52 protein-coding genes and 3 pseudogenes (1 of these 55 running past the window's edge) are annotated in these 57149 nt (G+C 71.7%); 41 read left to right on the top strand and 14 right to left on the bottom strand.

The window, feature by feature from the left end:
- A protein-coding gene (locus IF22_RS0122845; protein ID WP_030335254.1) for an alkaline phosphatase D family protein crosses the window boundary here: on the bottom strand, positions 1 to 182 show its 5' portion. It extends 1546 nt beyond the left edge of the window; the window shows 182 of its 1728 coding nt (coding positions 1-182); it begins with the start codon at positions 180 to 182; its stop codon lies off the left edge, out of view.
- 183 nt (positions 183 to 365) lie between these two features.
- Between IF22_RS0122845 and ftsY the strand changes: the two genes are divergently transcribed.
- From ftsY to IF22_RS0122795, 10 genes are all read left to right on the top strand, one after another.
- Complete coding sequence (gene ftsY / locus IF22_RS0122840; RefSeq protein WP_030335252.1) at positions 366 to 1547, top strand: signal recognition particle-docking protein FtsY; 1182 nt, start codon at positions 366 to 368, stop codon at positions 1545 to 1547.
- Positions 1548 to 1553: 6 nt separating this feature from the next.
- On the top strand, positions 1554 to 2417 hold the full coding sequence (locus IF22_RS0122835; RefSeq protein ID WP_181539524.1) for a phosphotransferase: 864 nt from the start codon (positions 1554 to 1556) through the stop codon (positions 2415 to 2417).
- Positions 2418 to 2693: 276 nt separating this feature from the next.
- Positions 2694 to 4106 (top strand): ammonium transporter, encoded by a 1413-nt coding sequence (locus IF22_RS0122830; RefSeq protein ID WP_030335249.1) that lies wholly within the window; start codon positions 2694 to 2696, stop codon positions 4104 to 4106.
- A 25-nt stretch (positions 4107 to 4131) separates the two neighbouring features.
- Positions 4132 to 4470 carry a P-II family nitrogen regulator gene (locus IF22_RS0122825; RefSeq protein WP_172862163.1) on the top strand — a complete coding sequence of 113 codons (339 nt, stop codon included), beginning with the start codon at positions 4132 to 4134 and terminating at the stop codon, positions 4468 to 4470.
- Positions 4471 to 4487: 17 nt separating this feature from the next.
- Positions 4488 to 6764, top strand: coding sequence for a [protein-PII] uridylyltransferase (locus IF22_RS0122820; protein WP_030335245.1), 2277 nt, complete (start codon positions 4488 to 4490; stop codon positions 6762 to 6764).
- Between the two features lie 224 nt (positions 6765 to 6988).
- Entirely contained in the window at positions 6989 to 8152 is a 1164-nt protein-coding gene (locus IF22_RS0122815) for a sensor histidine kinase (RefSeq protein WP_245233711.1), read from the top strand.
- Complete coding sequence (locus tag IF22_RS0122810) at positions 8149 to 8805, top strand: response regulator transcription factor (RefSeq protein WP_030335241.1); 657 nt, start codon at positions 8149 to 8151, stop codon at positions 8803 to 8805. The genes IF22_RS0122815 and IF22_RS0122810 overlap by 4 nt, the downstream gene beginning before the upstream one ends.
- Positions 8806 to 8914: 109 nt before the next feature.
- A complete protein-coding gene (gene ffh / locus IF22_RS0122805; protein ID WP_030335239.1) occupies positions 8915 to 10468 on the top strand; it encodes a signal recognition particle protein in 1554 nt (517 codons plus the stop codon).
- Positions 10469 to 10536: 68 nt separating this feature from the next.
- Positions 10537 to 11112: a Uma2 family endonuclease gene (locus IF22_RS0122800; protein WP_030335237.1), complete on the top strand. Its 576-nt coding sequence runs from the start codon at positions 10537 to 10539 to the stop codon at positions 11110 to 11112.
- Between the two features lie 18 nt (positions 11113 to 11130).
- Positions 11131 to 12210 carry an amidohydrolase family protein gene (locus IF22_RS0122795; RefSeq protein WP_030335236.1) on the top strand — a complete coding sequence of 360 codons (1080 nt, stop codon included), beginning with the start codon at positions 11131 to 11133 and terminating at the stop codon, positions 12208 to 12210.
- A 119-nt stretch (positions 12211 to 12329) separates the two neighbouring features.
- Here IF22_RS0122795 and IF22_RS0122790 read toward each other — a convergent pair whose 3' ends face one another.
- Positions 12330 to 12932, bottom strand: coding sequence for a TetR/AcrR family transcriptional regulator (locus tag IF22_RS0122790; RefSeq protein ID WP_030335234.1), 603 nt, complete (start codon positions 12930 to 12932; stop codon positions 12330 to 12332).
- 131 nt (positions 12933 to 13063) lie between these two features.
- Between IF22_RS0122790 and proS the strand changes: the two genes are divergently transcribed.
- The 12 genes from proS (at position 13064) to IF22_RS0122730 (ending at position 21334) form a co-directional block, all read left to right on the top strand.
- Positions 13064 to 14470 (top strand): proline--tRNA ligase, encoded by a 1407-nt coding sequence (proS, locus tag IF22_RS0122785; protein ID WP_030335232.1) that lies wholly within the window; start codon positions 13064 to 13066, stop codon positions 14468 to 14470.
- Between the two features lie 37 nt (positions 14471 to 14507).
- Positions 14508 to 15128, top strand: a complete 621-nt coding sequence (locus tag IF22_RS0122780; protein ID WP_030335231.1) for a ribonuclease FAU-1 family protein — start codon at positions 14508 to 14510, stop codon at positions 15126 to 15128.
- Between the two features lie 230 nt (positions 15129 to 15358).
- Complete coding sequence (gene rpsP / locus IF22_RS0122775) at positions 15359 to 15847, top strand: 30S ribosomal protein S16 (RefSeq protein ID WP_030335228.1); 489 nt, start codon at positions 15359 to 15361, stop codon at positions 15845 to 15847.
- The gene (locus tag IF22_RS0122770; RefSeq protein ID WP_172862164.1) at positions 15822 to 16082 is read left to right on the top strand and encodes an RNA-binding protein; all 261 of its coding nucleotides are present in this window, start codon (positions 15822 to 15824) and stop codon (positions 16080 to 16082) included. Before rpsP ends, IF22_RS0122770 begins: the two co-directional genes overlap by 26 nt.
- On the top strand, positions 16082 to 16636 hold the full coding sequence (gene rimM / locus IF22_RS0122765) for a ribosome maturation factor RimM (RefSeq protein WP_030335226.1): 555 nt from the start codon (positions 16082 to 16084) through the stop codon (positions 16634 to 16636). Before IF22_RS0122770 ends, rimM begins: the two co-directional genes overlap by 1 nt.
- An 11-nt stretch (positions 16637 to 16647) precedes the next feature.
- The gene (gene trmD / locus IF22_RS0122760) at positions 16648 to 17421 is read left to right on the top strand and encodes a tRNA (guanosine(37)-N1)-methyltransferase TrmD (RefSeq protein ID WP_030335224.1); all 774 of its coding nucleotides are present in this window, start codon (positions 16648 to 16650) and stop codon (positions 17419 to 17421) included.
- 143 nt (positions 17422 to 17564) lie between these two features.
- Entirely contained in the window at positions 17565 to 17921 is a 357-nt protein-coding gene (rplS, locus tag IF22_RS0122755; protein ID WP_030335223.1) for a 50S ribosomal protein L19, read from the top strand.
- A gap of 181 nt (positions 17922 to 18102) precedes the next feature.
- The gene (gene lepB / locus IF22_RS0122750) at positions 18103 to 18972 is read left to right on the top strand and encodes a signal peptidase I (protein ID WP_030335222.1); all 870 of its coding nucleotides are present in this window, start codon (positions 18103 to 18105) and stop codon (positions 18970 to 18972) included.
- Between the two features lie 10 nt (positions 18973 to 18982).
- Entirely contained in the window at positions 18983 to 19618 is a 636-nt protein-coding gene (lepB, locus tag IF22_RS0122745; protein WP_030335221.1) for a signal peptidase I, read from the top strand.
- A 47-nt stretch (positions 19619 to 19665) separates the two neighbouring features.
- On the top strand, positions 19666 to 20208 hold the full coding sequence (locus IF22_RS0122740; protein ID WP_280940612.1) for an NUDIX hydrolase: 543 nt from the start codon (positions 19666 to 19668) through the stop codon (positions 20206 to 20208).
- Positions 20202 to 21014 (top strand): ribonuclease HII, encoded by an 813-nt coding sequence (locus tag IF22_RS0122735; RefSeq protein WP_030335217.1) that lies wholly within the window; start codon positions 20202 to 20204, stop codon positions 21012 to 21014. Before IF22_RS0122740 ends, IF22_RS0122735 begins: the two co-directional genes overlap by 7 nt.
- Complete coding sequence (locus IF22_RS0122730) at positions 21011 to 21334, top strand: DUF2469 domain-containing protein (protein ID WP_007075222.1); 324 nt, start codon at positions 21011 to 21013, stop codon at positions 21332 to 21334. Before IF22_RS0122735 ends, IF22_RS0122730 begins: the two co-directional genes overlap by 4 nt.
- A gap of 60 nt (positions 21335 to 21394) precedes the next feature.
- Here the strand turns inward: IF22_RS0122730 and IF22_RS0122725 are convergent, their stop codons facing one another.
- A complete protein-coding gene (locus IF22_RS0122725; RefSeq protein ID WP_051708728.1) occupies positions 21395 to 22537 on the bottom strand; it encodes a sulfite oxidase in 1143 nt (380 codons plus the stop codon).
- Between the two features lie 232 nt (positions 22538 to 22769).
- Between IF22_RS0122725 and IF22_RS0122720 the strand changes: the two genes are divergently transcribed.
- Positions 22770 to 23444, top strand: a complete 675-nt coding sequence (locus tag IF22_RS0122720; protein ID WP_030335210.1) for a murein hydrolase activator EnvC family protein — start codon at positions 22770 to 22772, stop codon at positions 23442 to 23444.
- Here IF22_RS0122720 and IF22_RS0122715 read toward each other — a convergent pair.
- The 6 genes and pseudogenes from IF22_RS0122715 to IF22_RS0122690 form a co-directional block, all read right to left on the bottom strand.
- Entirely contained in the window at positions 23365 to 24546 is a 1182-nt protein-coding gene (locus IF22_RS0122715; protein WP_030335208.1) for an aminotransferase class V-fold PLP-dependent enzyme, read from the bottom strand. The genes IF22_RS0122720 and IF22_RS0122715 overlap by 80 nt on opposite strands.
- Positions 24547 to 24589: 43 nt before the next feature.
- Positions 24590 to 25093, bottom strand: a pseudogene (locus tag IF22_RS36495) (tyrosine-type recombinase/integrase); the annotation flags it as partial.
- Between the two features lie 177 nt (positions 25094 to 25270).
- A pseudogene (locus IF22_RS36490) lies at positions 25271 to 25687 on the bottom strand (site-specific integrase); the annotation flags it as partial.
- A gap of 343 nt (positions 25688 to 26030) precedes the next feature.
- Positions 26031 to 27332 (bottom strand): DNA-processing protein DprA, encoded by a 1302-nt coding sequence (locus IF22_RS0122700; protein ID WP_051708727.1) that lies wholly within the window; start codon positions 27330 to 27332, stop codon positions 26031 to 26033.
- Positions 27242 to 28762 carry a YifB family Mg chelatase-like AAA ATPase gene (locus IF22_RS0122695; protein WP_030335204.1) on the bottom strand — a complete coding sequence of 507 codons (1521 nt, stop codon included), beginning with the start codon at positions 28760 to 28762 and terminating at the stop codon, positions 27242 to 27244. Before IF22_RS0122695 ends, IF22_RS0122700 begins: the two co-directional genes overlap by 91 nt.
- Before the next feature lie 30 nt (positions 28763 to 28792).
- Complete coding sequence (locus IF22_RS0122690) at positions 28793 to 29152, bottom strand: YraN family protein (protein WP_030335202.1); 360 nt, start codon at positions 29150 to 29152, stop codon at positions 28793 to 28795.
- Positions 29153 to 29346: 194 nt separating this feature from the next.
- Between IF22_RS0122690 and IF22_RS33325 the strand changes: the two are divergent.
- The 5 genes and pseudogenes from IF22_RS33325 to frr all read left to right on the top strand — a co-directional run bounded on the left by IF22_RS33325 (position 29347) and on the right by frr (position 34283).
- Positions 29347 to 30445 (top strand): annotated as a pseudogene (locus tag IF22_RS33325) (hypothetical protein).
- A 407-nt stretch (positions 30446 to 30852) separates the two neighbouring features.
- Entirely contained in the window at positions 30853 to 31755 is a 903-nt protein-coding gene (gene rpsB / locus IF22_RS0122680; RefSeq protein ID WP_030335200.1) for a 30S ribosomal protein S2, read from the top strand.
- A gap of 134 nt (positions 31756 to 31889) precedes the next feature.
- Positions 31890 to 32717, top strand: coding sequence for a translation elongation factor Ts (gene tsf / locus IF22_RS0122675; RefSeq protein ID WP_030335198.1), 828 nt, complete (start codon positions 31890 to 31892; stop codon positions 32715 to 32717).
- A 161-nt stretch (positions 32718 to 32878) separates the two neighbouring features.
- Complete coding sequence (gene pyrH, locus IF22_RS0122670) at positions 32879 to 33646, top strand: UMP kinase (RefSeq protein ID WP_030335195.1); 768 nt, start codon at positions 32879 to 32881, stop codon at positions 33644 to 33646.
- A 79-nt stretch (positions 33647 to 33725) separates the two neighbouring features.
- A complete protein-coding gene (gene frr / locus IF22_RS0122665; protein ID WP_030335193.1) occupies positions 33726 to 34283 on the top strand; it encodes a ribosome recycling factor in 558 nt (185 codons plus the stop codon).
- Positions 34284 to 34335: 52 nt separating this feature from the next.
- Here the strand turns inward: frr and IF22_RS0122660 are convergent, their stop codons facing one another.
- Positions 34336 to 34779, bottom strand: coding sequence for a hypothetical protein (locus IF22_RS0122660; RefSeq protein ID WP_030335190.1), 444 nt, complete (start codon positions 34777 to 34779; stop codon positions 34336 to 34338).
- Between the two features lie 381 nt (positions 34780 to 35160).
- Between IF22_RS0122660 and IF22_RS0122655 the strand changes: the two genes are divergently transcribed.
- The 3 genes from IF22_RS0122655 to IF22_RS0122645 all read left to right on the top strand — a co-directional run bounded on the left by IF22_RS0122655 (position 35161) and on the right by IF22_RS0122645 (position 38985).
- Entirely contained in the window at positions 35161 to 36531 is a 1371-nt protein-coding gene (locus tag IF22_RS0122655; protein WP_030335189.1) for a phosphatidate cytidylyltransferase, read from the top strand.
- Between the two features lie 104 nt (positions 36532 to 36635).
- Positions 36636 to 37793: a dual-specificity RNA methyltransferase RlmN gene (gene rlmN / locus IF22_RS0122650; protein WP_030335187.1), complete on the top strand. Its 1158-nt coding sequence runs from the start codon at positions 36636 to 36638 to the stop codon at positions 37791 to 37793.
- A gap of 31 nt (positions 37794 to 37824) precedes the next feature.
- Positions 37825 to 38985: a DivIVA domain-containing protein gene (locus IF22_RS0122645; RefSeq protein WP_030335185.1), complete on the top strand. Its 1161-nt coding sequence runs from the start codon at positions 37825 to 37827 to the stop codon at positions 38983 to 38985.
- An 84-nt stretch (positions 38986 to 39069) separates the two neighbouring features.
- Here the strand turns inward: IF22_RS0122645 and IF22_RS33320 are convergent, their stop codons facing one another.
- Complete coding sequence (locus tag IF22_RS33320; RefSeq protein ID WP_036412111.1) at positions 39070 to 39291, bottom strand: DUF2631 domain-containing protein; 222 nt, start codon at positions 39289 to 39291, stop codon at positions 39070 to 39072.
- Positions 39292 to 39560: 269 nt separating this feature from the next.
- Here IF22_RS33320 and IF22_RS0122635 point away from each other — a divergent pair, with 269 nt between their 5' ends.
- Positions 39561 to 41141, top strand: a complete 1581-nt coding sequence (locus IF22_RS0122635; protein ID WP_030335183.1) for a Rieske 2Fe-2S domain-containing protein — start codon at positions 39561 to 39563, stop codon at positions 41139 to 41141.
- Between the two features lie 106 nt (positions 41142 to 41247).
- Here IF22_RS0122635 and IF22_RS0122630 read toward each other — a convergent pair whose 3' ends face one another.
- A complete protein-coding gene (locus tag IF22_RS0122630; RefSeq protein WP_030335181.1) occupies positions 41248 to 42843 on the bottom strand; it encodes a phytoene desaturase family protein in 1596 nt (531 codons plus the stop codon).
- An 83-nt stretch (positions 42844 to 42926) separates the two neighbouring features.
- Positions 42927 to 43757 (bottom strand): YhjD/YihY/BrkB family envelope integrity protein, encoded by an 831-nt coding sequence (locus IF22_RS0122625; protein WP_030335179.1) that lies wholly within the window; start codon positions 43755 to 43757, stop codon positions 42927 to 42929.
- 51 nt (positions 43758 to 43808) lie between these two features.
- On the opposite strand from IF22_RS0122625, the gene IF22_RS0122620 reads away from it, so the two are divergent.
- The 7 genes from IF22_RS0122620 to ispG all read left to right on the top strand — a co-directional run bounded on the left by IF22_RS0122620 (position 43809) and on the right by ispG (position 53592).
- Positions 43809 to 44360, top strand: coding sequence for a GNAT family N-acetyltransferase (locus IF22_RS0122620; RefSeq protein WP_030335177.1), 552 nt, complete (start codon positions 43809 to 43811; stop codon positions 44358 to 44360).
- A 449-nt stretch (positions 44361 to 44809) separates the two neighbouring features.
- Positions 44810 to 48493, top strand: a complete 3684-nt coding sequence (locus IF22_RS0122615; RefSeq protein WP_030335174.1) for a CARDB domain-containing protein — start codon at positions 44810 to 44812, stop codon at positions 48491 to 48493.
- 151 nt (positions 48494 to 48644) lie between these two features.
- Entirely contained in the window at positions 48645 to 49103 is a 459-nt protein-coding gene (locus IF22_RS0122610) for a hypothetical protein (protein ID WP_051708723.1), read from the top strand.
- Positions 49104 to 49257: 154 nt separating this feature from the next.
- Complete coding sequence (locus tag IF22_RS0122605) at positions 49258 to 49905, top strand: Uma2 family endonuclease (RefSeq protein WP_051708722.1); 648 nt, start codon at positions 49258 to 49260, stop codon at positions 49903 to 49905.
- A 43-nt stretch (positions 49906 to 49948) separates the two neighbouring features.
- The gene (gene dxr, locus IF22_RS0122600) at positions 49949 to 51160 is read left to right on the top strand and encodes a 1-deoxy-D-xylulose-5-phosphate reductoisomerase (protein ID WP_030335169.1); all 1212 of its coding nucleotides are present in this window, start codon (positions 49949 to 49951) and stop codon (positions 51158 to 51160) included.
- On the top strand, positions 51160 to 52410 hold the full coding sequence (locus IF22_RS0122595) for a M50 family metallopeptidase (protein WP_030335167.1): 1251 nt from the start codon (positions 51160 to 51162) through the stop codon (positions 52408 to 52410). Before dxr ends, IF22_RS0122595 begins: the two co-directional genes overlap by 1 nt.
- 9 nt (positions 52411 to 52419) lie before the next feature.
- Positions 52420 to 53592 (top strand): flavodoxin-dependent (E)-4-hydroxy-3-methylbut-2-enyl-diphosphate synthase, encoded by a 1173-nt coding sequence (ispG, locus tag IF22_RS0122590; protein ID WP_030335165.1) that lies wholly within the window; start codon positions 52420 to 52422, stop codon positions 53590 to 53592.
- A 183-nt stretch (positions 53593 to 53775) separates the two neighbouring features.
- On the opposite strand, the gene IF22_RS0122585 is transcribed toward ispG, so the two are convergent.
- On the bottom strand, positions 53776 to 54372 hold the full coding sequence (locus IF22_RS0122585; RefSeq protein WP_030335162.1) for a PadR family transcriptional regulator: 597 nt from the start codon (positions 54370 to 54372) through the stop codon (positions 53776 to 53778).
- 112 nt (positions 54373 to 54484) lie between these two features.
- Here IF22_RS0122585 and IF22_RS0122580 point away from each other — a divergent pair, with 112 nt between their 5' ends.
- Together IF22_RS0122580 and IF22_RS0122575 are read left to right on the top strand one after the other, a co-directional pair.
- A complete protein-coding gene (locus IF22_RS0122580; RefSeq protein ID WP_030335161.1) occupies positions 54485 to 55738 on the top strand; it encodes an MFS transporter in 1254 nt (417 codons plus the stop codon).
- Between the two features lie 5 nt (positions 55739 to 55743).
- Positions 55744 to 56583, top strand: coding sequence for a GNAT family N-acetyltransferase (locus tag IF22_RS0122575; protein WP_030335160.1), 840 nt, complete (start codon positions 55744 to 55746; stop codon positions 56581 to 56583).
- The last annotated feature ends 566 nt before the right edge of the window (positions 56584 to 57149 follow it).

Raw genomic sequence — 57149 nt, 5'->3', positions numbered from 1 at the left:
CCCTCCACCACCACGATGGCGTAGTGGTGGTCGTACGCCGAGAAGGTGGGCGCGGTGCCGGTGGCGCCGCCTGCGGTGCGGACCGTGACCACGGCGGGCGCCGCCGTCTCGACCCAGATCGTCGCCCGGGTGTCCACCACGCGCCGCAGCAGTGGGCCGATGAGGAGGTGTGCGGCGGGCATGCGGCCGAGCCTACCGCCGGTCAGCGGCCCCGGCCGGGTGCGGTGGCTGAGACGCCGGGCACCGCTCGGGGTGCGGTGGCTGGGGGCCCGGGCACCGCTCAGGGCGCGGTGGCTGGGGGTCCGGGCACCGCTTGCGGGTGCGGTGGCTGGGACGCCGCCGCCGGCATCTGACAGGATTCCGGCATGGCCGAATATCTCGTCCTCGCTCTGGTCCTGCTCGGTGTGCTGATCGCCGGCACAGTCGGGCTGGTCGTGCCGCGATTGCGGCGGCGGCCCGAGCCCCCGCTGCCGCGCACCGAGGTCGACACCAGGGCTGAGGAGGATCTCGCCGGCCCGCCGGTCGAGGCACCGGAGTCCGATCTGTCCACCGGCGTCCTGGTCGAGCCGCCTCCGGTGCTCGAACCGCAGGTGGAGGTCCCCGAGCCGACCGCCGGGCGGCTGGTCCGGCTCCGCTCGCGGTTGTCCCGCTCACAGAACGTGTTCGGCAAGGGTCTGCTCGGCCTGCTCGCCCGGGACCACCTCGACGAGGACGTCTGGGAGGAGATCGAGGACAGCCTGATCACCGCCGACGTCGGCGTCGACGCCACCCGCGACATCGTCGACCGGCTCCGGGAGCGCACCAGGGTGCTCGGCACCCGCTCGGCCTCCGAGCTGCGGGCACTGCTCGCCGCCGAGCTGGTCAACGCGCTCGACCCGAGCCTGGACCGCTCGCTGCGGACCGCCCCCAAGGACGGCGTGCCGGCGGTGGTCCTGGTCGTCGGCGTCAACGGCGCCGGCAAGACCACCACCTGCGGCAAGATCGCCCGGGTGCTGGTGGCCGACGGTCGCAGCGTGCTGCTCGGCGCGGCCGACACCTTCCGGGCCGCCGCGGCCGACCAGCTGGAGACCTGGGGCTCACGGGTCGGCGCGGAGACCGTCCGGGGGCCCGAGGCCGCCGACCCGGCGAGCGTCGCCTTCGACGCCGTCAAGCGCGGCATCGACACCGGCGTGGACACCGTGCTCATCGACACCGCCGGCCGCCTGCAGAACAAGGTCGGCCTGATGGACGAGCTGGGCAAGGTCAAGCGGGTGGTGGAGAAGCAGGGCCCGATCGACGAGACACTGCTCATCCTCGACGCCACCACCGGGCAGAACGGGCTGGAGCAGGCCCGGGTCTTCACCGAGGTGGTCAACGTGACAGGTGTGGTGCTGACCAAGCTCGACGGCACCGCCAAGGGTGGCATCGTGATCGCCGTGCAGCGCAAGCTCGGCATCCCCGTGAAGCTGGTCGGCCTCGGCGAAGGCAAGGACGACCTGGCCCCGTTCGACCCGGCGCAGTTCGTCGACGCGTTGCTGGGGACCGAGGCCACCGGCCGGGACGCGTAGTCTCGAGTGACCACTGACGATCGCGCGTACGCGGGTTGGCGTGACCCCGGCCATCCTTCGCAGCGCCTCGGGAGACCGTACGTGACTTCGCAGGAGATCCCGCTGCACGGCGGCAACGTGAGCACCGTTGTCCGCGTGGGTGACACGGTGCGGCGTAACGCCGGGCCGTGGACCCCGTCCGTGCACGCGCTGCTGCGCCACCTGGAGTACGTGGGGTTCACCGGCGCCCCCCGGGCGCTCGGGATGGACGAGCGCAACCGTGAGGTGCTGTCGTACCTGGAGGGGGAGTGCGGAGAATATCCGCTCGCCCCGCACTGGGTGACCGACGAGGCCCTGGTCACCGTCGCCACCATGCTGCGGATGTTCCACGACGCGCAGTACGGGTTCACCCCTCCGCAGGCGGCGGTCTGGCGCTCGTTCGGTCCCCCGCCGCCGGACACCGAGGTGATCTGCCACCACGACGCCGCGCCGCACAACGTGATCTGGCGTCCGGACGGCACCCTCGGGCTGATCGACTTCGACCTCGCCTCACCCGGAGCACGGATCTACGACGTGGCGTACGCGGCCTGGACCTGGGTGCCGATCTTCGCGGACCGTGACTCGATCACGCTCGGTTGGAAGCATCCGGACCGGCCGCGCCGACTCCGGCTCTTCGCCGACGCGTACGGGCTGATCCCGAGGGACCGGCACCGGCTGATCCGGACCATCCGTAAACGGATCGTGGACCACGTCGAGGGGATCCGCCGGATGGCCGCCGCCGGTGAGCCGGCGTTCGTGCGGATCGTGCACAAGGGCCACCTGCGCCGACCGATGCGCGATCTGCGGCTGCTCGACTACGAGCGGCACGCCCTGGAGAACGCCCTGCGCTGAGCGCCGCCCCGTCGATGCTCGGCCGGTCCCGTCAAGCGGACCGGTCGATGCGTCTGGCCGGTCAGTCATCGACGGTCGCCGTCCGGTCGATCCACAATCGTCCATGCTGATGAGTGTGCGGAGTTCGTGACACGTCCGAAACAACCCGTCACGAAACGGAAACCCGCACGGGACCCAAAGTGAAACAGCCGGCCGCGAAGCTTCCGCGCAACCGGCCTACGGGCGACGCTGCCCCGGAAAGCCGCGAAGGAGGACTTCACCTTTTAGGAGGCCAGCGTGCCTGAAGCACCGACGATCGACGGCGCCAATACCACGTGGCTGCTGGTTTCGACCGCGCTCGTGCTGCTCATGACCCCCGGACTGGCGCTGTTCTACGGCGGCCTCAACCGGGCCAAGGGCGTACTCAACATGATGATGATGAGCTTCTCCGCTATCGGGCTCATCTCTATTCTGTGGTGGTTCTACGGTTTCAGCGTCGCCTTCGGGACCGACGTGAACGGCTTCTGGGGCGACCCGGGCGCGTACCTCGGCACCAAGACCTTCCTCGCCGAGACCGACCTGTGGGGTGCCACGGCGGAGAACCCCAGCGGCATCGGGGTCCCGCTCTACGTGTTCATGGCCTTCCAGATGGTCTTCGCGGTGATCACCGTCGCGCTGATCAGTGGTGCCATCGCCGACCGGGCCAAGTTCGCCGGCTGGCTGCTGTTCGCGTTCGGTTGGGCCACCCTGGTGTACTTCCCGGTCGCGCACTGGGTGTGGGGCGGCGGCATCATCGGCGCCGACATTCACGCGCTGGACTTCGCCGGTGGCACCGCTGTGCACATCAACGCCGGTGCGGCGGCCCTGGCCGTGGCCCTGGTCCTCGGTAAGCGGCTCGGTTGGCCGCGGGAGGGCATGAAGCCGCACAACATCCCGTTGGTCGCGCTCGGTGCGGGTCTGCTGTGGTTCGGCTGGTTCGGGTTCAACGCCGGATCGGAGCTGACCGTCGACTCGGTCGCCGGCCTCGCCTTCATCAACACCCAGCTCGCCACGGCGGCGGCGGTGCTCGGCTGGATCGCCGTCGAGTGGGTCAAGACCCGTAAGCCGACGATGGTCGGCGCCTCGTCCGGCGCCGTCGCCGGCCTGGTCGCCATCACCCCGGCCTGTGGCTTCATCGCACCGTGGGCCGCCGTCCTGCTCGGCATCGTCGCCGGCGCGGTCTGCGCGCTCGCCGTCAGCCTCAAGTACAAGCTCGGTTACGACGACTCGCTCGACGTGGTCGGTGTGCACTTCGTCGGTGGTTGGATCGGCTCGCTCTGGCTCGGCCTGTTCGCCACCAACTCGGTCAACGCCGCGATCAGCGACGTGGTCGGCGCCTCCGACGGCCTCTTCTACGGCGGCGGCGCGACCCAGCTCGGGCGGCAGGCCCTCGCCGGCCTGATCGTCACCGCCTGGTCGTTCGGCATCGCCTGGGTGCTCGCCTTCGTCATCGAGAAGACGATCGGCTTCCGGGTCAAGGGCGAGGCGGAGGTCGAGGGCATCGACATCGCCGAGCACGCTGAGAGCAGCTACGACCTGTCCCCGGCCGGCGGCGGCACGGGAAGCGCGTTCGCGATGGCCGGCATCGGCACCCCCGGTGGCGGTACGACGAGTGGGGCCAAGCCGGAGGCGGAGCCCGCCGAGCCGGTCAGCGAAAAGGTCGCCGGTTAACGTTCCTGGGATGGAGGGGTTGGACATGAAGCTGGTGACCGCAGTCATCAAGCCGTACCAGCTGGACGCGGTGAAGGAGGCCCTGCACGCCCTCGGGGTGGCCGGGCTGACCGTCAGCGAGGTTCAGGGGTACGGGCGGCAGAAGGGGCACACCGAGGTCTACCGGGGTGCCGAGTACACGGTCGAGTTCCTGCCCAAGATCCGGGTCGAGGTGCTCACCGACGAGATCGACGTGGACAAGGTCGTGGACGCCATCGTCGGGGCGGCCCGCACCGGCAAGATCGGTGACGGCAAGGTCTGGGTCACCGGTGTCGAAGAGGTCGTCCGGGTACGTACCGGCGAACGCGGCCTCGACGCACTCTGACCTCGGCCACGACTGAGATGACCTCGTTGATCAGGAAGAACGCGTCGGGGCACGCCGCCGATGGCGACGCGAACCTCTTGATCAACGAGGTCGTCGGCGTACCCGGAGGGATCGGGGAGTCGGCTCGGCAGCGGCGGGCTGCGGCGTACGACACCTTCCTGCGCGGGCTGCTGCCGGCGCGCGACGGGGTGGCGCTGCTGGCCGTCGGGGGGCTGGGGCGGCGGCAGTGCGCCCCGTACAGCGACCTCGACCTGGTGCTGGTGCACGCCGGGGTGCCCGGCACGGACGAGTTGGCCGCCTCGGTCTGGTACCCGATCTGGGACGCGGGTCTGCGGCTCGATCATTCCGTCCGCACCGTCGCAGAGGCGCTGTCGGTGGCCCAGGACGACGTCAAGGTCGCGCTCGGGCTGCTCGACGCCCGGCTGGTCGTGGGGGACCAGGCGCTGGCCGACGCGCTGATCAGCACCGCCGCCGATCACTGGCGGCGCACCGCCGTCCGGCACCTGCCCGGCCTGCGCGAGGTCACCACCAGCCGTTGGCAGACCCACGGTGAGCTGGCATTCCTGCTGGAGGGCGACCTCAAGGAGGCCGCCGGTGGTCTGCGCGACGTGGGGCTGCTGCGGGCGATCTCCGCCGCCGGGATCACCGACGCGCTGCGTCCCGCCGTGCGCGCCGCCCACCTGCGCCTGCTGGACACCCGCGACGCCCTGCACCAGCAGGTGGGTCGGCGGGTCGACCGGCTGGTCGCCCAGGAGGGCGACGGGGTGGCCGCCCTGCTCGGGCTGGAAGACCGCGACGCGTTGCTGCGACGGGTCGCCGGTGACGCCCGCACGGTCAGCCACGCCCTCGACGACGCCTTCCGGGCCGCCGACCGGTTGCGCTCCGGCCGCTCCCGGGGCGGGAACGGCCGCCCGGCCCGCCGCCCGGTCGCCCGCGACGTGGTGGAACACGACGGCGAGTTGGTGCTCGCCCGCACGGCGATCGGGGCACGCCCGGACCCGAGCCTCTCGCTGCGGGTGGCCGCCGCGTCGGCCACCACCCGAATCCCCATCGCGCGGGCCACCTGCGAATGGCTGGCGGCGTACTGCCCGCCGCTGCCCGCCCCATGGCCCGCCGAGGCCCGGGCCGCGCTGATCACCCTGCTCGGCGCCGGTGCCGGGCTGGTGCCGGCCTGGGAGACCTGCGACCGGTACGGGCTTGTCGACGGCTGGCTGCCCGAGTGGACCCGGCTGCGCAGCCTGCCCCAGCACAACCCCGTGCACCGCTTCACCCTCGACCGGCACCTCGTGCAGACCGCGCACGAGGCCAGTCGGCACGCCCGCGAGGTGGAACGCCCCGACCTGCTGCTCCTCGGCGCCCTCCTGCACGACATCGGCAAGGGCCTCCCCGGTGATCACAGCACGGTCGGCGTGCCGGTCGCCCAGGCGGTGGCCACCCGGGTCGGCCTGCCCGCCCCGGAGATCGAACTGATCGGCCGGCTGGTCCGGCTGCACCTGCTGCTGCCCGACGTGGCGACCCGCCGGGACCTGGCCGACCCGGTCACCATCGCCTCGGTGGCCGAGGCGGTCGGTGACACCGGCACCCTCGACCTGTTGCACGCGTTGGTCCGCGCCGACGCGGCGGCGACCGGGCCGGCGGCCTGGTCCGACTGGAAGGGCCGGCTCGTCGCCGAGCTGGTCGCGAGGGTTCGCACCGCGCTGGACACCGGCGTACTCCCCGAACCACCCGCACCGGACCCGGAGCTGCTGGCCGGGCCGCTGCCGGTCATCCACCTGACCGGCGACCGGGTGTCGGTGGCGGCGGCCGACCGGCGTGGTCTGCTCGCCACGGTGGCCGGCTGCCTGGCGCTGCACCGGCTGGAGGTGATCTCCGCAGACGCCTCCGCCGTCGATGGCCGGGCTCTGGTCGAGTGCCGGGTGCAGCCCCGCTACGGCCTTCCGCCGGACCCGGTCCCGCTCCGCGCCGACCTGCGCCGGGCGGTCGCCGGCGACGTGTCGGTCACCCAACGGCTGCGCGGCCGGGCGCTCGCCAGCCGGGGCGGTGGCGCGGCTCCACGAGTGGTCTGGCACCGCGAGGCCGCCACCGGGGCCGTACTCCTGGAACTGCGCGCCGCCGACGCCGCCGGCCTGCTCTACCGGGTCGCTGGTGCCCTCGACGAGGCCGGCGCCCTGGTTCGGGCGGCCCGCATCTCCACCCTCGGCGCCGACGTGGTCGACGCGTTCTACCTGGTCGGCGGTTGGCCGGACGACGCCACCCGGGCCCGCCTGGAGGCCGCGGTCCTCGCCGCTGTGTGACCCACGACGGCACCGTCGGTCGTTGTGCCAGCCCGGTCACTCCCACGAGCGTGATGCCTCACAGTCATCGTGATGCCTGTGAGGCATCACGCTCGTGAGGGTGTCTGCCGGCAGCGCGCTGCGATCGGGAGTTCTGTCCCTGTGGCGGGTACGTCCGGGGGCGTAGCGGCGGTGCCGCTCGTGGACGCACGTCGAGGGGCGTCGGCGCGGGCAGAATGACGGCCATGCGACCAGGCGGGCAGTGGCAGTGGCGGTGGCGCGAGCAGGCGGCAGACGCCGTGCTCGCCCTGGTCCTGCTCGGCTTCGGGCTGCTCGCCACCGGTCTGGCCGGGAACAACCAGCCGGGGTCGAGGCCGGTGGACGCCGTCTGTCGGGCGCTGATCGCCGTCGCGGCGCTGGCCCTGCTGGTCCGGCGGCGCGCTCCGGTCGCCACCCTCGCCGTGGTCACCGTGGCCACCTCGACGTACCTGCTGATCGGCTACCCGTACGGGCCGATTCTGCTGACGTTCCTGATCGCGGTGTACAGCGTGGCGGTGCGGCTGCCGGTGCGACCGGCGGCGCTCGCCACCGGCGGCGCGTTCGTCCTGTTGTTGGCGCACGTCTTCTTCGGGCGGGGGCCCGCGCCGGGTTGGACGGGAGTGCTGCCCGCGTCGGCCTGGGTGGTCGTACCGTTCGCGGTGGGGGTGGTGGTGCGGGTGAGCCGTGAGACGGCGGCACGTACCCGTGCCGAGGCGGCCCGCGGCCGTGCCGAACAGGCCCGACGGCAGGCCGACGAGGAGCGGCTGCGCATCGCGCAGGAGGTGCACGACGTGGTCGGGCACGGGCTCGCGGCGATCAGCATGCAGGCCGAGATCGCCCTGCACCTGCTGCCGAAGCGCCCGGAACAGGCCGAGGTGGCCCTGACCGCGATCAGCCGGACCAGCCGCGAGGCCCTGGACGAGCTGCGGGTCACCCTGGGCGCGGTACGGCGTGGCGCCGAGCGCGAGCCGGTACCCGGCCTGGCCCGACTCCCCGCGCTGCGCGACCGGCTCGCCGGGGCGGGGCTCGCCGTCGAGGTGCGCGTGGTGGGTGACCCCCGGGAGTTGCCGGCAGCTGTGGACCTGGCCGCGTACCGGGTGGTGCAGGAGGCGTTGACCAACGTGCTGCGGCACGCGGGGGTGTCGAGCGCGCAGGTGACGGTGGACTACCGCGCGGACGAGGTGACCGTCGAGGTCACCGACTGGGGGGTGGGGCCGGGCCGGGCCGGGACCGTGCCGGCCGACGACGGTCACGGTCTGGCCGGGATGCGGGAGCGGGTCGCGGCGTTGGGTGGGCGGTTGAGCACCGGGCCGCGCCCCGGTGGCGGGTTCCGGGTGTACGCCGGGCTGCCCGTGGGGCCGGCGACGTGATCCGGGTGCTGATCGCCGACGACCAGGACCTGGTCCGGCTCGGACTGCGTGCGCTGGTGGAGAGCGAGGACGACCTGGCGTTGGCCGGCGAGGCGTCCGACGGGCTGCGGGCGGTCGAGTTGGCCCGCCGGGAACGGCCGGACGTGGTGCTGATGGACATCCGGATGCCCGGCATCGACGGCATCGAGGCGACCCGCCGGATCGTCGCCGACAGCGACCTGACCGGTACGCGGGTGGTGGTGCTCACCACGTTCGAGCTGGACGAGTACGTCTTCGACGCGCTGCGCCACGGTGCCAGCGGGTTCCTCACCAAGGACACCAGGCCGGCCGAGCTGCTGCGCGCGATCCGGCTGGTCGCCGAGGGGGAGGCGCTGCTGTCGCCGTCGGTGACCCGTCGGGTGGTACGGGAGTTCGCCACCCGGCCGTCCCGGGTCCTCCGTCCGCACCCCCGGCTGGACACGCTGACCGATCGGGAGCGTCAGGTCGTCGGCCTGGTCGGTGAGGGCCTGAACAACGAGGAGATCGCGGCACGGTTGGTGGTCAGCCCGGCGACCGCGCGGACCCACGTCAGCCGGGCGATGGGCAAGCTGGGAGCCCGGGACCGGGCCCAGCTCGTCGTCTTCGCGTACCAATCGGGCTTGGTCTCGGGGTGAGGCCGGGCCGCCAGCGGCCTTGCGGCCGGGCGGCTACCCTAGCGGTGGTCGGACTCCGCAGTGCCGGCCGTGTTGTGCCCGCCGGAACACTGACAAACGGGATGTTCGCGTGTTTGACACCTTGAGTGACCGCCTGTCCGGGATCTTCACCAAGCTCCGCGGCAAGGGGCGGCTCACCGACGCCGACATCGACGCCACCGCGCGCGAGATCCGCCTCGCGCTGCTGGAGGCGGACGTCGCGCTGCCGGTGGTCAAGGGCTTCATCGCGGCCGTCAAGGAGCGCGCCCGCAGCGCGGAGGTCTCGCAGGCGCTGAACCCGGCCCAGCAGATCATCAAGATCGTCAACGAAGAGCTGATCAACGTGCTCGGCGGTGAGGGGCGACGGCTCCAGTTCGCCAAGCAGCCGCCCACGGTGATCATGCTGGCCGGCCTCCAGGGTTCCGGTAAGACCACCCTCGCCGGCAAGCTCGCCCGCTGGCTCAAGGGCCAGGGGCACCAGCCGCTGCTCGTCGCCGCCGACCTCCAGCGCCCCAACGCCGTCGGGCAGCTCCAGGTGCTCGGTGGCCGCGCCGGCGTCGAGGTGTACGCCCCGGAGCCCGGCAACGGCACCGGTGACCCGGTGCAGGTGGCCCGCGCGTCGATCGAGCACGCCAAGCGCGCCGCCCGCGACATCGTCATCGTCGACACCGCCGGCCGACTCGGCATCGACGCCGAGATGATGCAGCAGGCCGCCGACATCCGCGACGCCGTCTCGCCGGACGAGGTCATCTTCGTCATCGACGCCATGGTCGGTCAGGACGCCGTCCGCACCGCCGAGGCGTTCCGCGACGGCGTCGGCATCACCGGTGTGGTGCTCTCCAAGCTCGACGGCGACGCCCGTGGTGGTGCCGCGCTGTCGGTCCGCGAGGTCACCGGGCAGCCGATCCTGTTCGCCTCCACCGGTGAGAAGCTGGAGGACTTCGACGTCTTCCACCCCGACCGGATGGCCAGCCGGATCCTCGGCATGGGCGACGTCCTCACTCTGATCGAGCAGGCCGAGCAGGCCTTCGACTCCGATCAGAAGGAGAAGATGACCGCCAAACTGATGGGCGGTGAGCAGTTCACCCTGGACGACTTCCTCGACCAGCTCATCGCGGTGCGGCGGATGGGCCCGATCGCCAACGTGCTGGCCATGATGCCCGGCATGGGGCAGATGAAGGACCAGCTCTCCGAGCTGGACGACAGCCACTTCGACCGGGTCACCGCGATCATCCGGTCGATGACCCCGGGCGAGCGGACCAACCCGAAGATCATCAACGGCTCCCGCCGGGCGCGCATCGCCAACGGTTCCGGGGTCACCGTGATGGACGTCAACCAGCTGCTCAACCGCTTCGCCGACGCGCAGAAGATGATGAAGCAGATGGGCGGCATGATGGGCCTGCCCGGCGGTGGCCGCCGCAAGGCGACCAAGTCGCCGAAGAACAAGCGCAAGGGCACCAAGGGCGGCGGTCGCCCGCGTACCGGCGCCGGCATGCCAGCCGGCTTCCCGGGTGGCATGCCGCAGCTCCCGCCGGGCATGGACCCGAACGATCTCGCCGCCGGCCAGGGCCTGCCGCCCGGTTTCAAGCTCCCGAAGATCGACTTCAACAAGCTCGGCAAGGGTGGCGACAAGGGCCCGCGCTGACGCGTGTCGGTGACGGCGGGCGACTGATCCGGCGCTTACGGTGACGTCGCCCCCTGGAAGGAGCTGTCATGACCGCGGCCCCGATCCTGCCCGAACGGCACGAGTGGACGGTCGACGACCTCGGTGACCTGCCAAAGGACCTTCCGTACGAACTGATCAACGGAATGTTGATCGTGCCGTCGCCCACTGCCGTGCACCAAGAGTTGTGCGTCGAGTTGCTGCTCACGCTTCGCGTCAACTGCCCGCCGGAATACCTGGTCAGCATCGACCTGTCGATGCGGGTCGACCGGCGCAACGAGCCACGTCCCGACGTGGTGGTCATCCGCCGCACGCACGCCGGCCGGTCGCCCGTGCCGGTCGACGCCCTGCTCGCGGTGGAGGTCGTATCGCCGACCTCCACCTTCCGCGACATGTACGACAAGGCGAAGGTCTACGCGCACGCCGGCATCCGGTCCTACTGGGTGCTCGATCCGACCCAGGAACGTGTCACGCTCACCGAGTACTCCCTCGGGGCCAACCGGGAGTACGAGCAGGTCACGCACACCGAGGATCTGTTCGTCACGGAGCGGCCGTGGAAGGTCTCCATGGACCTGCCGGCCCTGACCGCGCGGAAGAACGACCTGCTCGCTCCCGAGGAGGGCTGATCGGGTAGGACTGTGCGCATGGCTCTTCATGTGCGCGGCGTGCTGCTCCCCGACGACGAGGTCCGGGATCTCTGGCTGGTCGGCGACCGGGTGACCTTCACCCCGGTGCCCGGTGCGGAGACCGTCGTCGACGGCGGCTACGTGCTGCCAGGGCTTGTCGACGCGCACTGCCACATCGGCATCGCCCGAGGTGGCGCCCCGATCACCTCACTCGACCAGGCCCGCGCGCTGGCCCACGTCGACCGGGACGCCGGGGTGCTGGCGATCCGGGACGCCGGGTCGCCGTACCCGTACCCCGAACTCGACGACGAGCCGGGCCTGCCGCGACTGGCCCGCGCGGGCCAGCATGTCGCCCCGCCGAAGCGCTACCTGCGCGACATCGGCGTGGAGGTCGACGCGACCGAGGTGGCCGCCACGGTGGCCGCGCAGGCGCGGGCCGGCAACGGCTGGGTGAAGCTGGTCGGCGACTGGATCGACCGGGGCGTCGGTGACCTGGCGCCGGCCTGGGACGCGGACACCCTCACCGCCGCCGTGCGGGCCGCGCATGACGCCGGGGTACGCGCCGCGGTGCACACCTTCTCCGAGTCGGCCGTCGAGATCATGGTGCGGGCCGGCGTCGACTCGGTGGAGCACGGCACCGGGCTCAGCCTCGACCTGATCGACGAGATGGCCCGCCAGGGCACCGCACTGGTCCCCACAATGATCAACATTGCCACCTTCGGTGGCATCGCCGAGCAGGCGCGGGGCAAGTTCCCCGGGTACGCCGAGCACATGCTCGCGCTGCGCGACGGCTTCCCCGACGTGGTGCGCGCCGCGCACGAGGCGGGCGTGCCGATCTACGTGGGCACCGACGCCGGTGGCGGCATCGACCACGGGCTGGCCGCCGAGGAGATGATGCTGCTGCACGAACGGGCCGGAATGGCCCCGCTCGAGGTGCTCGCCGCCGCCTCCTGGGGCGCCCGCGAATGGCTCGGCTTCCCCGGCCTGGTCGAGGGCGGGCTCGCCGACCTGACCGTCTACCCCGAAGACCCCCGTGCCGACCTGCGCGTCGTCCGCGCCCCGTCCCGCACGATCCTCCGCGGCCACGTCATCCGCTGACCCGCCCCGCCCCGCGCCGCGCTGTGCGCCCCGCGCCGCGCTGTGCGCCCCGCGCCGCGCTGTGCGCCCCGCGCCGGGCGGTGCGGCGCGAGGCGCGTGTCGCGGGGCGGGTGTGGGGGTTAGAGGGTGGGGCGGGCGGCGGCGCTGAAGAGGCGTACGGCGAGGTCGGCGAGGGCCGTCGCGGTCTCCTCGATCGGTTCGCGGGGGAGCACGATGTGGCTGACCACCAGACGGACGACCGTGTCGGCGGCGAAGGCCAGCGCGGCCTGGTCCGCCCCGGGCAGATGGTCGCCGGCCCAGTCGATCAGCGCACCGGACGCCTCGGTGAGCACCACCTCGGCCCGGGTGGTGAGGTACGGCAGCAGCTCGTCCGACCCGCCCCGGGCGCTGGTCAGGATCGCCTTGACCAGCGGGTTGTCCGCCGCCGTGGAGAGGGTGCGCGCGATGGCGGCGTACGCGCCGGCCCGCACGTCGGAGCCGTGGGCGAGCAGCGCGTCGCGCACATCGCCAACGAACCGGTCCACCTCGGCGCGGGCGAGCGCCTCGGCGAGGCCCGCCTTGCTGCCGAACTCGTTGTAGACCGTCTGCCGGCTCACCCCGGCCGTGGTGGCCACTCCGCCCATCCGGACCGCGTCCCACCCGGCGGCGATGGTCCGGGCGCGGGCGGCGTCCACGATCGTGTCCCGCAGCCGCTGGCGGGGGGAGTCCGTCGAGGTAGTCATGGTGGTCGAATTCTACGGGCGCTCCCGCTGCCCGGCCCAGCGCCGTCACGGCCCGTCAGCACAGCGGGACGGCGCGGCGTGGCGACTCCCGGACGCGGTGTCCGCCCGCGCGGCGCATAGGATGTGCGGTCATGGCACGCGTGCTCACTCCCCGTGCGGAGGATTTCCCCCGCTGGTACCAGGACCTGATCGCCAAGGCGAAGCTGGCCGACAACGGCCCGGTTCGCGGCACCATGGTCATCCGACCGGCCGGCTACGCCATCTGGGAGCGTATGCAGGCTGAGATGGACGCTCGGATCAAGGCGGCGGGTGCGGAGAACGCGTACTTCCCGTTGTTCATCCCCGAGAGCTACCTCAAGCGTGAGGCGCAGCACGTCGAGGGCTTCTCGCCGGAGCTGGCGGTCGTCACGCACGGTGGCGGCAAGCCGCTGGCCGAGCCGGTGGTGGTGCGTCCGACCAGTGAGACGGTCATCGGCGAGTTCATGGCCAAGTGGATCGACTCGTACCGGGACCTGCCGCTGCTGCTCAACCAGTGGGCGAACGTGGTCCGGTGGGAGCTGCGTCCGCGGATCTTCCTGCGGACCAGCGAGTTCCTCTGGCAGGAGGGGCACACCGCGCACGCCACCCGCGAGGACGCCCGCGCGTACGCGCGGCGGATCCTGCACGAGGCGTACGAGGACCTGATGGTCAACGTGATCGGCATCCCGGTGGTGGTCGGCCTGAAGACGGCGCGCGAGCGCTTCGCCGGCGCGACGGCCACGTACACCTGCGAAGGCATGATGGGTGACGGCAAGGCGTTGCAGCTGGGCACCAGCCACGAGTTGGGTCAGAACTTCGCCAAGGCGTTCGACATCAGCTACTCCTCCAAGGAGGGGGGCCGGGAACACGCCTGGACGACCTCCTGGGGCACGTCCACCCGGATGCTGGGTGGCCTGATCATGGCGCACGGCGACGATAACGGCCTGCGCGTGCCGCCGAAGCTGGCGCCGATCCAGGCGTACGTCATGATCGTCAAGGACGGTGACGGCGTCGGCGAGGCGGCGGCCAAGCTGCGCGACGGCCTGCGCGACGCCGGTGTCCGGGTCGCGCTCGACGACCGGACCGACACCCCGTTCGGCCGCCGGGCCGTCGACGCCGAGCTGCGTGGCTATCCGGTACGCGTCGAGGTTGGCCCCCGTGACCTGGCCGTGGGCAACGCGACAGTGGTGCGCCGGACCGACGGCTCGAAGACCCCGACGCCGGTGGCGGACGTGGTCGCCGCGGTGCTGGCGGCGCTGGAGACCGATCAGCAGGTGCTGCACGATCAGGCGTTGGCCAACCGCGAGGCGCGCACGGTGGACGTGGCGACCCTGGCCGAGGCGATCGAGGCCGCCGCGACCGGCTGGGCGCGGGTGCCGTGGTCGGCGGTCGGCGTGGCCGGCGAGGCGGAGGCGAACGGTCAGGGCGTCACGGTGCGCTGCCTGCTGCGCGCCGACGGTTCGGTTCCCGACTCGGAGGACGAGCCGGATCTGGTCGCCATCCTCGCCCGCGCCTACTGAGGTGCTCGTCGACCGGTTCGAGCCGGGTCGGCTGATCATGCACCGGAACGTGCGGCACGGCCGGATCGGATGGGTCCGGCCGGCCCGCGTGGTCAGCGACGACGATCGCGGGCTGCTGGTGTGGATCGCCCAGGATTCGCCGGTGGCCCACGAGGTGAACCAGGCGGGCGTGACCATGCGCGCGGTGCCGTTCGCCGACTGGGTCACCCCGACGTACCGGTTGGCGCAGGGCCGCTGGAATGGCCCGCCGCTGCTGAAGTTCCTGCCCGCCGGCGCGGCGCACTCCGTCTGGTGGTTCCGGGACGCGCACGGCCGGTTCTCGCACTGGTACGTCAACCTCGAGGAGCCCGGTGTCCGCTGGGACGACGGCCCGGTGGCCGGCGTCGACGTGGTGGACCAGGATCTCGACGTGGTGGTACGCCCGGACCTGAGCTGGGAGTGGAAGGACGAGGACGAGTTCGTCGAGCGTCTCGCCTTTCCGGAGCACTACTGGGTGACCGACGAGAAGGCGGTCCGTGCCGAAGGGGAGCGGGTGATCGCGCTCGCCGAGGCGGGCGAGTTCCCGTTCGACGGCACCTGGACCGACTTCGCACCTCCGCCAGAATGGGGCGTACCGGACAAACTTCCGGCAGGGTGGGACCGTCCGCCAGTGCGCTGAGCGGTGTTCCAGGTCACCGGCGACGTGGTGTCCGGGTCCGATGCGGAAGATCGGCAGGGGATCTGGCAGAATAGGTCGCTGGTATCCGGCGCGCGTCCGGCGCCCTCTAACCCGGGCACGTCGCCAGTCCACCGAGTTGTCTCCGGCCCAACCCCACTGTGCCGGTCGGCGCTCACCCATGCACACCGCCCGTCTTGGGCCGGTGAGATCGCAACAGGAGCGAAACAACTGTGGCCGTAAAGATCCGGCTCCTGCGGATGGGCAAGATCCGCAACCCGCAGTACCGCATCGTCGTCGCCGACTCGCGCACCAAGCGCGACGGCCGGGCGATCGAGTTCGTCGGGGTTTACCAGCCCAAGGAAGACCCCTCGATCATCGAGGTCAAGTCGGAGCGGGTCCAGTACTGGCTGTCCGTCGGCGCTCAGCCGAGCGAGGCGGTGCAGCGGCTGCTGGAGCTGACCGGTGACTGGCAGAAGTACAAGGGCCTGCCGGCCCCGCCGCCGCTCCTGGTCGCCCCCGAGAAGGCCGACCGCAAGGCGGCGTACGAGGCTGAGTCGAAGGCCGCCGCCGGGCTCGCCCCGGAGACCCCGGCCAAGCCGGCCAAGAAGGCAGCCAAGGCTGCTGAGGCTCCGAAGACCGAGGCGCCGACCGCCGAGGCTCCGAAGACCGAGGCTCCGGCCGAGGCCCCGGCCGCTGCCGACGCCGGTGAGCAGGCCTGACATGCCACTGCGTCCGGCGTTGGAGCACCTGGTCAAGGGCATCGTCGACCACCCGGATGACGTCCGGGTGCGGATGGTCGATTCCCGTCGGGGCAAGCGGCTCGAAGTCCGCGTGCACCCCGAGGACCTCGGCACTGTGATCGGGCGGTCCGGCCGGACCGCCAAGGCGCTGCGCCAGGTGATCGGCTCCATCGGCGGGCGCGGGGTTCGCGTCGACATCGTCGACTCGTACTGATGCAGCTCGTCGTCGGCAGGATCGGCAAGCCGCACGGTGTCCGCGGTGAGGTCACCGTGGAAGTGCGGACCGACGAGCCCGAGGCACGGTTCGCCCCCGGCACAGTGCTGCGCACTGAGCCGGGGGCGACACCCCCGCCGTCCTCCGACGGCCCCGGCGTGCCGTTCCGGATTCCGGCGGAGCTGACCATCGAGGAAGCCCGCTTCCACCAGGGTCGGGTGCTGATCGCGTTCGACGGCATCCTGGACCGCAACACCGCCGAGGCGCTGCGCGGCACGCTGCTCGTGGTGGACAGCGCCGACGTGGCCCCACCGGACGACCCGGAGGAGTTCCACGACCATCAGTTGGTCGGGTTGGCCGTGGTGACCCCGGCCGGCGAACGCCTCGGCGAGGTCGCCCGCATCGACCACGCACCCTCGTCCGACCTGCTGGTGCTGCGGCGCCCCGAGGGGCGTACCGCGTTGATCCCGTTCGTCCGGGCGATCGTCCCGGAGGTCGACCTGGCCGGCGGACGTGTGATCGTCGACCCGCCAGCCGGACTGCTCGACCTTTAGGACCAGCCCGCATGCGCGTCGACGTCGTGTCGATCTTTCCGGAGTACTTCGCCCCGCTGGACCTGTCGCTGATCGGACGGGCGCGGGCCAACGGCGTACTCCAGCTCGCCGTGCACGACCTGCGGACCTGGACCCACGACGTGCACCGCACGGTCGACGACACCCCGTACGGCGGCGGTCCGGGGATGGTGATGCGCCCGGAGCCGTGGGGTGAGGCGCTGGACGCCCTCGCGCCGGTGGACGCCCCGCCGCCCCGGCTGCTGGTGCCGTCGCCGGCCGGCGCCCCGTTCACCCAGGCCATGGCGTACGAGTTGGCCGCCGAGCCGCATCTGCTCTTCGCCTGCGGTCGCTACGAGGGGATCGACCAGCGGGTTCTCGCGCACGCCGCCACCCGGATGCCGGTCACCGAGGTGTCGCTCGGTGACTACGTGCTCTTCGGTGGCGAGGTCGCGGTCCTGGTGATGATGGAGGCGGTCACCCGGCTGCTGCCGGGGGTGCTGGGCAACGCGGGTTCGCTCGACGAGGAGTCGCACGCGCACGGGCTGCTGGAGGCGCCGATCTACACCAAGCCGCCGAGTTGGCGTGGGCACGACGTGCCGGAGGTGCTCCGCTCCGGCGACCACGGCAAGATCGCCCGCTGGCGGCGCGAGGAGGGCCTGCTGCGGACCGCTGCCCGCCGTCCCGACCTGCTGGCCGCGCTGCCCGCCGACCGGCTCGACAAACGGGACATCGCGGCCCTGGACCAGGCCGGATTTCAACCTCCGCCGGGGGATGTGGCAAAGTAGGGGGGTTGCCGCATCCGTCCGCGCCCGCGGTCGGCTGCGAGGATCCCCGACCGGGGTCGGTCCGCCGATCACCACCCGGGAATCAGAATCACCCACCCGCGCACCGAGTGACGGTGCGCCGTGAGCCTTACGAGGACGCAGCGATGAACATCCTGGACGCCCTTGACGCCCAGTCGAAGCGGACCGACCTCCCCGACTTCCGGGCCGGTGACACCGTCAAGGTGCACGCCCGCGTCGTCGAGGGCAACCGGTCCCGTGTCCAGATCTTCCAGGGCGTCGTGATCCGCCGCCAGGGTGACGGTCTGCGCGAGACCTTCTCGGTCCGCAAGGTCAGCTTCGGCGTCGGCGTCGAGCGGACCTACCCGCTCAACGGCCCGGGCATCGACCGGATCGAGGTCGTGACCCGCGGTGACGTGCGTCGCGCCAAGCTCTACTACCTGCGCGAGCTGCGCGGCAAGAAGGCCAAGATCAAGGAGAAGCGGGAGAAGCAGCCCAGCTGACTTCCCGCTCGCCACGCCGCCCGAGCTGCGCGTATGCCGTACCGACCAGAGCGCACTACCCTGGTCGTACGGGCGCAGCGAGGCGGCGACCCCGCCCTCGCGGCGGGCAGTTGTCCACTACCGCCCGTGGAGCCTCGACGAGGCTCCCGGGCGGTGGTGTTTCTGCGGACCGGGGAGTGGCGTGGTGCAGACGCTTGACGATGACGGCACCGTCGATCCGTGGCGTCGACGGGCCCGCCGCACCCGCCGACAGATGCCCCTCTGGCAGGAGCTGCCGCTGCTGCTGGTGGTCGCGTTCTGCCTCGCGGTGCTGATCCGTACCTTCCTGCTCCAGGCGTTCTTCATCCCGTCCGGCTCGATGGAGGACACCCTCCTCGTCGGTGACCGGGTGCTGGTCAACAAGGTCGTCTACGACGTTCGGGACCCGCTGCGCGGCGAGGTGGTGGTCTTCCGGGGCACCGACCGCTGGGCGCCGCAGGTCGACGATCAGCCGAAGCCGGGCGTCGCCGGCCGGCTCGCCCGCACCGTCGGCGACCTGGTCGGGGTGAGCCGGCCCGGTGAGAAGGACTTCATCAAGCGGGTGATCGGTCTGCCCGGCGACCGGGTCCAGTGCTGCGACAGTCAGGGGCGGGTGACCGTCAACGGCACCCCGCTCAACGAGACGTACGTCCTGCGGGACTCACCGCTGGACCTGCCGCCCAACCCGGCGGAGTGTCGCTCCCGGCGATTCGACGAGGTCGTCGTGCCACCCGGTCAGCTCTTCGTGATGGGCGATCACCGCGAGGTCTCCCAGGACGCGCGTTGCCAGGGGCCGGTGCCGATCGACAACGTGGTCGGCCGGGCCTTCATGGTGGTCTGGCCCTCGTCGCGGTGGAGTGCGCTGTCGGTGCCGTCGACGTTCGAGGACGTCACCGGGCCCGCCACGGCATCCCCCGGCACGCCCCCGGTGCGACCGACCCCGCAGGGCGGTGTGCTGCTGATGCTGCCGTTGGCAGCCGCGCTGCGTGGTTCCCGCGCGTTCCGGGCGGTGTCGTCCAGCCGGGCAACGTAGGCTCCTTGGCGTGATTGACGAGCAGACCGACAAGCCGCGCAGTTCCTTCTGGAAGGAGCTGCCGATCCTGCTGGGTGTGGCGATCCTGGTCGCGGTGCTGGTCCGCGCCTTTGTGCTGCAGACCTTCTTCATCCCCTCCCCGTCCATGGAGAACACCCTCAAGATCGATGACCGGGTGCTGGTCAACAAGCTGGTCTACGACTTCCGATCACCGCACCGCGGCGAGGTGATCGTGTTCAAGGCTCCGACCTCGTGGAGCGGTAACCCCGACGGTGAGGACTTCATCAAGCGGGTGATCGGCGTCCCCGGCGACCACGTGGTCTGCTGCGACCCGCAGGAACGGTTGATGATCAACGGCAAGTCGCTGGACGAGCCGTACATCTTCTCGATGGACGGGGTTCGCGACAAGCCCGCCGACCAGGAGTTCGACATCACCGTGCCGGAGGGTCGGCTGTGGGTGATGGGCGACCACCGGTCGGCCTCCGGCGACTCACTGGAGCACTGGCAGCAGTCCGGGCAGAACATCACCGAGGCCACGATCCCGGAGAACGACGTCGTCGGGCGGGCGTTCACCGTCTTCTGGCCGGTCAGCCGGGCCACCTGGCTGACAGTGCCCGACGGGTTCGACGGCATTCCCAAGCCGTAGGCCGACGGGGCGTGGGCGATCCGTCGTCGGTCTGGCAGGCTGGTGCGGTGACCGTGAGCGCGAGGAGTGAACGTCCGAGCCCCGCAGTCGCGAACAGCGACGACCGTGTCCACACCCCTCGACGCGCGGCCCGCGTGCTGCTCGTCGACGCGGCCGGCCGGGTCCTGCTGTTCGAGGGCTTCGACCCGGCCCGACCCGGGCACCGCTACTGGTTCACGCCCGGCGGCGGGCTCGACCCGCTGGAGTCCCCGGCGGCGGGCGCGGCCCGGGAGTTGGCCGAGGAGACCGGCCTGCTGCTCGACCCGGCCGCGCTGGGCGAGCCGGTCTGGTCCGACGCGACCGAGTTCTCCTTCGACGGCGTCTGGTACCGCCAGGAGCAGGATTTCTTCCTCTTCCGGGTGGACTCCTGGCGGGTGGACACCACCGGCTTCAACGACATCGAGCGGCGCAGCATCGCCGGCCACCGCTGGTGGCTTCCCGACGAGTTGGCGGCCAGCGGCGACCGGTTCTACCCACCGGAACTGCCCGCCCTGCTGACCCGGCTGGGGCAGCCCGCCACCACAGGCCAGGAAGAGGAGACGTCATGCTGACCCCGCCGCGTACCGTGGTGCGCCGTGAGGCCGGCCTGTACGCCCTGGAGCGGGCGTTGCAGCGGCGTGGCTTCCGGCACGTCGCCGGTGCGGACGAGGCTGGTCGGGGGGCGTGCGCCGGTCCACTGGTCGCCGCCGCGGCGGTGCTGCCCGAGGGACGGCGCGGCGAGATCGAGGGGCTGGCCGACTCGAAGCTGCTCACCCCGGCCAGCCGGGAACGGGTGTACGCGGAGGTCGTGGACCGCGCCCTCGCGTACGCCGTGGTGGTCATCCCGGCCGAGGAGGTCGACGCCCGGGGTCTGCACGTGTGCAACCTGGCCGCGATGCGCCGGGCGCTCGCCTCGCTCACGACCCGCCCGGAGTACGTGCTGACCGACGGCTTCGGCGTGGACGGCCTGGGCGTGCCCGGGCTGGCGGTGTGGAAGGGCGACCGGGTGGCCGCGTGCGTGGCGGCGGCCAGTGTGCTCGCCAAGGTCACCCGGGACCGGCTCATGGTGGAGCTGGACGGGGTGTTCCCGGCATACGGCTTCGCCGAGCACAAGGGGTACATCACCCCGGAGCACTCGGCGGCGCTGCGGGAGCACGGACCGTGCCGGGAGCACCGGTTCTCGTACGTCAATGTGGCAGCGGTCTCCGGCCGCGACGGCCGGCCACCGCGCGCCCGGCGGCCCGGCGGCCAGGGTCCGGATGAGCCGATGGAGCGCTCACGGGCGTCAGGGGGTACCGTCGGCGTGGCGTTGGGCGAGCAGCCTCGGCCTCCGGCGCCGGTGGGGGAAGATGTGGCCATGGAAGGCGGAGTGCGATGAGCGCGGAAGATCTCGAGAAGTACGAGACCGAGATGGAGCTGCAGCTCTACCGGGAGTACCGCGACATTGTCCGCCAATTCTCCTATGTGGTGGAGACGGAGCGGCGGTTCTACCTGGCGAACCAGGTCGACCTGCACGTGCGCAACTCCGACGGCGAGGTCTACTTCGAGGTCGAGATGCACGACGCCTGGGTGTGGGACATGTACCGTCCCGCCCGCTTCGTGAAGAATGTCCGGGTGATGACCTTCAAGGACGTCAACGTCGAGGAGCTGGAGAAGCCCGACATCTCGCTGCCCGCCGACTCCGGCTTCGGCGGCTGAGCGCACCCCAGCCGCGGTGCCGCGCCACGGGCCCCCCACCCGTGGCCTGACACCAGCCGGTCACTCGGCGGGCACCACGACCTCGACCCGCTGCGCCATGTTGTTGGCGAAGCCGCCACGGTTCCACTGTTGCTCGACCGGCTGGGTCCGCCCGGACGCGTCGGTCGCCCGCGCGCCGAGCACGTACCGGCCGGGCGTGGCGACCCACTCGTGCCGCCAGCGCCGCCACGCGAAATCTCCGGCGTCCGTCGGGTCCAGTTCGGCCGGCGCCCAGCTCTCCCCGCCGTCGGTGGTCACCTCCACTGCCACCACCGGCGCGTGCCCCGACCAGGCCCGACCATCCAGGGTGCACGGGCCGGGGCGCAGCACCCGACGGCGGGACATGAAATCGGGGAAGCCGGGCGGGCGGACCAGCGCACGCGGCTCGATCCGGGTGACCGGCACCCCCGGGTCGTCGGCGTCGCGGCGTACCCGGTAGGCCACCGCGTTCTGGTACCCCGCGAACGGCTCGGTCCGCAGCTCGATCGAGTGGACCCACTTCACGTGCGCCATGCCGTACCAGCCCGGCACGATCAGCCGCAGCGGCGCGCCGTGCTGCGGCAGCAGGGGAGCGCCGTTCATCTCGTACGCCAGCAGCACCTCCTCACGCAGCGCGTCGGCGACCGGAAGCGCCCGCTGGTAGTCCTGCTCGACCCCGCGCTCCACGCCGTGATCGGCGCCGGTGAAGACCACGTCCACCGCCTCCGGGTCGATGCCCGCCTCCCGCAGCAGCGGAGCGAGGGGGGTGCCGGTCCACTCGGCGTTGCCGACCGCCTCGACCAGCCACGGCTGGCTGACCGGCCGGGGGTGCAGCAGGGCCCGGCCGTTGCCGGCGCACTCCAACGTCACCTGCTGGGTGACCCGCTGGCGCTCGCGCAGGTCGGCGAGGGTCACCGTCAACGGCCGGTCCACCGCCCCGCCGATGCTCAGCGTGTGCGTCGCCGGGTCGAGCGCCGGAATGTCGTAGTGGATCAGCAGGTAGTGCAGCCCGGCCGGGGTGACGTCGTAGCGCAGCGCCTCCAACGGGATGCCGTGGTTGCGGGCCGCGAGCTGCAACTCCTCCGCGCTGATCGTCTCGTCCGGCTCGGCGAGCCTCGACGGGCCGCTCACGTCGGCCACCGTCGGCCCGGTGAGCGGCGACGTCCGGTCAGCGTGAGTGGTCATGTGGGCCTCCCCGGTGCAGACGGCGGCACCCGCCGTACGCGGCACAGCCTAGGCCCTTCCTGGCGGTCCGAAAACGGGCACCGGAGGTACGGCGGCGCACCCGCGTCGGGCCGGGGGACAGCGCATAACAGATCATCGAAGCCGTCGGGTGCTCGTCCACAGCGCCGCCGGTTGTCCACAGGCCCGCCGGCCGGGCTGGCGGACGACCCCGCCAGGGTCGGAGGCTGCCGTCATGCGACCGCCAGCCCTCCGTTCGATCCGACGCACCGTGCTGCTCAGCGCCGCGCTCCCGCTCGCGCTGACCGTCCAGCTCTGCGGGCTGGCGGTGCTGGGCGCGGCGGTCCCCGGCCAACCACCGACGCCGACAGTGCCGGTCGCGGCCCTGACGGTGCCGGTCGCCGACCCGGCGCCCACCGGGCGGTTCCGCTGGCCGGTCGACGGGCCGCCACGGCTGGTGCGCCGCTTCGACCCGCCGCCCCGCCCGTGGCTGCCCGGCCATCGTGGCGTCGACCTGGCCGCCCCGGCCGCAGCGGTGATCCGCAGCGCCGGGGCGGGCACGGTGCTCTTCGCCGGCCCGGTGGCCGGCCGACCGGTGGTCACCGTGGGCCACCCGGACGGGCTGCGGACCACCTACGAGCCGGTCCAACCCGCCGTACACCCCGGCCAGCCGGTTGGTGCCGGCGCGCCGCTCGGCGAGCTGCTGCCCGGGCATCCGGGTTGCCCGGTCGAGGCGTGCCTGCACTGGGGTCTGCGCCGGGGCGATGACTATCTCGACCCGCTGGCCCTGCTCGGCCTCGGACCGGTGCGGCTGCTCCCGGTCGGTCCGGTCAGCGCTGGGCGAGCAGTGCCGGCAGCCGTGCGGCCAGCCGGTCGTATTCGTCGGCGGCGTTGTAGACCTGCCCGGTGAGCCGCAGCCACCCCCGGCCGTTCCAGCTCATCACCGCCACCTCGGCGGCGAGCCGCTCACCGATCCGGGTCTGCAACGCCCGCGCGGCGTCGATCGTGGTGCCCGTGCCGGGCGGCAGCGGGATGAGACGCAGAGCCACCTCCGGCCCGCCAGGGCTGGGCAGATCGGCCGGAGCCACCCCCAGGGCGTCTCCCACCACCCGCTGGCCGTACCCGGCGAGCGCGGCATTGTGCGCGCGCACCAGGTCGACACCCAGACTGCGCATCGTGAACAGGCCCGCCGGGGCGGCCAACCAGGACGTGTAGTCGAGAGTCGCCTGCCACTCGAGCGGGGCCGGGAAGTCCGACTCCTGCTCCCAGGACACCACCAGCGGCTCGATCCGGTCCCGCCACTGCGGTGCCACCGTCAGCAGGGCGGTCCCGCGCGGGGCGTACGCCCACTTGTGCAGGTTGCCCACCCAGAAGTCCGCGCCGATGCTCGCCACCGGGGTGGACAGCATGCCCGGGGCGTGCGCGGCGTCCACCAGGACTGGCACGCCGTGTTCCCGGGCCACCCGGGCGATGGCGGTGACCGGGAAGAGTTTGGCGGTGGCCGAGGTGAGCTGGTCGACGACGAGCAGCCGGGTCCGCCCGGGGCGCAGGCCGGCCCGGATGGTCTGCACGATCTGCTCGTCGGTGGCCGACAGCGGGATCGGCAGGACCCGGCTGACCGCGCCGGTGCGCCGGCACTCGCGCTGGATGGCCAGGCTCACCGCCCCGTACCCGTGGTCGGTGCTCAGCACCTCGTCGCCGGGTTGCAGGCCCACCGACTGGAGCACCACGGCGACGCCGGTGGTGGTGTTGCCGACCAGGGCGCTGCCGTCCGGGTCGGCGCCCAGGAAGCTGGCGAGGTGCCGACGGGTGTGCGCGATCCGGTCGACCAGCCCCTGGGTGAAGAAGCGCAGCGGGTTCGCCTCCATCTCGTCACGCAGCCGCTGCTGGGCGCGCTGCACGCCGATCGGCACCGCGCCGAACGAACCGTGGTTGAGGTGGCTGACCGCCGGGTCCAGGGAGAAGAGCAGGCGGGCGCCCGGGATCGGCTCAGGGGGCTGCGGGACGCTCACTCGATGATCGTAACCGCGGGGCTCGGCGCCCTCCGGCGCTTGCTCAGGCCCGCGGGTGCGCCTGCCGGTACGCGGCACGCAGCCGCTCGACCGAGACATGGGTGTAGATCTGGGTGCTCGCCAGCGACGAGTGACCGAGCAGCTCCTGCACGGCGCGCAGGTCGGCGCCGCCCTCCAGGAGGTGGGTGGCGGCGGAGTGGCGGAGGCCGTGCGGGCTGGTCCGGGGCAGCCCGGCGGTCTCGGCGTACGCGCCGACGATCTGACGCGCGGTCGTCGGGTTGAGCCGACCGCCCCGGGCACCCAACAGCAGCGCGTCGCCGGAGTGGGCGGCCACCATCGCCGGGCGGCCCCGGCGCAGCCAGTCGTCCAACGCCCGCTGGGCGGGCACCCCGTACGGCACCGCGCGTTCCTTTCCGCCCTTGCCGAACACCCGGAGCACCCGCCGGCCGTGGTCGACGTCGCCGACGTCCAACCCGCACGCCTCGCTGACCCGTACGCCGGTGGCGTAGAGCAGCTCCAGCAGCACCCGGTCGCGCAGCGACACCGCCTCGGCCTCATCCGCTGCGCCCGGTGCCGATCCGGCCGCTGCGTCCGCGCGGACCACGCTCGTGTGCTCCTGGTCTGTGCCCGCTTGGTTCGGACCGGCTTGGTTCGGGCCGGCCGGGTTCGTGCGCGCTCGGTTTGTCGGCGGCGGGTTGGTGGGCGGGGTCTGCCGCGACGGTGCCTCGACCAGGGCGGCGGCCTGGTCGGGGCGCAGCACGCTGGGCAGCTCCCGGTGCGCGCGTGGGCTGGCCAGCGCGGCGCCCACGTCGGCGGGGAGCAGCCCGGCCCGGTGGGCCCAGCCGCTGAACGCCCGCGCCGACGCGGCCCGCCGGGCCAACGAGGTGCGGGCCGCGCCGGTGGTGCGCTGCCGCGCCAGCCAACTGCGCAGCACCGACAGGTCCAGCTCGGCCAGGTCCACGCAGCCCATCCGGACGGCGTGGTCGAGCAGCGACACCAGATCGGTGACGTACGCGCGGACGGTGTGCGCCGACCGGTTACGGACCCGGGACAGGTGCTCGGCGAAGTCGTCGACAGCGTCGCGCAGCGCCGGCGGCAGCGCCTGGTGCATGGCCCGGGTGCCCCGGTCGGGGCGACTCATCGGGGCCGCGCCAGGGCGCTGGCCGGTCCACCGGGACAGGCACCCTCACTGACAGCTGGCACGGCCACAGCCTACGGCCGGTCCGCCCACGTCACCGGACCCGACGGTGCCGGGTGTTCGCCTACCGGTGGCGGTTGTTCTTCTTGATCAGGAAGACGACCACGCCGACAACCAGCACGGCGGTCGTGGCGAGACAGCAGAGCACGCTGATGTGCCACGGCTTGATTGCACCCATGACCGGGCACCGTACCGGCAATGGCAGCTGGCCGGGGTCCCGAGCGTGAGGGTGTGCGGGCATCCGGCGACCACCGCACCGGACGAGCCGCGTCGCACCCGCTCAGCCTCACGGCGGGCCTGACGTCTCCGATGTCGCCGCCCGCTTGGACTTCGCGGGCGGGGCGAGGGCGTAGCCGTCCTCGCGACGGACCACCATGGACAGCTCCTCCAGCAGTGACAGCTTGCGCAGCGCGGTCCGTACGTCGACACCGGCGCGGGCGGAGAGCCGGTCCACGCCCATCGCGCTCCGGCGGGGCAGCGCCTCCAGTAGCGAACGCGCGTCGTCGTCGAGCGTGTCGGCGGCCCGCTGCGGCCCGCGTGCCAACGGGGCCAGGTCCGCGCCGATCCGGCCCACCTCCTCCAGCACGTGCGCCACCCCGGCGACCAGCCGGGCCTTGCCGGGGAACTCGCGCAGGAACTCGTGTGCGCCGACGGACATCGCCGAGGTCACCGGCCCCGGCACCACCATGGTCACCCGATTGGCGTGGAGGGCTCGCCGCGCGGTCTGCGTCGCGCCGCTGCGCGCCGAGGCCTCCACCACGACGGTGCCCCGGGTGCCGACGGCGATCACCCGGTTGCGGATCAGGAACCGGGGTCGCAGCGGCTCGGCACCCGGGGGCCACTCGCTGACCAGCAGACCCGTCTCGGCAATCCGGTCGAAGAGCGCGGCGTTGCCCATCGGGTACGGGCGGTCGAGGCCGCAGGCGAGCACCGCGACGGTCAGACCGCCAGCGGTGAGGGCGCCCCGGTGGGCGGCGGCGTCGATGCCGAACGCGCCACCGGACACGACAGTCCAGTCCCGCTCCGCCAACCCGTACCCCAGCTCCGTCGCGACGTGCTGCCCGTAGCCGGTGGCGGCCCGGGCCCCCACCACCGCCACCGAGCGGTCCAGGGCTTCGCCGAGCGGCCAGCTTCCGCGTACCCAGAAGCACAGCGGCGGGGCGGTCTCGGCGTCCACCCGGCGGCTGACGTCCGGCAGCCGCAACGTGGTCAGGCCGGCGACCGGGGTCGGCCACTCCTCGTCGTCCGGGGTGACCAGCCGGGCGCCCAGTCGGTCCGCCCGCTCCAGAGCCTCGGCCGCCACCGCCCGCGCGTCGCCGGCCGCCGAACGTGCGGCGACGGTGGTGTGCAGCCAGCCGTCCGGGCTGCCGCCGTCGAGCAGCAGGTCCAGGGTCGCCACCGGGCCGTGCCGTTCGACCAGCCGGTGCACGGCGCGCGTGCCCGGCTCCGCCAACCAGGTCAGGGCGACCCGGGCCAGCCTGCGCTCATCCTCGGCGTTCACGCCGCCTCCCCCGTCCGTAGTTGCAGGGCTTCCCGGACGTCGTCCTGGTCCGGTCGGTCGCGGCCGTCCAGATCGGCGATGGTCCAGGCCATCCGGATCACCCGGTCGAAGCCGCGCGCCGACAGCGAGCCGGAGTCGAGCCGGCCACGCAGCTCGACGGTGACCCGGGCCGGCAGTCGCCACGGCGGTCTGCGCAGGTACGGGCCGTCCACCTCGGCGTTGAGCCGCCGGCCGAGGTCGGCCCAGCGATCGGCCGCCGCCTGCCGGGCCGCCGCCACCCGGGTGGCGACCGTCGCCGACGGCTCGACGCCACCGTCGGTCGCCATCAGCTCGGCCGCCCGTACCGGCATCAGTCGCACCTGGACATCGATCCGGTCGAGCAGCGGACCGGACAGTTTGCCCAGGTAGCGGCGTCGGACCAGCGGCGAGCACTCGCAGTGCGCGTCACCGGCCGGCTTCGCGCACGGACACGGGTTGGCCGCCAGCACCAACTGGGTGCGCGCCGGATACACGGTGCCGCCCCCGCTGCGGCTCAACTGGATCCGGCCGTGCTCCAGCGGCTGGCGCAGCGCCTCCAGTGCGCCCTTGCTGAATTCGGGAGCCTCATCCAGGAACAGCACCCCGCGGTGCGCCAGCGACACCGCGCCGGGCCGGGCCAGCCCCGAGCCGCCACCGACCAGCGACGGTACGGTCGCGGTGTGGTGCGGCGCCTGGAACGGCGGACGCCGCAGCAGGCGACCGCCGGGCGGCAGCAGCCCGGCGACCGAGTGCAACGCGGTGACCTCCAGCGCCGCGTCGTCGTCCAGCTCCGGCAGGATGGACGGCAACCGTTCGGCGAGCATCGTCTTGCCGGCGCCCGGCGGGCCGAGCAGCGCCACGTGGTGCCCGCCGGCAGCGGCGACCTCCAGGGCCCGTCGACCCAGCTGCTGCCCGGCGACCTCGGCGAGATCCGGTCCGTCGGCCGCGGGTGCGGGGATGTCTGCCGGTGGCTCGATCAGTGGGGTCCCGTCGCGAACGAAGGCGACGAGCCGGTGCAGGGTGTCCACCGCGCGCACCCGTACGCCGGGGATGACGGCGGCCTCGGCCGCGTTGCCGACCGGGACGATCACCCGCGTGACGCCGGCCCGGGCCGCGGCGGCGACCATCGGGAGGACGCCGCGTACGGGCCGGACCGTCCCGTCGAGCCCCAGCTCACCGAGGACCACCACCCCCTCCAGGGGAAGCAGCGGCAGCTCACCCGAGCCGCCCAGCAGCGCGGCGGCGATGGCCAGATCGAAGGCCGAGCCGAACTTGGGCAGCGTGGCGGGGAGCAGGTTGAGGGTGATCCGCCGGTTGGGCCAGCGCTGGCCGGAGTTGACCACGGCGGCGCGGACCCGGTCACGGGCCTCGTGCAGGGCGGTGTCCGGCAGACCCGAGATCACCACCGCCGGCAGGCCGGCGGCCAGGTCGGCCTCCACCTCGACGAGGTGGCCGGTCACCCCGACCAGCCCCACGCAGAGCACCTTCGCGTAGCTCACGGCGCGTCACCGATCCTCCGGGCGCGCATGTCAGAACGCGCCCTTGAGGTGGTCGACCTGCGCCGGCCCGGCGTCGGGCAGCAGCACGGACAGCACGTCGAAACGCACCTCCTCGGCGGTCGTACCGGTTTCGGTCAGCCACCGCGCGGCGAGCCCACGCAGCCGGCGGGCCTTGGCCGGCACGACCGCCTCGGCCGGGCTGCCGAAGCCGTCACCCCGGCGGGTCTTCACCTCGCAGAAGGCGAGCACCGGCCCGTCCCACGCGATGATGTCGATCTCCCCGGCCGGGCAGCGCCAGTTGTGGGCGATCGGGCGCAACCCGGCCTCGGTCAGGTGCCGAGCCGCGCACCGCTCGCCGTACGCGCCAACCGCCTGGTTCCGCTTCGTCATGGCCGGCACGGTGCCCGCCGGAGGACGATCGCCGCGACCCGGCGGCGGCCCCGCTGTGGACAACGGGTGTGCTGTGGACAGTCAAACGATCATGTTCAGGCTGTGCTAGCGGTGTCGCCGACCTGTTTTCACCAGCCGGTCACCATTCGTACCCCGGGGCACGGTTGATCGGCGGCGCGGACGGCTGGGCTGAAATGGCGCGGGCGTGGCCGGTCGCATACGGTGCCTGACGTGGACGGACGACGGAGTTTTCCGGAAGATCAGGAGTCGCGCTGGTACCCCGACGAGCGGGGTCGCGGTTACGGCGAGTCGGAGTGGCGCGGCGCGGGCGAACCGCGGTACCGGGACGGCGAGATTCCCGAGCAGCGTGGCGCGGAGGACATCCGATCCGTCGAGGACACCGGTGTCGGCCGCCGCCGAGAGTCGGACTCGGGGCGTTTCGGCGCGGTGGACGCGAGCCGTTTCGGCGGTACGCCGGAGCCGGACCCGGGTCGCCTGGGCGCCGTGGACCAGGGCCGTTTCGGCACCCCGGAGCGGGACTCCGGCCGCTTCCCGGCGGTCGACGCCCAGTCCGGGCGGTTCGGGGCGGTGGAGAACGACTCCGGACGCTTCGGTGCGGTGGACCCCCTCGGTGACGCCCGGCCCGAGGCCGACGGATACCGGGCGACCCGTTCGCGCAGGGCGGACCGGGACCCCTCGGAGGTCTCGGGTGAGCTGCCCGGTCGTCGGGCCGCCCGGGAACCGGCCGCCGTCGAGACCCCGCTGGCGAACGTCACGTCGGAGACCGCCCGCGACACCACGTCGCCGGCCAGCGTGCTCGCTGACCAGGCTCGTCCCGCCCCGCTCACTGCGTACCCGATCATCGAGCCGACCCGGGGTGGCGGCGAGCCGCCGCACCCGCTGGAGATGCCGACCGGCCCGATGCCGGGGATCGGCCCCCGACCCGACCTGCCCGCTGCCGAGCCGCCGCTGTACCCGCCGGCCGCCGACGGCGTCTACCGGACCCGCCGACCGGTGCTGGCCGTACTCTTCGCCCTGCTGGTGTTGATCTTCGAGGTCCCCGCGCTGCGGGTGCTGCTCGCGGGCGTGACCGGCGACCCGGTGGACGCCGGGAACGTCGTGGTGGGCATCGCCCTGGTCGCCGGCCTGCCGATCTTCGCGACCGGGCTGTACGGGCTCCGAACCGGAGGTCTGGCGCTCTCCGACAACGGTCGCGGCTGGCTCCGCCCGCCGACGGCCTACCTGACCGTCGGTCTGGTGCTCTTCGTGGCCGCCGCGCTCGCCGCCGGCTGACCCGGCCCTGCCTCGCCGCCGGCTGACCGGCCGCGCTCGCCGCCGGCTGGCGGCTCGCGTGCGGCCAGAGACGCACAACAACCTGGAAATAGTGGCCTCTGGCGACGCGGAGGCCACTATTTCCAGGAACCAGCGCGATCTTCCCGCAACTCGGGCGATGGGGCGGGAGCCCGGGGCGGCGCCCCGCGCGCACCCCGGGGCGGCTGAACGGGTGAAGGGCGTACACTGGCCAACTGGCGACCGCCTCGTGCGGTCGACCTCGCGCGCCCTCTTCACGAATCGTCGTGGAGCGACGGCCTCCCTGGTCCCGATCTTGATCGGGCCCACCATGGGTCGGCGACCAGGCGCCAGGACGCCCGGCCACCGGTCGGGCGTGACAACCAGGGACCTTGAGGAGTACCCCAACCATGGCCGTCGTGACCATGCGTCAGCTGCTGGAGAGCGGTGTCCACTTCGGGCACCAGACCCGGCGCTGGAACCCGAAGATGAAGCGCTTCATCATGACCGAGCGCAACGGCATCTACATCATCGACCTGCGCCAGACCCTCGAGTACATCGAGAAGGCGTACGAGTTCGTGCGTGGGACCGTCGCCGAGGGTGGCAGCATCCTGTTCGTCGGCACCAAGAAGCAGGCCCAGGAGGCGATCGCCGAGCAGGCGACCCGGGTCGGCCAGCCGTACGTCAACCACCGCTGGCTCGGTGGCATGCTGACCAACTTCCAGACCGTGTACAAGCGGCTGCAGCGGATGAAGGAGCTGGAGGGTCTGGGTGACCTGAGCGGCACCGCCGCCGGTTACACCAAGAAGGAGACCCTGCAGCTCTCCCGCGAGAAGATCAAGCTGACCCGCACCCTCGGTGGCCTGCGGGACATGCAGAAGCTTCCCGCCGCGGTGTGGATCGTCGACACCAAGAAGGAGCACATCGCCGTCGACGAGGCCCGCAAGCTGGGCATCCCGGTCATCGCGGTGCTGGACACCAACTGCGACCCGGACGAGGTCGACTTCCCGATCCCGGGTAACGACGACGCGATCCGCTCGGCCGAGCTGCTGACCAAGGTCGTCGCCGCCGCCGTCGCGGATGGTCTGATCGCGCGTTCCGGCCGTCGCCGGGGCAACGACGAGAAGCCCGAGGGCGTCGCGAGCGACGAGCCGCTGACCGAGTGGGAGCGCGAGCTGCTCGAGCCGAAGAAGGCCGACGAGTCGGCCGCCCCGGCCGAGCAGCCCGCCGCTGCCGCCGCCGAGCAGCCCGCCACCCCGGAGCAGCCGGCGCAGGCCGCCACCGAGCAGCCGGCGACCGCCACCGCGGAGTGATCGCACCGTCGCTGCCCGGCCGTCCGTTTTCGCGGACGGCGGGCAGCGACGGTACGCCGGGCACGATCCGCCCGGATCCGGGTAACCGGCACCTCTGACCATCCACACGCCGTCTCAACACCGAAGAGAGAGCCATGTCCCAAATCACCGCCGCGGACGTCAAGAAGCTCCGCGACCTCACCGGCGCCGGCATGATGGACAGCAAGAAGGCGCTGACCGAGGCCGAGGGCGACTTCGACAAGGCCGTCGAGATCCTGCGCGTCAAGGGCGCCAAGGACGTCGGCAAGCGGGCCGGCCGTACGGCCGCGAACGGCCTGGTCGCCCACTCCGGCAAGTCGCTGCTCGAGCTCAACTGCGAGACCGACTTCGTCGCCAAGACCGACTCGTTCATCGCGCTGGCCCAGCAGCTGGTCGAGCACGGTGACCGCTCCGGCGTGAACTCCGCCGAGGAGCTGCTCGCCACCGAGCTCGACGGCAAGGTCGTCGCGGACCTGATCCAGGAGCAGTCCGCCAAGATCGGCGAGAAGCTGGTGCTCAACCGGTTCGCCCGGGTCGAGGGCACCATCGCCATCTACCTGCACCGCAAGGCCCAGGACCTGCCGCCGGCCGTCGGCGTGCTGGTGTCGTACACCGGCAAGAGCGACGAGGCCGGCGACGCCGACGCCCGTGGTGTGGCCATGCAGATCGCCGCGATGCGGCCGAAGTACCTCACCCGGGACGAGGTTCCGGCGGAGGTCGTCGAGTCCGAGCGGCGCATCGCCGAGCAGACCGCCCGCGAGGAGAACAAGCCCGAGGCGGCCCTGCCGAAGATCGTCGAGGGTCGGGTGAACTCCTTCTTCAAGGACTTCGTCCTGGTCGAGCAGGCGTCGGTGGCCGACAACAAGAAGTCGGTGAAGCAGCTGCTGGCCGAGGCCGGCATCGAGGTCACCCGCTTCGTGCGGTTCGAGGTCGGCCAGGCCTGAGCCGCCACCGGGCGCCGCGCGCGCCCGTGGGCAGAAGACGTCAACGAGGAGGCCGCCGGTGTACGTGACAGGCACCGCGGCCTCCTCGTCACATAGGGTCGGCAGCGGCAGGTTCGCGGTACGCGCCGCACGGGGCGTGCGCGTGGGGAAGGGCGGGGCGGATGACGCAGGTTGTGAGTGACCGGACGCTGGAGCTGGACGATCCGACGGCACCGCCGCCGGGGCGTGCCCGCCGGGTGGTGCTGAAGCTCTCCGGTGAGGTCTTCGGTGGCGGCGCGATCGGCGTCGACCCGGACGTCGTCCAGGCCATCGCCCGGCAGATCGCCACAGTGGTCCGCCGCGGCGTGCAGGTCTCCGTGGTGGTCGGCGGGGGCAACTTCTTCCGCGGCGCGGAGCTGCAGAAGCGTGGGATGGACCGGGCCCGCGCCGACTACATGGGCATGCTCGGCACCGTGATGAACTGCCTGGCCCTCCAGGACTTCCTGGAGAAGGAGGGCATCGAGACCCGGGTGCAGAGCGCCATCACGATGGCCCAGGTCGCCGAGCCGTACATCCCGCTGCGGGCCATCCGGCACCTGGAGAAGGGCCGCGTGGTCATCTTCGGCGCCGGCGCTGGGATGCCGTACTTCTCCACCGACACGGTGGCCGCCCAGCGGGCGCTGGAGATCCGGGCCGACGTGGTGCTGATGAGCAAGAACGGCGTGGACGGCGTCTACACCGCCGACCCACGGATCGACCCCACCGCCAGCAAGCTCGACTCGATCACCTTCTCCGAGGTGCTGCGCCGCAACCTGCGGGTGGCCGACGCGGCGGCGTTCAGCCTCTGCATGGAGAACGGCCTGCCGATGCTGGTCTTCGGCGCGCAGGGTGACGACACCATCATCCGCGCGGTGGGTGGCGACAAGATCGGCACCCTGATCACCGCCTGAGTCCCGCAGACGGCGACGGCAGCGGTCTGACGACTTTCAGCAGAGCCCACGACGAGCACAGAAGGAGGCGAGGAGACCGGTGATCGACGACACCCTCCTCGAGGCCGAGGAAAAGATGGACCGTGCGGTTGAGCACGCCAAGGAGGAGTTCGGCGCCATCCGTACCGGTCGCGCCAACGCCGCCATGTTCTCCAAGGTCATCATCGACTACTACGGCACGCCCACGCCGCTGACGCAGATGGCGTCCATCGCGGTCCCCGAGCCGCGGATGGCCGTCATCAAGCCGTACGACAACTCGCAGATCAACGCGATGGAGAAGGCGATCCGCGACTCGGACCTCGGGGTGAACCCGAACAACGAGGGCACCCAGCTGCGCATCCTGCTCCCGCAGATGACCGAGGAACGCCGCCGCGACATGATCAAGGTGGCTCGGCACAAGGGCGAGGAGGCCAAGGTGGCGATCCGCAACGTCCGCCGCCGTGGCAAGGAGGAGCTGGACCGGATCGTCAAGGACGGCGAGGCCGGCGAGGACGACGGCCGCCGCGCCGAGAAGGAACTCGACGACCTGACCCAGCGCTACGTGGCCACCATCGACGACCTGGTGAAGCACAAGGAAACCGAGCTGCTCGAGGTGTGACGCATGCTTCGAGGCCCGTTCCCGACCTCGGGAACGGGCCTCGTGTTGTCGGTCAGCAGGGAATCCAGACGGTCCTGGTGCGCTCGGCGAACTGCTCGCCGGTGTCGGCGTCCCGCAGCGAGAAGCGGGCGGTTGCCCGGCCGGGGTGCAGCGCCGGAGTGACGCGGGCGAACGCCATCGAGAGTTCGACGGTGCCGCCGTCACAGACGACCTCGCCAGCGCCGCGTCCCCCGGTGGCCCAGAGGGTCGGCAGGCCGTCCTGCACCAGCGACGCCGACATGAGGACGAAGCCGGCCGGGCAGTTGCGGGCGGTGGCGGTGACCGACGTTGCCGGGTACGTCACGCCCGGCTCGGCGGCGGGCGGCTCGAACGGGAACAGCTCGCTGGCGTGGCGGTCGATGGTGATCCGGGTCTGTGTCGTGCTGGCGGCTGCCGGTGACGCCGCTGCCAGGACCATGGCGGCCACGGTCAGCACCGCGAGACCGAACTTGTACATGTGAGTGCCCTTCCCCCGTGCGGACGCGCCGACGGGTGTCGGCGCCCCACCAGCGGACCACGCCCGCGGTGACGGCTCAGTAGTCGATCGAGCACCGGACGAGTCGGATCGACGGCTGCGGATCGCCTGTGGCCTGTCGTTCCGGGCGGGTGTGCGTCGCTGGGCACGGCCCGGCGGCGAGGGATGGGGTCGGTCGGCGTGCCTCGTCCGCCGTGCCGGTCCGGTGTGTGCAGTAGGCTCGGCAGGATTCCCGGCCACCGGGTGGTGAACACCGGGGATCGACCGACCGTCGGGGCGGTCAATCGGAGGAACATCGCACGTGTAGGGGATGCTTGTGGTCTTGCGTCATGTGGTGGTTCTCGTGCCGCGTCGCGGTGCGTGATGTCCCACCCCGACCCCTACGGCAGTGAGCCTCGCGGCTGGGACCGGCCGGAGCGCCCCGTGGCGCTGCCGTGGCCGGACCAGGAGCTGGAGGCCGGCCAGTGGAGCCGCCGTCCGGCCGCCGGCCCCGAGCTGTACGCCGAGCCGCACGCCCGGCCGTACGCCGACCCGCGCCCCGCTGACCCGTACGACGAGCGTGGCCGCCCGGTCCGTCCGGACGACGGCTTCGACGACCGCGACCGGCATGTTCGGTTCGACGACCGGAACCAGCCCGACCGGTACGACGACCGGGGTCGTGGCGACCGGTACCTCGATCGTCTCCCCGCCGCTGGCGACGGGCCGCCCCGGTACGACGGCCCGGACCGTGGGCGCTTCGACGAGCCGGGCCCTGTCGACGGCCCTCCCGCCGGTGTCGACGACCCGGGGTACCCGACCGAGCTGATCGAGCCCGTCCGGGCCGAGGTGGTGCCGGACGAGGCGCCGACGACCGGTCGACGGCCGAAGGGGCGACGTCGGGCCAGCCTCGACCGACCGGCCACCCAGCAGGTGGGCACCGGGCGCGCCGGGCGCAACCTTCCCGCGGCGATCGGGGTGGGGCTCGGCCTCGGCGCGCTGATCGTGGTGCCGCTGGTCGTCTACCCGTTGGCGTTCCTGCCGGTGATCGCCGCCGCGGTCGCGGTCGGCATCTGGGAGATGGCCCGGGCGGTCCGGCGCAGCGGCGCGCACCCGCCGCTGGTGCCGCTGATCGCCGGTGGCGTGTTGACGGTGGGGCTGGCCTGGTTCGCCGGCCCGGACGCGCTCAGCCTGGGGCTGCTGGTCACGGTGCTGGGCACCATGATCTGGCGGTTGGGTGACGGGCCGGCCGGCTTCCAGCGGGATCTCACCGCGGCCACCCTGATCGCCGTCTACGTGCCGTTCCTGGCCGGTTTCGCGGCGTTGCTGGCGGCGGCCCCCGATGATGGCCCGCTGCGCATCCTGGCCACCCTGATCGGGGTGGTCCTCTCGGACACCGGTGGGTACGCGGCCGGGGTCTCCTTCGGCAAGCACCCGATGGCCCCGTCGATCAGCCCGAAGAAGTCCTGGGAGGGCTTCGCCGGCTCGGTCACCGCGGCGGCGGTGGGCAGCGCGTTGCTGCTGTGGCTGATGTTCGAGGTGGCCCCCTGGTGGGGTGCGCTGTTCGGGGTGGCCGTGTCCTGCGCGGCGGTCCTCGGCGACCTGGCCGAGTCGATGATCAAGCGGGATCTGGGCGTGAAGGACATGAGCAACCTGCTGCCCGGCCACGGCGGTCTGATGGACCGACTGGACTCGATCCTGTTCGCGGTGCCGACGGCCTACCTGCTGTTGGCGGTCCTCGTGCCGGTGGTGGGCTGAGGTATGAATCACGGCTACCCGGTCCTCCGGCTCCGGTGGTCGCGCCCCGTTCGACACCTCCGGACCGGCGCCCGCCGCCGACGGCGTGACACACTGGACCAGCCATGACGAGCCTGCCTTTGATCCCCGCCACCTCGGTCGCCCCCGCCGCGCGCCGGGCCTCCATGCCCCCTCAGCACCTCGCTGACCTGGACCTGGCCGGCCGCCAGGCGCTGGTTACCGGGTTGGGGGAGCCGGCCTTCCGCGCCAAGCAGGTCTCCAACCACTACTTCGGGCGGCTGGTCCGCGACCCGCAGGCGATGACCGATCTGCCCGCGGCGACCCGGGAACGGCTGGCCGACCAGTTGCTGCCGCCGTTGCTCACCCCGGTGCGCGAGTTGGCCTGCGACGACGGCGCCACCCGCAAGGCGCTCTGGCGGCTGCACGACGGTGCGCTGGTGGAGAGCGTGCTGATGGGCTACCCGGACCGGGTGACCGTCTGCATCTCCAGCCAGGCGGGGTGTGGCATGGCCTGTCCGTTCTGCGCGACCGGCCAGGCGGGGCTGACCCGCAACCTGTCGACGGCGGAGATCGTCGACCAGGCGGTGTACATGGCCGGGGTGGCCGCCTCCGGCGTGGTGGCCGGCTCCCCGCCGAGGCTGTCGCGCGTCGTCTTCATGGGCATGGGCGAGCCGCTGGCCAACTACAACCGGGTGATCGCGGCGATCCGTCGGCTGGTCAGCCCGGCTCCGGAGGGGCTCGGTCTGTCCCAGCGGCACATCACCGTTTCCACGGTCGGCCTGGTTCCTGCCATCCGCCGACTGGCCAGCGAAGACCTCTCAGTGACCCTTGCGCTGTCGTTGCACGCGCCCGATGATGATCTGCGCGACGAACTCGTGCCGGTAAACCAGCGCTGGAAGGTAGCCGAGGTGCTGGACGCAGCGTGGGACTACGCCGCCCGGACGGGCCGCCGCGTGTCGATCGAGTACGCGATGATCAAGGACGTGAACGACCAGCCGTGGCGAGCCGACCTGCTCGGTCGGCTGCTGGCCGGCAAGTTGGCCCATGTGAACCTCATTCCGCTCAATCCGACGCCGGGCAGCCGCTGGGACGCGAGCCCGAAGCCGGTCGAGCGGGAGTTCGTCCGGCGGTTGCGCGAGGCCGGGGTGTCCACCACAGTTCGGGACACCCGGGGCCGCGAGATCGACGGCGCGTGTGGCCAGCTCGCCGCCGCCGAGGACAACGACACCTTCACCGACCGCGCCGGAGAGGCACCGGCGTGACCGGGCGTGGCGAACGAGACCAGGAGACATAGTGGCGAGTCAGGGTCAGCGTTTCCGGCGCAAGGCGCTCCGCCGGGGATACAAGGTCGACGAGGTGGATGCCTTCCTCGACCGGGTCGAGGCGACGCTCGACGGCCGACAGGTCGGCGCCCCGGTGGCCTCCCAGGAGGTTCACGACGTCGTCTTCCGGGTCCGCTTCAACGGCTATGACGAGTGGCAGGTCGACCTGCACCTGGATCGGGTCGAGCGGCAGCTGGCCGAGCTGGAGGAGCGCAACAGCGCCGGGCGCGGTGCCGACCCCCGGATGGGTGACCGGATGGGCCCACCGGACCGGATGGGGCCGCCGATGCGGGATGACCGGGGCATGGTTCCGCAGCCGATGCCGCCCCGGCCGATGCCCGCGCAGGCCGGCCCGCCCTACGGTCGCTACGACGAGCCGACCGGTGCCTTCGCCGGTGGGTACGATGCCCCTCGCGGCGGTGGTTACGACGCGCCACGTGGCCCGGCCGGCCCTCCGATGGGCCCCGGTGGCCCGATGGGCCCCGGTCCGATGGGCGGCCACGGCATGCCGCAGCGCGGCCTGCCCGCCGGCCCCAGTGGGTACGGCCCGGACGACCAGCGTGGGCCCGGTGGGTACGGCCCGGACGACCAGCGTGGCGGGTACGGCCCCGACGACCAGCGCGCGCCCGGCGGTTATCCGCCGCCGCCGGAGGAGCCGCGCTTCGACGGCTTCGAGGCCGGGCGGCACGGTCGCGCCGACATGACCGCCGAGATCCGGATGCCGGAGCGGGACCTGCGCGACATGCGCCGTGGTCCGGCCGGTCCGCCTCCGCTGCCGCAGCAGGGCATGGGTGGCCCGCCGATGGCCGGCCCGCCAGCGGTCGCCGGCCCGCCGATGGGTGGCCCGCCGATGGGCGGCCCCCCGATGGCTGGTCCGCCCGGCAGCGACCTGTACCGGGTCGACCAGATCCGCCGTAGTTTCCAGGTGCGCCGGTTCGGCAGCGGGTACGACCCCGACCAGGTGGACCGGTTCTTCGAGACGCTGCTCGGTGGCATGCAGCGGCGCAACCCGATGCCGGTCGACCCGAAGGACCTGGACACCCTCCGGTTCGGCCTGGTGCCGGGTGGCTACTTCGAGGCCGAGGTCGACGCCGCGCTCAAGGACGTGCAGGACATCCTCTTCGGGCGCTGACCCCGACGCGTACGGACGAGGGCCCGTCCCCCGGGTGGGGGCGGGCCCTCGGCGTTCTCGGCCGACGTCCGGCGGTGGGTCGGGTCAGGAGCGCAGACCGCTGCGCCGCAGCACGATGTCGCCGATCACGATGATCAGCAGCAGCGCGGCCAGGCCGATCAGCCAGATGTCCTCGACCCTGCCCTCGTGGTTGCCGCAGATCATCGCCAGCAGCGCCAGTGCGGACAGCACGGCGCCGATCTGCCCGGCCTTGCGGTGCCCGGGCTTGTGCTGGTCTGGCGACGTTACCGGCTCGCTTCCTGCCACTGTCGGTCCTTCCCTCGCGATCGGATCTTTCGTTAGTCTGGCACGCCTTGCGTCAGGCCCGGCGCAGGGTCCGGCCAGTTGAGGGAACGGCATGACTCGCGGGGAGAGCCGGGAGCTGTTGAAGGCCGCCCACGGGGCGTGGGCGGCGAGGGGCGGGCGGCCTGTTGCGGGCGGGCCGAACGGCACTACCGGCGTCGCGGGGCGGTGGTCAGACTCGCTCCGGTAGCGTTTGGCGTACACCTGATTGTCTGTTTGAGGGGGACTGTGCGGTGCGAGTGACCGGAACCGGGCACGCCAGCATGCGGATCGACACGGCTGCGGGCAGCATCCTGTGCGACCCGTGGGTCAACCCGGCCTACTTCGCCTCGTGGTTCCCTTTCCCGGACAACTCACTGCTGGACTGGGAGAGCCTGGGTCAGGTCGACTACCTGTACGTCTCCCACCTGCACCGGGACCACTTCGACGCGAAGCACCTGCGGGACTTCGTCTCCAAGGACGCCACCGTCCTGCTCCCCGAGTTCCCCACCTCGGAGATGGAGGACGAGTTCCGGGCGCTGGGCTTCACCAAGTTCCTGAAGGCGCCCAACGAGCAGGTGGTGGAGCTGCCCGGCGGCCTGAAGATCATGATTCAGGCGTTGACCAGCCCGACCGACGGGCCGATCGGCGACTCGTCGCTCTGGGTGGAGTACGACGGGGTGCGGCTGCTCAACCAGAACGACGCCCGTCCCACCGACCTGAGCGTCTTCGCCGAGTTGGGGCACGTGCACGCGCACCTGCTCCAGTTCTCCGGCGCGATCTGGTACCCGATGGTCTACGAGCTGCCGCAGGCGGCGAAGACCGCGTTCGGCAAGCAGAAGCGGGACCGGCAGTTCGACCGGACCTGGCGCTACATCGACGACCTGAAGGCGTCGCACGTCTTCCCGATCGCCGGCCCGCCGTGCTTCCTCGACGACGCCCTGTGGCAGTTCAACGACATCCACGGCGACGAGGGCAACATCTTCCCCGACCAGTCCGTCTTCCTGTCGGAGTACGCCAAGGTCGGCGGCACCAACGGGATCGTGCTGCTGCCGGGCAGCGTCGCCGAGGTCACCACCGAGGGCGCGAGCACCACCCACCCGGTGCCGGTGCAGGAGTTCTTCGCGAACAAGGTCGCCCACCTGGAGGAGATGCGGGAGCGCAAGCGCCCGATCATCGAGGCGGAGAAGGCGTCCTGGCGGCACCCCGAGGTGGACGTGCTCGGGGAGATGAAGCGTCGGATCGAGCCGCTGCTGGACGAGTCGATCTACCTGGCCAAGGGGGTCGGCGGTCCGGTCCGCTTCGACCTGGTCGGCTACGACGGCGAGAGCGTCGAGTCGATCGTGGTGGACTTCCCGGGCAAGGAGGTCCGACCGTACGCCGAGGAGAAGGTCCGCTACCGGTTCCGTACCGACCGGTCGCTGATCGAGCACCTGCTCTTCATCGACGAGGTGGACTGGGTCAACTCGCTCTTCCTGTCCTGCCGGTTCTCGGCGGCCCGGATCGGCCAGTACAACGAGTTCGTCTACGCGTTCTTCAAGTGCCTCTCCGAGGAGCGGCTGCAGTACGCCGAGGGCTGGTACGACGAGCACGAGCGCACCACCGACGCCGAGGACATCACGTTGGGCGACTGGGTGGTGCAGCGCCGCTGCCCGCACCTGAAGGCGGACCTGACCCGCTTCGGCATCGTCGAGGGTGACCAGCTCACCTGCCAGCTGCACGGCTGGCGCTTCGACCTGCCCAGCGGCCGTTGCCTGACGAGCGTCGGCCACAAGGTGCGCGCCCACCGCGTGGACGCCGAAACCCCCGCCCCCGCCGGCGAAGCAGTGATCTGACCCCCGGCCCTCACCCCACGGCCTGGTTGATCGTGAAGTTGTTGCCTGCCACGGCGGGGTGTGGTGGCGGTAACTTCATGATCAACGGCGCGACGGGCTGGGGGAGCTAGGTCGATAGGTCTTTGAGGATGCGGCGGGCGGCGTTGTGGCCGGCTGCGCCGATGACGCTGCCGGCCGGGTGGCAGCCGGCGCTGCCGGCGTACACGCCGTCGATGCCGGTGGCGTAGGGCATCCGGTCGGTGAACGAGACCGTGTTGTCGACGTGGTGGATGTGCCCGCCGGTGATGCCGAAGTGCTCCTCGATGCCGGGCGGCGGCAACGGCACCGCGTCGGCGATCAGGTCGGCGGTGCCGGGGGCGTACCGCTCGACGATCCCGATCAGCCGGTCGACGTAACCGGGCAGCGCCGCGTCCCAGGTGGTGCCGGCCAGCTCGTACGGGACCGACTGGACGAAGAGCGCCGACGAGTGGTGCCCGGCCGCGTCGGAGAGCGACGGGTCGACTGTGGTGTGCAGGTACCACTCGATGGTGGGCTCCGCCGGCAGCCGCCCGGCCTGCACGTCCGCCCACATCGCGCGCAGCGCGGTCATCGGCGACGCGTCCGCCCCGCCGACCAGTGACGCCGAACCGGGCAGCAGGTGGATGGTCGAACCGAACGGGCACGGCGTACCGTCCGGCAGGCAGGAGAACCGGGGCAGCCCGGTGAGCGCCAGGTTGAGCTTGAGCGTGGTGCCGGGCCGGCGGACCGCCGCCATCCGTTCGCCGAGCCGCGCCGGGAGCGCGCCGTCGGGCAACAGCTCCATCAGCCGGTACGGGTCACACGCGCCGAGCACCACCCGGGCGGCGACCTCCCGACCGTCGGCCAGCACCACTCCGCTCGCCGCGCCGCCGTCCAGGGTGACCGCGCGTACCGGCGTACCGGTCAGGATCGTCGCGCCGGCGGCGCGCGCGGCCTCGGCGAACGTCCGCGAGACGGTGCCCATCCCACCTTCGGCGATCATCCAGGTACCGCCGGATCCGGGCAGCCGGCACATGTTGTGCACGAGGAAGTTGTGGCCGGTGCCGGGGTCGTCCGGGCCGGCGTTGAGCCCGGACAGGCCGTCGGTGACCGCGTACATGCTGACCAGCAGTTCGGAGCGGAACTCGAACCGGGCCAGGTAGTCGGCGACCGAGCCCCGCACAAGATCGACGAAGACCGCGCGCAGCGCCGGGCGGACGTACCTCTCGGCGGTTTCCTCGACGGTCAGCGGCTCGGCCAGCCAGGCCGGCGCGAGGTCCTCCCGCAGCGCGGCCAGCTCGGCCTGCATGGCGTCGTCGGCGGCCACGTCGGCGGGGGAGAAGAACTCGGCGAGCTGTGCCCGGGTGGCGGCGGTGTCAGTGCCGAAGAGCAGGTACGGCGAGCCGAGGCCGCCCGGGGTGGGGAGGAAGTAGTGCGGGTCGCGGCGCAGCACCGGAATCCGCACGTCGAGCGTGGCGAGCAGCTCCGGGGGCATCAGCCCGAGCAGGTACGAGCCGGTGGAGTGGCGCAGCCCCGGCACCTTCGGGAACGGGTTCTCGGTGCGGGTCGCGCCGCCGATCACGTCGGCGGCCTCCAACACGAGGACGTCCAGGCCGGCACGGGCCAGCAGGACCGCGGAGACCAGACCGTTGTGCCCGGAACCGACGATCACGACGTCGGCCCGAGCCGGAATCTCACTGCTCATGCCACCGCACCCTAGTCCGCACCCCCCACCCCCGTCCTCGCAGCCGGGGCGGCGCGGGGAGCAGCGCGGGTGATCAAGAGGGGTCAGCGGGTGGGTTTGGTGCGCCAGTGGGAGAGGGCCAGGGTGGCGGAGTAGCCGGCCAGGACGATCACGTGGAACAGGTAGAGCCAGAGGAGTACGGCCACCCCCGCGCCGATCTCGTCGAAGCCGCCGAACGGCACCCCCAGATCCAGCGGGAGCGAGGCGAAGAGGACGAAGCCGTGCATGAAGCCGGAGAGGTTCGCCGCCGTGAACGACCCGATCCCGAGGGTGGAGAGCCAGTCCGGTGAGGCCGGCCCGACGACCCGGAACACCCACACCAGCACCGGCGTGAGCACCAGCCAGACCCCCAGGAACGACAGCACCACGCCCAGCACACCGAGCCAACCGCCCTGGCGTACGAGGCGGGTGGTGAGCGGGAGCGCCAGCAGGATCGACAGCAGCAGTGCGGGGGCCGGCGCGAGCAGTGGCAGCAGCAGGAGCCGGCCCCGCCAACCGACCAGGTGCTCGTCGGAGCGGGGCGCGGCCACCGAGACGAACGCCCGGCGCAGACCCTCGCCGTACAGCGAGGCGGGCAGCAGGGAGGCCAGCGCGAGCAGCGGGGTCAGCTCCACCCCGGCGTTGACGAGCGCGTCCACCGCCCGGGGCGCGCCGATCGCGGTGGGCAGGGCCTCCACGGCGTACGAGGTGAGCCGGCGTACCCGGTCGGCCCCGGCCACCAGCGAGGTGAGCCAGATCGCCAGCAGGGCGACCGGCACCACGGCGATCGCCCCGTAGAAGGTGATCGCGGCGGCGTGCAGCGACAGGTCCCGTCCGCGCACCGGACGGAACGCGGCACTGGTGATCCGTTTCGTGCGCTGCCATCCGTTGCCCATCGGGTCCTCCTTCCCCATCGTCGGGGCCGTCACTCCTTAAGATCGCCGGTCATGACTGTTCTCACCACCGAACGCCTGATCCTGCGTGACTGGACCGACGATCCGGCCGATCTGGCCCGGATCTACGACATCTACTCCCGTCCGGAGATCACCCGCTGGTTGGCGGTGTCGCCGGGCCTGCCGATGACCGACCCGGCCCAGGCCGTCGAGCGGCTGCGCATCTGGCAGCACCGGCACGCGGCGGACGGGGGCCGGTACGGCACCTGGGCGATCGAGGTGCGCGAGACCGGCACGGTGGTGGGCACGGTGCTGCTCAAGCCGATGCCGGGACGGGACGAGGCGGTGCTGACCGAGGACATCGAGACGGGCTGGCACCTGCACCCGGACTCGTGGGGTCACGGGTACGCCACCGAGGCCGCTCGTGCGCTCGTCGCGCGGGAGTTCGCCGCCGGCACCCGGGAGATCTACGCGGTGGTGTCGCCGGGCAACGAGCCGTCGATGGCGGTCGCTCGGCGGCTGGGCATGGCGCACGTCGGTCAGCGCACCGACTGGTACGGCGGAGAGCTGTTGGAGACGTTCGTCCTGACGGCACCAGATGACTGATCGTTCCCGTACGACCTGACGCAAGATCCGCGCAACTTCGGGGAAGGTGTGGCCTCCAGTCGTCGGGAGGTCGCACCTTCCCCGAAATTGTGGGCAGGTCAGCAGGGACGACGGCCATCAGGGCAGACAACTCCGTCAATAATCACGGGTGTCGAAGTGTTGACGCTCCCGTAGCACGTCAGTAACCTTTGGGCCAAAGTAGCGCAAGATTTCGACAAAGACGTGCACGGTTCTGCGCACAGCCTCGGAAGATTCAACGGGCCTCCTCGGGGGGCCCGTTGATGGTCGTACCCATCTGGTGTTCCCAGGACGAGCGGCGCCCCCGCGCCGCCCGTGCCATCCCGTCTCTCTCGGCACCGGCCCACCCGCGTCGGCCGGCGCTGCACCGCCGCACCCCCACCCCCGTGGTCACGCCACCGCGGCAACCGCCCCCCGACGACAGGACAGTCATGAGACGAACGAATCTGTTCAGGATGGTGGCGGCCACGGCCGTCGCCGCGCTGATCGCCACGGCCGGGGCGACCGCCGTCGCGACCCCGGCCGCCGCCCGTCCCGCCGACACCGCAGCAGCAGCGACCAGTGGCTTCGCCCCGGCGGCCACCAACCTCGCGCAGGGCCGTCCCACCCAGGAGAGCGGCCACGCCGACGTCTACGACTCGTCGAAGGTCGTCGACGGCAACGCGGGCAGCTACTGGGAGAGCGTCAACAACGCGTTCCCGCAGTGGGTGCAGGTCGATCTCGGCTCGTCGCAGAGCGTCAACCAGGTGGTGCTGAAACTGCCGACCGCCGGTTGGGGGACCCGGACGCAGACGCTGAGCGTGCGAGGCAGCGCCAACGGCTCGTCCTTCACCGACCTGGTGGGGTCGCAGACGTACACCTTCAACCCGGCGAGCGGCAGCACCGTCACGATCAACTTCAGCTCGACGTCCACCCGCTACGTCCGGATCACCGTCACCGCCAACAGCGGCTGGCCCGCCGGGCAGCTCTCCGAGCTGGAGGTGTACGGCAGCGGCGGCACCAGTCCGGACACCACCGCGCCGAGCGTCCCGGGCACGCTGTCGCAGAGCACGTCGGGCAGCACGATCACGCTGAACTGGGGTGCCTCCACCGACTCCGGTGGTAGCGGGCTCGCCGGCTACAACGTCTACCGGGGCGGCAGCCTGATCGCGACGCTGGGCACCGTCCTGACCTATCAGGACACCCAGCCGGCCACGGCGACAGTGTCGTACCACGTCCGGGCCCGTGACGGCGCGGGGAACCTCTCCGGCAACAGCAACACCGTCACCCGGACCGGCAGCAACCCGCCCGCCTGCACCAACGTGGCGCAGGGCAAGAGCATGACGGCGAGCGGCTCCACCTTCAGCTTCACCCCGGACAAGGCGAACGACGGGCAGCTCGGCACCTACTGGGAGGGTGCGGCGAGTTACCCGCAGAACCTGACAGTGGCGTTGGGCGCGAACCACGCCATCTCCGGTGTCACTGTGAAGCTCAACCCCGACCCGGCCTGGGGCACCCGTACCCAGACCATCCAGGTCCTCGGTCGCGACCAGGCGTCGTCGGCGTACACCAGCCTCGTGTCGGCGGCGGCCTACCAGTTCGTCCAGGGCACCAACGTGGTGACCATCCCGGTCACCGCCACCACCGCTGACGTGCAGTTGCGGTTCACCGGCAACACCGGTGCCCCGTCCGGTCAGGTCGCCGAGCTTGAGGTGTGCGGCACCCCGGCGCCCAACCCGGACCTGGTGGTCAGCTCGGTGACCTGGTCGCCGGCGTCGCCCAGCGAGGTCTCGCCGGTCACCCTCTCGGCCGTGGTGCAGAACACCGGGTCGGCGTCCGCCGGCGCGACAACTGTGAACTTCAGCCTGGCCGGCGCGGTCGTCGGCAGCGCCTCGGTGGGTGCGCTCGCCGCGGGCGCCTCGACCACGGTGTCGTTCAACGCCGGCACCCGGCCGATGGGCAGCTACGCCGTCGCGGCGGTGGTCGACCCGGCGAACACGATCGTCGAGCAGAACAACGGCAACAACAGCTTCACCGCCGCGTCGCCGCTGGTCGTGACGCAGGCCCCGGGCCCCGACCTCCAGGTGCTCAGCATCGCCTCGAACCCGCCGAACCCGGCCGTCGGAGCGTCCGTCAGCTTCACCGTGGCGGTGCGCAACCGGGGCACCGCGGCGACCGGCACCACCACCGTCACCCGGCTGGTGGCGGGCGGCACCACGCTCAACGCCACCACCGCCTCGATCGCGGCCGGCGCGACGGCCACCGTGGCCGTCAGCGGTAGTTGGACCGCCACCAGCGGCGGCGCCACCCTCACCGCCACCGCCGACGCCACGAACGTGGTCACCGAGACCAACGAGACGAACAACTCGTTGAGCCAGTCGATAGTGGTCGGGCGCGGGGCCGCCGTCCCGTACGTCTCGTACGAGGCGGAGGCCGGTCGTTACCAGGGCACGCTGCTGGAGGCCGACCCGCTGCGCACCTTCGGGCACACCAACTTCGCCAGCGAGTCCTCGGGCCGCAAGTCGGTACGACTCACCGGCACCGGCCAGTTCGTCGAGTTCACCTCGACCAACCAGGCCAACTCCATAGTGGTGCGCAACTCCATCCCGGACGCCCCCGGTGGTGGCGGTATCGAGGCGACCATCAGCCTCTACGTCAACGACGTCTTCTCCCGGAAGTTGACCCTGTCGTCGAAGCACAGCTGGCTCTACGGCAACACCGACGGACCGGAGGCGCTCACCAACACCCCGCAGGCCGACGCCCGACGGCTCTTCGATGAGTCGAACGCGCTGCTGGCGCAGTCGTACCCGGCCGGCACCCGGTTCAAGTTGCAGCGCGACTCGGGTGACACCGCCGCCTTCTACGTCATCGACATGATTGACCTGGAGCAGGTGGCGCCGGCGGCGAGCCAACCGGCCGGCTGCACCTCGATCACCCAGTACGGTGCGGTCCCGAACGACGGGCTCGACGACACCGCCGCCATCCAGCGGGCGGTGACCGACGACCAGAACGGCGTCATCAGCTGCGTCTGGATCCCTGCCGGGCAGTGGCGGCAGGAGCAGAAGATCCTGACCGACGACCCACTGAACCGGGGTACGCACAACCAGGTCGGCATCAGCAACGTCACCATCCGGGGCGCCGGCATGTGGCACTCGCAGCTCTACACGCTCACCGAGCCGCAGAACGCCGGTGGCATCAACCACCCGCACGAGGGCAACTTCGGCTTCGACATCGACAAGAACACCCAGATCTCCGACATCGCCATCTTCGGCTCCGGCCGGATCCGCGGCGGCGACGGCAACGCCGAGGGCGGTGTCGGTCTGAACGGTCGCTTCGGCACCGGCACCCGGATCAGCAACGTCTGGATCGAGCACGCCAACGTGGGTGTCTGGGTCGGCCGCGACTACGACAACATCCCCGACCTGTGGGGGCCGGCCGACGGGCTGGAGTTCACCGGCATGCGGATCCGCAACACGTACGCCGACGGCATCAACTTCAGCAACGGCACGCGCAACTCGCGGGTGTTCAACTCGTCGTTCCGCACCACCGGCGACGACGCCCTGGCCGTCTGGGCCAACCCGTACGTCAAGGACCGCAACGTCGACATCGCCCACGACAACCACTTCGTCAACAACACCATCCAGTTGCCCTGGCGGGCCAACGGCATCGCCATCTACGGCGGCTACGACAACTCGATCGAGAACAACCTGATCTACGACACCGCCAACTACCCGGGCATCATGCTGGCGACCGACCACGACCCGCTGCCGTTCTCCGGGACGACGTTGATCGCCAACAACGGGCTCTACCGCACCGGCGGCGCCTTCTGGAACGAGGACCAGGAGTTCGGTGCGATCACCCTGTTCCCCGCCACCCGGGACATCGTCGGGGTCACCATCCGCGACACCGACATCATCGATTCGACGTACGACGGCATCCAGTTCAAGAATGGCGGCGGCAACATGCCGAACGTCGCCATCACCAACGTGCGGATCGACAAGTCGAACAACGGTGCCGGCATCCTCGCGATGGGCGGCGCGCGCGGCAACGCCAACCTCACCAACGTGACAATCACCAACTCGGCCGACGGCAACATCGTCATCCAGCCGGGCTCCCAGTTCGTCATCACCCCCTGATCGGCACGCGCTAGGTGACGTCGGGGTGTCCGCAGCGCGCGGGCACCCCGACTTCCGTGCTGTGGGGGTGACGATGCGGACGCCTCACGGCGGCGAGCCAGCCCGTGCAATGATCAAGACCAGCTCGCTGGGGGGAAGGCGGACAGACGGGATGGGTGTCGTCACGACCGGGCTCTGCCTCGCCGTACCCGCTCTGTTCCTGCTCTGGTTCTGGGGCCGACCCCTGCTCACCGGCCGGTGGAAGACTCCAGGCTGGTTCGTCGCGACGGCCGGCCTCTCGATCGTCGCCACCGCTGTCACGTGGTTCGTCGGGGCGTTCGCGGGTTCCTCCATGAGTTCGGCGGAGTCCTGCCGACAGGCCGGCGTCAACTACGACAGTGCCTACCGCGCCGCCCACTGGCGTGAGTCGTCGCGATGGTTCCCGCTGCACGATCGGTGCAACGCCACCCACGACCTGGTGCCCGCCTGGATCAATCCGGCCCTGGTGCTGCTGTCCCTGCTGGCCGTCCTCTGCGTCGGCGCAGCGGTGTGGCTGGCCGTCGCACGACGCCGGACCGAGGCCGATCGGGTGCCGGCCCGCAGATCTTGGACACTTTCCGTTCGGCGATGACGGAAAGTGTCCAAGATCTGCACGCGCCACGTGAGGCCGCGTGCCTCGATGTCGTCATCTCGGATCAACGGACCGGGTGTGCGATGCCGCGCTTCTGGGGCTGCGGTGACTAGGCTGACCTGAGCAGGATGGTCCGCTGAGGGGGTGAGCCCGGATGGCCCAGGCAGCGTTCGCGCCGGAGCCGGCGCCGCAGCACACCGAGCCGTCGTTCGACGTGCTGCGGTGGCACGACGAGCCGTGGACCGCGCAGCTCGCCCTCGACCTGTTGCCGGAGACCAACGGCCCCAAGGTTGAGGTCCTGAGCGGAAGCGTGATCGTGACACCACATGCCGGGTATGACCATCAGGACGCGGAGCTGGGTCTCGCCTATCTCCTCAAGCAGGCGGCCCGTCGGGCGAAGCTGTGGCTCTATCTCGAGACGAACATCGTCTCTGGCGAAGATCTCTTCATCCCGGACATCGTCATTCTCGACGCTCCTGGCGGCGGCCGAACGACGATGGACATCAGGCACGCCGTGCTTCTCGGGGAGATCGTCTCGCCCGGAAACCGGCGCAAGGACATCATCGACCGTCCGCGCGAGTACGCCGCCGCCGGTGTGCCGTTCTTCCTCCGGGTCGACCTGCGCAATCGGGTGCCCACCATCGCGCTGTACGAGCTGACCGAGGGGGAGTACCGGCCGGTGGCCGCCGCCGCGGCCGGGACACCCTTCGTGATGCGCGAGCCGTTCGAGTTCACCATCGACCCGGACGACCTGCTCGGCGAGGAAGCGCCCCCGGAAGAGTCGGCGGACGGCGAGGCCTGAGGCTCCCAGCGGGCGTGCAGCCCGGGTGGGGAAGAATGGCTTCGTGACTTCCCCCCGCGACCTCGTTCTGCTCGGGTCCACCGGCTCGATCGGCACCCAGGCCATCGACATCGTCCGGCGCAACCCGGACCGGTTCCGGGTCGTCGCCGTCGGTGCCGGCGGCGGCAATGTCGAACTGCTCGCCACGCAGGCCCTCGAACTGGGCGTCGAGGCGGTCGGGGTGGCCAAGGCGTCCGCCGCCCAGGACCTGCAGCTCGCGTTCTACGCCGAGGCGAGCCGGCGCGGCTGGGCCACCGGTGACTTCAAGCTTCCCAAGATCGTGGCCGGCCCGGACGCGATGACCGAGTTGGCCCAGTGGCCGTGCGACATCGTGCTCAACGGGGTGGTCGGCTCGCTGGGCCTCGCTCCTACGCTGGCCGCGCTGCGCGGTGGTCGTACCCTCGCGCTTGCCAACAAGGAGTCGCTGGTGGCTGGCGGCCCGCTGGTCAAGGCCGCGGTGACGCGGCCGGGGCAGATCGTGCCGGTCGACTCGGAGCACTCGGCGCTGGCCCAGTGCCTGCGCTCCGGGGCGCGCGGTGAGGTGCGGCGGCTGATCGTCACGGCCAGCGGCGGCCCGTTCCGGGGTCGGCGGCGCGACGAGTTGACGCAGGTCACGCCGGAGCAGGCGCTCGCGCACCCGACCTGGAACATGGGGCCGGTCGTCACGATCAACTCCGCGACCATGGTCAACAAGGCGCTGGAGGTGATCGAGGCGCACGAGCTGTTCGACGTGCCCTACGCCGACATCACCGTGATGGTGCACCCGCAGTCGGTGATCCACTCGATGGTCGAGTTCGTCGACGGCTCGACGATCGCCCAGGCCAGCCCACCGGACATGCGGCTGCCGATCGCGCTCGGCATGGGCTGGCCGGACCGGGTTCCCGAGGCCGCCACCGCCGTCGACTGGACGGCCGCGCACACCTGGGAGTTCGCGCCGCTCGACGACGAGGCGTTCCCGGCCGTCGCCCTGGCCAAGGCCGCCGGGGAGGCCGGGCGCTGCCGCCCGGCGATCTACAACGCGGCGAACGAGGAGTGCGTGGCCGCGTTCGTGGCGGGCCGGCTGCCGTTCCTCGGCATCGTCGACACACTCGAACGCGTGTTGGAGGAGGCTCCGGACTTCGACGAACCAGGTACCGTCGAGGACGTGCTCGCGGCCGAGTCGTGGGCGCGCGCGCACGCGCAGGAGATCATCGCGGGTTCGGTGGAAGGAGCTTGATGTCGTACCTGCTCGGGGTGGTCCTCTTCGCCCTGGCCATTCTCATCTCGGTGAGCCTGCACGAGGCCGGTCACCTGCTGACCGCCAAGGCGTTCGGGATGAAGGTCACCAAGTACTTCGTGGGTTTCGGCCCCACCATCTGGTCGTTCCGCCGGGGTGAGACGGAGTACGGACTCAAGGGCATCCCTCTCGGCGGCTTCTGCAAGATCGTCGGGATGACGCCGCAGGACGACGACGTCGAGCCGGGCGACGAGTCGCGGGTGATGTGGCGCTACCCGGTCTGGAAACGGACGATCGTGATGGCCGCCGGGTCGATCACGCACTTCGCGCTCGCCCTGGTCACCATCTGGATCCTCGCCGTCTCCGCCGGCCTGCCCAACCCCGACTTCCCGACCACCGACGCGCAGGCCCGCCAGGAGCCCGCCGTCATCCAGCTCAGCGATTGCGTGGTCCCGGAGAACGCGGTGCGGGCGTGCACCTCCGCCGACGCGGCCAGCCCGGCCGCCCAGGCGCAGTTGAAGAACGGTGACCGGATCACCTCGATCAACGGCACCCCGATCGGCAACTACGGCGACCTGCTCACCACGCTGCGCAGCCTCAAGCCGGGCGAAACCGCGCAGATCGCGTACGTCCGCGACGGGCAGCCCGCCACCACCAGCACGGTGCTCGCGCAGACCCAGCGCCCGCCGCTGGACGATCCCAACGGCACCGCCGCGCCGGTGGCCGCGCTTGGCGTCGGGCTCGTTCCGAGCACGCCCACCCGCGTGACGTACGGCCCGGTCGGCGCCTTCGGCGCCACCGCCGACTTCACCGGTGACCTGGCCGTCGGCACCGCCCAGGCGCTCCAGCGCCTCCCGCAGAAGGTCCCCGCCCTGTGGACCGCCCTCACCGGCGGCGAACGGGACGTCGACACCCCGATCAGCGTGGTCGGCGCCAGCCGGCTCGGCGGCGAGGCGGTGGAGAACAACGCCTGGCTGGTCTTCTTCATGCTCTTCGTGTCGCTGAACTTCTTCATCGGCGTGTTCAACCTGCTGCCGCTGCTCCCGGTGGACGGCGGCCACATCGCCATCGCCTGGTTCGAACGGGCCCGCTCCTGGGTCTACGCGCGGATCGGTCGGGCCGACCCCGGCCGGGTGGACTACCTCAAACTGATGCCCTTCACGTACGTGGTGATCCTGATCGGTGGCGCGTTCACGCTGCTGACCATCGCCGCGGACGTCGTCAACCCGATCACGCTCTTCTCAAGGTGAGTGCTTGAAGTGACAGCTATCAGTCTCGGTATGCCCGCCGTGCCGCCCCCGTCGCTCGCTCCCCGTCGGGCCAGCCGCCAGATCATGGTCGGTTCGGTTCCGGTCGGTGGTGGCGCTCCGGTGTCGGTGCAGTCGATGACCACGACCCTCACCTCCGACGTCAACGCGACCCTTCAGCAGATCGCCGAGCTGACCGCGTCCGGCTGCCAGATCGTCCGGGTGGCGGTGCCGTCCCAGGACGACGTGGAGGCGCTGCCCGCGATCGCCAAGAAGTCGCAGATCCCGGTGATCGCCGACATCCACTTCCAGCCCAAGTACGTCTTCGCCGCGATCGACGCCGGCTGCGCGGCGGTCCGGGTCAACCCGGGCAACATCCGCCAGTTCGACGACAAGGTCAAGGAGATCGCCCGGGCCGCCGGGGACGCGGGGGTGCCGATCCGGATCGGCGTCAACGCCGGGTCGCTGGACAAGCGCCTGCTGAGCAAGTACGGCAAGGCCACCGCCGAGGCGCTTGTCGAGTCGGCGCTGTGGGAGTGCTCGCTCTTCGAGGAGCACGGCTTCCGCGACATCAAGATCTCGGTGAAGCACAACGACCCGGTCGTGATGATCCGGGCGTACCGGCAGCTCGCCGAGCAGTGCGACTACCCGCTGCACCTCGGCGTCACCGAGGCCGGGCCGGCGTTCCAGGGCACCATCAAGTCGGCGGTCGCCTTCGGCGCGCTGCTGGCCGAGGGGATCGGCGACACGATCCGGGTGTCGCTCTCCGCCCCGCCGGTGGAAGAGATCAAGGTCGGCAACCAGATCCTGGAGTCCCTCGGTCTGCGCGAGCGCGGCCTGGAGATCGTCTCGTGCCCGTCCTGTGGGCGGGCCCAGGTGGATGTCTACAAGCTCGCCGAGGAGGTCACCGCCGGTCTGGAAGGGCTGCCGGTGCCGCTGCGGGTCGCCGTCATGGGCTGCGTCGTCAACGGTCCGGGTGAGGCTCGGGAAGCCGACCTCGGCGTCGCCTCCGGCAACGGCAAGGGCCAGATCTTCGTGAAGGGGCAGGTCGTCAAGACGGTGCCTGAGGCGCAGATCGTCGAGACGCTGATCGAGGAGGCGCTGCGGATCGCCGACGAGATGGGCGCCGAACTCCCCGAGGAGCTGCGCGGGCTGGTCACCGGCCCGACCGTCACCGTGCACTGATTTTCCATCTGGACGAAGCGGCCGTTCCCCATTCGGGGAACGGCCGCTTCGCGTCAGTGCTGCTGTGGTTTTCGTGGGTTGTGGCGCTCGTGCTCGTGGTGATGTTCGCGTCTCGTGGTGATGTTCGTGTCTCGTGGTGCGTTCGTGTCTGTGGCGCTCGGGCGTCGTGGCGCGGTGCTGGCGTCACTCGGATTCGGCGAGGATTGCGTACAGCTTGCGTCGGGTCTCGTCGAGCACCTGAGCGGCCCGCTCGCGCTGGTCGTCGGTGCCGTGCATCATCACCTGGCGCAGGGCGTTCATCGCCTGTGCGCCGGAGTCGCGGATGTCGTGCCAGCTGCTCACCGTGCCCTGGGCGACGTCCGCCCACGGCGGGGTCTGCGCGGCCTCGGTGGCCTCGGCCTGACCGGCCTCGCTGACGGTGAACCGCTTCCGCCCACCACCGGACTCCTCGGTGCTGGCGACGATCACGCCCTCGTCCTCCAGTAGCTGGAGGGTGGGGTAGATCGAGCCCGGGCTCGGCCGCCACGCACCGCCGGTGCGGGAGTCGATCTCCTGGATCATCTCGTAGCCGTGCATCGGCCGCTCGGTGAGCAGGGCCAGGACGGAGGCGCGGACGTTGGGGCGTCGGCCCCGACCCCGTCCACGGCCCCGGCCGCCCCAGGGGCCGCCGCCGGGTCCGTGCTCGTGGCCATGACCGTGCGGGCCGGGCGGGACCGGCGGGAAGCCGAATCCCCGCATCCGGGCTTCGTGCATCGGGTGGTGCTGTCGGTGGAACCTCATCGGGCTCTTCCCTTCGGAGGACTATCGCTGATGCATCAACGATATATCGGCAATGCATCGTCGGCAACCAGCGGTTCCCAAACCGTACGTACGTCTTGCTAAAGTCTCGGTCATGCGCCTGCTACCCCCGCCGGGTCCGTCCCGGGTCCTCACCCTCGGCACCCTGGTCAAGACCGTCGGGCGGGGCCTCTGGCTCGTCGCCAGCGCGCTCTTCCTCACCCGGTCGGTCGGCCTCTCGGCAACCCAGGTGGGCATCGGGCTGACCATCTCGGCTCTGGTCGGGGTGCTGGCCAGCACACCGAGCGGCTACCTGGCCGACCGCGTCGGCCCACGTGGAGTGCAGGTCGGTGCGCTGTTCGCCGCCGGCACCCTCACCATCGGCCTGATCGCCGTCCGGTCGCTGCCCACGCTCGTACTGGTGGGAGCCGCCACCGCGCTCGCCGACGCGATCGAACGCGGCGCCCGCGGCGCGCTGATCGCCGGAGCGATCCCGGCCGGCGAGCGGGTCCGCACCCGCGCCTACCTGCGAGCCACCACCAACGTCGGGATCTCCGTCGGTGCCGTCCTCGGCGGCTTCGCCATCGCCGCCGACACCCGCACCGCTTACGTCGCGCTGATCCTGGCCTCGGCGGCGACGTCACTGGCCGCGGCGGTGATCTTCCTCCGACTGCCGACCGTCGCCCCGGTCGCCGCCCCGGCGCACGGCCCTCGACTGGTCGCCCTCCGCGATCGCCCGTTCCTCGCCTTCACACTGGTCGACGGGCTGATGTCGATGCACTTCAGCCTGCTCACCATCGCTCTGCCGCTGTGGATCGCCGGCCACACCCGGGCCCCCGCCTGGATGATCTCCGCGTTGACGCTTGTCAACACCGTGCTGGTGGTGCTCCTTCAGGTCCGCGCCGCGCGTACCGCCGCCACAGTGCCCGGAGCCGCCCGCGCCGCCCGTCGAGCCGGCGTCGCCATCGCCCTGGCCTGCGTACTCTTCGCCGCCAGCGGTGCGCTGCCCACGGCCGGCGCGGTGAGCCTGCTCGGCCTCGGGGCGGTCGCCCACGTCACCGGTGAGCTGTGGCACTCCGCCGCCGGCTGGGGCATCTCCTTCGGGCTGGCACCGGCGGACGCCCAGGGGCAGTACCAGGGCGCGTACGGCATGGGCTACGAACTGGGCAAGATGCTCGCGCCGGTGGTGGTGACCTCCCTTGCGCTCGGCTGGGGCGTACCCGGCTGGCTTGTGCTCGGTGCCCTGTTCCTCCTGCTCGGAGCCCTGGTGCCCCCGGTCGTCCGATGGGCCGGGCGGACGCCGCCCCGTGAAGCCGGTGCCGGCCTTGTCACTCGACCGGCGGAGCGGGGGGTCAATCTGGCAGGCTGATAGTCGTGCTGACGGTGCCGGTACGCCAACTGGGGGAATCGGAGCGGCGCGCGGTCGAGCGACTGCTCGACCATGACCCGTTCGCGGGCGCGCAGGTCGCCGAGCGGATCGCCGCGCGCGGGCTCTCCTGGTGGCGGGCCGAAGGCAGAATCCTGGGGTACGGAGCCCGCCGCAACCTCGAATCACTCTGCTGGCTCGGCGGCAACCTGACCCCGGTGCTGGCCAGCGATGCCGCGGTGGGCGCCTTCGCCGACCTGCTCGCCGGCGAGGAACGGCTCTGCTCCTCCATCGTCGGCCGGGCCGACGCCGTCCTCGGGCTGTGGGACCGCCTCTCCGACACCTGGGGGCCAGCGCGAGACGTCCGCCCCAATCAGCCGCTGCTGGTCACCGACACGCTGCCACCCGTACCGGCCGACCCGGAGGTACGCCAGGTCCGCTCCGGCGAGGTCGACCGGCTCTTCCCGGCGGCGGTAGCCATGTACACCGAAGAGGTCGGCGTCTCCCCACTGGCCGAGGACGGCGGACGCAGCTACCGCCGGCGGGTCAACGACCTGGTCCGGACCGGTCGCGCGTATGCCCGCATCATCGACGGCAAAGTGGTGTTCAAGGCCGAACTCGCCGTTGTCACCAAGCGGACGGCGCAGATCCAGGGCGTCTGGGTGGCACCGGAGTGGCGGGGCCGGGGGATCGCCACCGCCGCCATGGCAGCCGTGGTGCGCGACGCGCTGCTGCGGGTCGCCCCCACCGTCAGCCTGTACGTCAACGACTTCAACCTCCCGGCCCGCCGCGTCTACGAGCGATGCGGCTTCCAGCCGATCGGCACCCTGGCCACCGTCCTCTTCTGACCGCTGCGGGTGGGCCGCGGTGGGGTATCCCTGCAGATCTTGGACAGTTTCCGTTAGGGCGGAACGGAAAGTGTCCAAGATCTGTAAACGAACGCTGCTTGATGAGGTCATCCGAGCAGCCCGGTGACCCCCTGCATGGCCCACCCCCACCATCACGGCCGGCGTCCCGGCGTCCCGGTGTCCCGGCGTCTGGCATTGCGGGGTCCGGTGTCTGGCGTTCCGGGTCCGGTGTCTGGCGTCTGGCGTCTGGCGTTCCGGGTCCGGTGTCTGTCGTTCTGGCGTCTGGCGTCTGGCGTCTGGCGTTCCGGGTCCGGCGTCTGTCGTTCCGGCGTCCGGTGTTCCGGTGGCCGGGCGTCTGGCGTCAGGTGGTCAATGGTGCGGGTGCCGGGCGGTCGATGGCAATGCAAACGCCGCTGGCCGGCACCCCGGGTTGCGGGTGCCGGCCAGCGGTCGGTGTTCTCACGGTCCTACCGTGCGGTGGTGCGGGTGTGCTGGTGGTCAGCTGTTCCAGTGCTGGGCGACGAGGTCGGTGGCCTGCTGCTCCCACTGGGCGTAGGCGTCCGGGT

This window comes from Micromonospora parva (assembly GCF_000718515.1).
GTDB lineage: Bacteria > Actinomycetota > Actinomycetes > Mycobacteriales > Micromonosporaceae > Micromonospora > Micromonospora parva.
The sequence above is the reverse complement of the archived record's forward strand: the minus strand, read 5'-3'. Positions and strand labels throughout refer to the sequence as shown.

Bases quoted from the DNA above. Each gene is read 5' to 3' on its own strand.
- ftsY (WP_030335252.1), top strand. From the start codon at position 366: ATGGCCGAATATCTCGTCCTCGCTCTGGTCCTGCTCGGTGTGCTGATC.
- IF22_RS0122825 (WP_172862163.1), top strand. From the start codon at position 4,132: ATGAAGCTGGTGACCGCAGTCATCAAGCCGTACCAGCTGGACGCGGTG.
- IF22_RS0122820 (WP_030335245.1), top strand. From the start codon at position 4,488: ATGACCTCGTTGATCAGGAAGAACGCGTCGGGGCACGCCGCCGATGGC.
- IF22_RS0122815 (WP_245233711.1), top strand. From the start codon at position 6,989: ATGCGACCAGGCGGGCAGTGGCAGTGGCGGTGGCGCGAGCAGGCGGCA.
- IF22_RS0122800 (WP_030335237.1), top strand. From the start codon at position 10,537: ATGACCGCGGCCCCGATCCTGCCCGAACGGCACGAGTGGACGGTCGAC.
- IF22_RS0122795 (WP_030335236.1), top strand. From the start codon at position 11,131: ATGGCTCTTCATGTGCGCGGCGTGCTGCTCCCCGACGACGAGGTCCGG.
- IF22_RS0122790 (WP_030335234.1), bottom strand. From the start codon at position 12,932: ATGACTACCTCGACGGACTCCCCCCGCCAGCGGCTGCGGGACACGATC.
- proS (WP_030335232.1), top strand. From the start codon at position 13,064: ATGGCACGCGTGCTCACTCCCCGTGCGGAGGATTTCCCCCGCTGGTAC.
- IF22_RS0122780 (WP_030335231.1), top strand. From the start codon at position 14,508: ATGCACCGGAACGTGCGGCACGGCCGGATCGGATGGGTCCGGCCGGCC.
- rimM (WP_030335226.1), top strand. From the start codon at position 16,082: ATGCAGCTCGTCGTCGGCAGGATCGGCAAGCCGCACGGTGTCCGCGGT.
- trmD (WP_030335224.1), top strand. From the start codon at position 16,648: ATGCGCGTCGACGTCGTGTCGATCTTTCCGGAGTACTTCGCCCCGCTG.
- rplS (WP_030335223.1), top strand. From the start codon at position 17,565: ATGAACATCCTGGACGCCCTTGACGCCCAGTCGAAGCGGACCGACCTC.
- IF22_RS0122735 (WP_030335217.1), top strand. From the start codon at position 20,202: ATGCTGACCCCGCCGCGTACCGTGGTGCGCCGTGAGGCCGGCCTGTAC.
- IF22_RS0122730 (WP_007075222.1), top strand. From the start codon at position 21,011: ATGAGCGCGGAAGATCTCGAGAAGTACGAGACCGAGATGGAGCTGCAG.
- IF22_RS0122725 (WP_051708728.1), bottom strand. From the start codon at position 22,537: ATGACCACTCACGCTGACCGGACGTCGCCGCTCACCGGGCCGACGGTG.
- IF22_RS0122720 (WP_030335210.1), top strand. From the start codon at position 22,770: ATGCGACCGCCAGCCCTCCGTTCGATCCGACGCACCGTGCTGCTCAGC.
- IF22_RS0122690 (WP_030335202.1), bottom strand. From the start codon at position 29,152: ATGACGAAGCGGAACCAGGCGGTTGGCGCGTACGGCGAGCGGTGCGCG.
- rpsB (WP_030335200.1), top strand. From the start codon at position 30,853: ATGGCCGTCGTGACCATGCGTCAGCTGCTGGAGAGCGGTGTCCACTTC.
- tsf (WP_030335198.1), top strand. From the start codon at position 31,890: ATGTCCCAAATCACCGCCGCGGACGTCAAGAAGCTCCGCGACCTCACC.
- pyrH (WP_030335195.1), top strand. From the start codon at position 32,879: ATGACGCAGGTTGTGAGTGACCGGACGCTGGAGCTGGACGATCCGACG.
- IF22_RS0122660 (WP_030335190.1), bottom strand. From the start codon at position 34,779: ATGTACAAGTTCGGTCTCGCGGTGCTGACCGTGGCCGCCATGGTCCTG.
- IF22_RS0122655 (WP_030335189.1), top strand. From the start codon at position 35,161: ATGTCCCACCCCGACCCCTACGGCAGTGAGCCTCGCGGCTGGGACCGG.
- rlmN (WP_030335187.1), top strand. From the start codon at position 36,636: ATGACGAGCCTGCCTTTGATCCCCGCCACCTCGGTCGCCCCCGCCGCG.
- IF22_RS0122630 (WP_030335181.1), bottom strand. From the start codon at position 42,843: ATGAGCAGTGAGATTCCGGCTCGGGCCGACGTCGTGATCGTCGGTTCC.
- IF22_RS0122625 (WP_030335179.1), bottom strand. From the start codon at position 43,757: ATGGGCAACGGATGGCAGCGCACGAAACGGATCACCAGTGCCGCGTTC.
- IF22_RS0122620 (WP_030335177.1), top strand. From the start codon at position 43,809: ATGACTGTTCTCACCACCGAACGCCTGATCCTGCGTGACTGGACCGAC.
- IF22_RS0122615 (WP_030335174.1), top strand. From the start codon at position 44,810: ATGAGACGAACGAATCTGTTCAGGATGGTGGCGGCCACGGCCGTCGCC.
- IF22_RS0122610 (WP_051708723.1), top strand. From the start codon at position 48,645: ATGGGTGTCGTCACGACCGGGCTCTGCCTCGCCGTACCCGCTCTGTTC.
- IF22_RS0122605 (WP_051708722.1), top strand. From the start codon at position 49,258: ATGGCCCAGGCAGCGTTCGCGCCGGAGCCGGCGCCGCAGCACACCGAG.
- IF22_RS0122595 (WP_030335167.1), top strand. From the start codon at position 51,160: ATGTCGTACCTGCTCGGGGTGGTCCTCTTCGCCCTGGCCATTCTCATC.
- IF22_RS0122585 (WP_030335162.1), bottom strand. From the start codon at position 54,372: ATGAGGTTCCACCGACAGCACCACCCGATGCACGAAGCCCGGATGCGG.
- IF22_RS0122580 (WP_030335161.1), top strand. From the start codon at position 54,485: ATGCGCCTGCTACCCCCGCCGGGTCCGTCCCGGGTCCTCACCCTCGGC.